At 48.8% G+C, this 57,671-nt stretch carries 42 protein-coding genes (2 of these 42 running past the window's edge); 26 read left to right on the top strand and 16 right to left on the bottom strand.

The genetic code is table 11. The features are described from left to right. Positions 1 to 347: the 5' portion of an outer membrane beta-barrel family protein gene (locus tag GWC95_RS13680; protein WP_161819285.1), read on the bottom strand. The gene continues 2,059 nt to the left of window position 1, outside the view; the window shows 347 of its 2,406 coding nt (coding positions 1-347); its start codon is at positions 345 to 347; its stop codon lies beyond the left edge, outside the window. Between the two features lie 184 nt (positions 348 to 531). On the opposite strand from GWC95_RS13680, the gene GWC95_RS13675 reads away from it, so the two are divergent. Together GWC95_RS13675 and GWC95_RS13670 are read left to right on the top strand one after the other, a co-directional pair. After that, positions 532 to 1,563 (top strand): sensor histidine kinase, encoded by a 1,032-nt coding sequence (locus tag GWC95_RS13675; RefSeq protein ID WP_161819284.1) that lies wholly within the window; start codon positions 532 to 534, stop codon positions 1,561 to 1,563. Next, positions 1,560 to 2,279: a LytR/AlgR family response regulator transcription factor gene (locus GWC95_RS13670; RefSeq protein WP_161819283.1), complete on the top strand. Its 720-nt coding sequence runs from the start codon at positions 1,560 to 1,562 to the stop codon at positions 2,277 to 2,279. The genes GWC95_RS13675 and GWC95_RS13670 overlap by 4 nt, the downstream gene beginning before the upstream one ends. A gap of 9 nt (positions 2,280 to 2,288) precedes the next feature. Here the strand turns inward: GWC95_RS13670 and GWC95_RS13665 are convergent, their stop codons facing one another. Further along, the gene (locus GWC95_RS13665) at positions 2,289 to 2,804 is read right to left on the bottom strand and encodes a hypothetical protein (protein WP_161819282.1); all 516 of its coding nucleotides are present in this window, start codon (positions 2,802 to 2,804) and stop codon (positions 2,289 to 2,291) included. 55 nt (positions 2,805 to 2,859) lie between these two features. Then, on the bottom strand, positions 2,860 to 3,723 hold the full coding sequence (locus GWC95_RS13660) for a helix-turn-helix domain-containing protein (protein ID WP_161819281.1): 864 nt from the start codon (positions 3,721 to 3,723) through the stop codon (positions 2,860 to 2,862). A gap of 165 nt (positions 3,724 to 3,888) precedes the next feature. Between GWC95_RS13660 and GWC95_RS13655 the strand changes: the two genes are divergently transcribed. From GWC95_RS13655 to GWC95_RS19770, 3 genes are all read left to right on the top strand, one after another. Beyond that, entirely contained in the window at positions 3,889 to 4,698 is an 810-nt protein-coding gene (locus GWC95_RS13655) for a class I SAM-dependent methyltransferase (RefSeq protein WP_161819280.1), read from the top strand. Between the two features lie 76 nt (positions 4,699 to 4,774). Next, a complete protein-coding gene (locus GWC95_RS19910) occupies positions 4,775 to 4,903 on the top strand; it encodes a hypothetical protein (RefSeq protein ID WP_262886305.1) in 129 nt (42 codons plus the stop codon). A gap of 22 nt (positions 4,904 to 4,925) precedes the next feature. After that, on the top strand, positions 4,926 to 5,066 hold the full coding sequence (locus GWC95_RS19770; protein WP_237722159.1) for a hypothetical protein: 141 nt from the start codon (positions 4,926 to 4,928) through the stop codon (positions 5,064 to 5,066). 65 nt (positions 5,067 to 5,131) lie between these two features. Here GWC95_RS19770 and GWC95_RS13650 read toward each other — a convergent pair whose 3' ends face one another. Then, complete coding sequence (locus GWC95_RS13650; RefSeq protein WP_161819279.1) at positions 5,132 to 6,286, bottom strand: substrate-binding domain-containing protein; 1,155 nt, start codon at positions 6,284 to 6,286, stop codon at positions 5,132 to 5,134. A gap of 312 nt (positions 6,287 to 6,598) precedes the next feature. Here GWC95_RS13650 and GWC95_RS13645 point away from each other — a divergent pair, with 312 nt between their 5' ends. The 9 genes from GWC95_RS13645 to GWC95_RS13605 all read left to right on the top strand — a co-directional run bounded on the left by GWC95_RS13645 (position 6,599) and on the right by GWC95_RS13605 (position 24,141). Then, positions 6,599 to 9,736 (top strand): SusC/RagA family TonB-linked outer membrane protein, encoded by a 3,138-nt coding sequence (locus tag GWC95_RS13645; protein WP_161819278.1) that lies wholly within the window; start codon positions 6,599 to 6,601, stop codon positions 9,734 to 9,736. Between the two features lie 10 nt (positions 9,737 to 9,746). Beyond that, a complete protein-coding gene (locus tag GWC95_RS13640; RefSeq protein WP_161819277.1) occupies positions 9,747 to 11,237 on the top strand; it encodes a RagB/SusD family nutrient uptake outer membrane protein in 1,491 nt (496 codons plus the stop codon). Between the two features lie 214 nt (positions 11,238 to 11,451). Next, positions 11,452 to 13,722, top strand: coding sequence for an FAD-dependent oxidoreductase (locus GWC95_RS13635; RefSeq protein WP_161819276.1), 2,271 nt, complete (start codon positions 11,452 to 11,454; stop codon positions 13,720 to 13,722). A 6-nt stretch (positions 13,723 to 13,728) separates the two neighbouring features. Next, on the top strand, positions 13,729 to 15,396 hold the full coding sequence (locus GWC95_RS13630) for a sodium:solute symporter family transporter (protein ID WP_161819275.1): 1,668 nt from the start codon (positions 13,729 to 13,731) through the stop codon (positions 15,394 to 15,396). 18 nt (positions 15,397 to 15,414) lie between these two features. After that, positions 15,415 to 17,820, top strand: a complete 2,406-nt coding sequence (locus GWC95_RS13625) for a hypothetical protein (protein ID WP_161819274.1) — start codon at positions 15,415 to 15,417, stop codon at positions 17,818 to 17,820. Positions 17,821 to 17,852: 32 nt separating this feature from the next. Then, complete coding sequence (locus tag GWC95_RS13620; protein WP_161819273.1) at positions 17,853 to 20,750, top strand: hypothetical protein; 2,898 nt, start codon at positions 17,853 to 17,855, stop codon at positions 20,748 to 20,750. Position 20,751: 1 nt separating this feature from the next. Beyond that, entirely contained in the window at positions 20,752 to 21,459 is a 708-nt protein-coding gene (locus GWC95_RS13615) for a GDSL-type esterase/lipase family protein (RefSeq protein ID WP_161819272.1), read from the top strand. Then, entirely contained in the window at positions 21,456 to 22,721 is a 1,266-nt protein-coding gene (locus tag GWC95_RS13610; protein ID WP_161819271.1) for an SGNH/GDSL hydrolase family protein, read from the top strand. Before GWC95_RS13615 ends, GWC95_RS13610 begins: the two co-directional genes overlap by 4 nt. Positions 22,722 to 22,737: 16 nt before the next feature. Beyond that, positions 22,738 to 24,141: an alpha-L-fucosidase gene (locus GWC95_RS13605; RefSeq protein WP_237722158.1), complete on the top strand. Its 1,404-nt coding sequence runs from the start codon at positions 22,738 to 22,740 to the stop codon at positions 24,139 to 24,141. 105 nt (positions 24,142 to 24,246) lie between these two features. Here the strand turns inward: GWC95_RS13605 and GWC95_RS13600 are convergent, their stop codons facing one another. Both GWC95_RS13600 and GWC95_RS13595 read right to left on the bottom strand, forming a co-directional pair. Beyond that, positions 24,247 to 26,292, bottom strand: coding sequence for an alpha-glucuronidase (locus GWC95_RS13600; protein ID WP_161819270.1), 2,046 nt, complete (start codon positions 26,290 to 26,292; stop codon positions 24,247 to 24,249). 167 nt (positions 26,293 to 26,459) lie between these two features. Then, entirely contained in the window at positions 26,460 to 27,287 is an 828-nt protein-coding gene (locus GWC95_RS13595) for an FKBP-type peptidyl-prolyl cis-trans isomerase (protein ID WP_161819269.1), read from the bottom strand. 537 nt (positions 27,288 to 27,824) lie between these two features. Between GWC95_RS13595 and GWC95_RS13590 the strand changes: the two genes are divergently transcribed. The 3 genes from GWC95_RS13590 (at position 27,825) to GWC95_RS13580 (ending at position 34,113) form a co-directional block, all read left to right on the top strand. Beyond that, positions 27,825 to 30,980, top strand: a complete 3,156-nt coding sequence (locus GWC95_RS13590) for a SusC/RagA family TonB-linked outer membrane protein (RefSeq protein WP_161819268.1) — start codon at positions 27,825 to 27,827, stop codon at positions 30,978 to 30,980. 21 nt (positions 30,981 to 31,001) lie between these two features. Next, positions 31,002 to 32,990: a SusD/RagB family nutrient-binding outer membrane lipoprotein gene (locus GWC95_RS13585; protein ID WP_161819267.1), complete on the top strand. Its 1,989-nt coding sequence runs from the start codon at positions 31,002 to 31,004 to the stop codon at positions 32,988 to 32,990. A 277-nt stretch (positions 32,991 to 33,267) separates the two neighbouring features. Next, positions 33,268 to 34,113 carry a metallophosphoesterase family protein gene (locus GWC95_RS13580; RefSeq protein WP_161819266.1) on the top strand — a complete coding sequence of 282 codons (846 nt, stop codon included), beginning with the start codon at positions 33,268 to 33,270 and terminating at the stop codon, positions 34,111 to 34,113. Positions 34,114 to 34,274: 161 nt separating this feature from the next. On the opposite strand, the gene GWC95_RS13575 is transcribed toward GWC95_RS13580, so the two are convergent. Both GWC95_RS13575 and GWC95_RS13570 read right to left on the bottom strand, forming a co-directional pair. Further along, positions 34,275 to 34,961: a LytR/AlgR family response regulator transcription factor gene (locus tag GWC95_RS13575; protein WP_161819265.1), complete on the bottom strand. Its 687-nt coding sequence runs from the start codon at positions 34,959 to 34,961 to the stop codon at positions 34,275 to 34,277. Next, the gene (locus GWC95_RS13570; protein ID WP_161819264.1) at positions 34,958 to 36,040 is read right to left on the bottom strand and encodes a sensor histidine kinase; all 1,083 of its coding nucleotides are present in this window, start codon (positions 36,038 to 36,040) and stop codon (positions 34,958 to 34,960) included. Before GWC95_RS13570 ends, GWC95_RS13575 begins: the two co-directional genes overlap by 4 nt. Before the next feature lie 173 nt (positions 36,041 to 36,213). Between GWC95_RS13570 and GWC95_RS13565 the strand changes: the two genes are divergently transcribed. Both GWC95_RS13565 and GWC95_RS13560 read left to right on the top strand, forming a co-directional pair. Then, complete coding sequence (locus tag GWC95_RS13565; protein WP_161819263.1) at positions 36,214 to 37,422, top strand: erythromycin esterase family protein; 1,209 nt, start codon at positions 36,214 to 36,216, stop codon at positions 37,420 to 37,422. Positions 37,423 to 37,428: 6 nt separating this feature from the next. Further along, entirely contained in the window at positions 37,429 to 38,532 is a 1,104-nt protein-coding gene (locus GWC95_RS13560) for a TlpA disulfide reductase family protein (protein WP_161819262.1), read from the top strand. Positions 38,533 to 38,599: 67 nt separating this feature from the next. On the opposite strand, the gene GWC95_RS13555 is transcribed toward GWC95_RS13560, so the two are convergent. Further along, on the bottom strand, positions 38,600 to 39,427 hold the full coding sequence (locus GWC95_RS13555) for a CPBP family intramembrane glutamic endopeptidase (RefSeq protein WP_161819261.1): 828 nt from the start codon (positions 39,425 to 39,427) through the stop codon (positions 38,600 to 38,602). A 91-nt stretch (positions 39,428 to 39,518) separates the two neighbouring features. On the opposite strand from GWC95_RS13555, the gene GWC95_RS13550 reads away from it, so the two are divergent. Beyond that, positions 39,519 to 39,971 carry a helix-turn-helix domain-containing protein gene (locus tag GWC95_RS13550; RefSeq protein ID WP_161819260.1) on the top strand — a complete coding sequence of 151 codons (453 nt, stop codon included), beginning with the start codon at positions 39,519 to 39,521 and terminating at the stop codon, positions 39,969 to 39,971. A 207-nt stretch (positions 39,972 to 40,178) separates the two neighbouring features. Here GWC95_RS13550 and GWC95_RS13545 read toward each other — a convergent pair whose 3' ends face one another. Further along, positions 40,179 to 42,650 (bottom strand): TonB-dependent receptor domain-containing protein, encoded by a 2,472-nt coding sequence (locus GWC95_RS13545; RefSeq protein ID WP_161819259.1) that lies wholly within the window; start codon positions 42,648 to 42,650, stop codon positions 40,179 to 40,181. Between the two features lie 232 nt (positions 42,651 to 42,882). Between GWC95_RS13545 and GWC95_RS13540 the strand changes: the two genes are divergently transcribed. After that, positions 42,883 to 43,764: a metallophosphoesterase family protein gene (locus GWC95_RS13540; RefSeq protein WP_161819258.1), complete on the top strand. Its 882-nt coding sequence runs from the start codon at positions 42,883 to 42,885 to the stop codon at positions 43,762 to 43,764. A gap of 13 nt (positions 43,765 to 43,777) precedes the next feature. After that, positions 43,778 to 44,974 carry a glycerophosphodiester phosphodiesterase gene (locus GWC95_RS13535; RefSeq protein ID WP_161819257.1) on the top strand — a complete coding sequence of 399 codons (1,197 nt, stop codon included), beginning with the start codon at positions 43,778 to 43,780 and terminating at the stop codon, positions 44,972 to 44,974. Between the two features lie 146 nt (positions 44,975 to 45,120). On the opposite strand, the gene GWC95_RS13530 is transcribed toward GWC95_RS13535, so the two are convergent. The 4 genes from GWC95_RS13530 to GWC95_RS13515 all read right to left on the bottom strand — a co-directional run bounded on the left by GWC95_RS13530 (position 45,121) and on the right by GWC95_RS13515 (position 51,745). Beyond that, positions 45,121 to 46,530: a TolC family protein gene (locus tag GWC95_RS13530; RefSeq protein ID WP_161819256.1), complete on the bottom strand. Its 1,410-nt coding sequence runs from the start codon at positions 46,528 to 46,530 to the stop codon at positions 45,121 to 45,123. A gap of 5 nt (positions 46,531 to 46,535) precedes the next feature. Continuing rightward, a complete protein-coding gene (locus tag GWC95_RS13525; RefSeq protein WP_161819255.1) occupies positions 46,536 to 49,706 on the bottom strand; it encodes an efflux RND transporter permease subunit in 3,171 nt (1,056 codons plus the stop codon). Between the two features lie 115 nt (positions 49,707 to 49,821). After that, positions 49,822 to 50,964: an efflux RND transporter periplasmic adaptor subunit gene (locus GWC95_RS13520; protein WP_161819254.1), complete on the bottom strand. Its 1,143-nt coding sequence runs from the start codon at positions 50,962 to 50,964 to the stop codon at positions 49,822 to 49,824. Positions 50,965 to 51,145: 181 nt separating this feature from the next. After that, positions 51,146 to 51,745: a TetR/AcrR family transcriptional regulator gene (locus GWC95_RS13515; protein WP_161819253.1), complete on the bottom strand. Its 600-nt coding sequence runs from the start codon at positions 51,743 to 51,745 to the stop codon at positions 51,146 to 51,148. 195 nt (positions 51,746 to 51,940) lie between these two features. On the opposite strand from GWC95_RS13515, the gene GWC95_RS13510 reads away from it, so the two are divergent. Continuing rightward, entirely contained in the window at positions 51,941 to 54,286 is a 2,346-nt protein-coding gene (locus GWC95_RS13510; RefSeq protein WP_161819252.1) for a hypothetical protein, read from the top strand. A 26-nt stretch (positions 54,287 to 54,312) separates the two neighbouring features. Here GWC95_RS13510 and GWC95_RS13505 read toward each other — a convergent pair whose 3' ends face one another. Continuing rightward, on the bottom strand, positions 54,313 to 55,170 hold the full coding sequence (locus GWC95_RS13505; protein WP_237722156.1) for a winged helix-turn-helix domain-containing protein: 858 nt from the start codon (positions 55,168 to 55,170) through the stop codon (positions 54,313 to 54,315). 143 nt (positions 55,171 to 55,313) lie between these two features. Here GWC95_RS13505 and GWC95_RS13500 point away from each other — a divergent pair, with 143 nt between their 5' ends. Then, a complete protein-coding gene (locus GWC95_RS13500) occupies positions 55,314 to 55,922 on the top strand; it encodes a YceI family protein (protein WP_161819250.1) in 609 nt (202 codons plus the stop codon). A gap of 69 nt (positions 55,923 to 55,991) precedes the next feature. Then, positions 55,992 to 56,438, top strand: a complete 447-nt coding sequence (locus GWC95_RS13495) for a hypothetical protein (protein ID WP_161819249.1) — start codon at positions 55,992 to 55,994, stop codon at positions 56,436 to 56,438. 93 nt (positions 56,439 to 56,531) lie between these two features. Here the strand turns inward: GWC95_RS13495 and GWC95_RS13490 are convergent, their stop codons facing one another. Beyond that, the gene (locus GWC95_RS13490) at positions 56,532 to 56,969 is read right to left on the bottom strand and encodes a VOC family protein (RefSeq protein WP_161819248.1); all 438 of its coding nucleotides are present in this window, start codon (positions 56,967 to 56,969) and stop codon (positions 56,532 to 56,534) included. Positions 56,970 to 57,092: 123 nt separating this feature from the next. On the opposite strand from GWC95_RS13490, the gene GWC95_RS13485 reads away from it, so the two are divergent. Further along, positions 57,093 to 57,671 carry the beginning of a M24 family metallopeptidase gene (locus tag GWC95_RS13485; protein ID WP_161819247.1) on the top strand. It continues 699 nt past the right edge of the window, so only the first 579 of its 1,278 coding nucleotides appear in the window; its start codon is at positions 57,093 to 57,095; its stop codon lies off the right edge, out of view.

Below are 57,671 nucleotides of genomic sequence, written 5' to 3'. Positions count from 1 at the left end.
GTCACATCTTTCAATACACCCGCTTCTTCTGCAAGTGAAACCAGCCTTATCAATCCATCGCCTTTTACCGTAAAGGGCTCGCTGGTATGCGAAACAAAACCTGTCATCGAAACCTTTACCACGTAGGTGCCGTTTTTGATCTTCGAAAAACCATAGTTGCCATTGGCGTCGGCGGTTTGTATGGAGGCGCGCGATGAGTCGGGAAGCTGCACCAATACAATGGTTGCTCCTTGCAAACCATTTCCTTTCTGCGACACAACTTTGCCTTTTAACACGGCGCTCTGCGCAAACAGGCAGGAAGCGGTTGCAAAAAAGGCGATCAGTAAACAGGCGGCGGTCTTTTTCATAAAGCGTGTTTTTGGTTTTACGGGTCAAAGATGTGGCGGCTGCGCGCTGTTGAAAATAATATGATCCCAACCCGCGGGATTATTACACCAACGCCGGATTTGGCGTATTTTCCGGTTGGGATAACAAAAACGGTTGTTGGTGTAAAAAAGCAACGACCCTGTTTAACACCCGTAGATTTGCAGTATGGAAAAAAAGAGATACACCTGGTTGCATTTGCTTGGCTGGCTTTTGTATTTCGCCTACCAGGTGATTGGTATATTTTTCTTCCCCGACAGCAAAAGCGAGAAGAACGACCCGGGTTATGTAACCATACTGAATACATCGTACGATCTTTCACTGGCCGCCACTTTTTATTTTTGTTATGCGCTCATCTATCCAAACCTCATTCAGCGCAGGCGCATGGTGCTCGCGGTACTGGGCTGTATCGCGTCGCCGTTTGTGTTTGTGGTCTGCCGCTACCTGCTCGAGGAAACTTTTTATCCCGCGGTATTTGGGTTCAGGAATTATGGGGACGGAACCACGATCAGATGGTACATCATCGATAATATATACCGCGGTGTTCCCGTGATCGCCCTCAGCGCTGTGATATGGGGCGTTCAGCAGGCCTACCGGAAAGAGCGCGAGAACAAACAGCTCCGCGAGGAAAAGATGAAGGCCGAACTTTCTTTTCTCAAATCGCAGATCAACCCTCATTTTTTATTCAATACCCTCAACTATATTTATTCGCTTGCCTATCCTGTATCTCAGCAACTGGCGGATGCGGTGATCCGCCTTTCCCAACTCATGCGCTACATGCTTACCGATAGCGCCGATGAAAAAGTTTCGCTCGAAAAAGAACTGGATTACATCCGGCACTACACCGAGGTTTGCGGGATGTTGTTCGAAAATCATTTTTTTGTGGATATGCGGGTGATAGGGCAGCCGGAAGGAAAAATGATCGCGCCCCTGTTGCTTGTGCCTTTTTTTGAGAACGCTTTTAAACATGGCGTGGTCAATGATCCGTCGAAACCCGTACAGATCGTTTTAACGATTGGTAACAACGAATTGAAGCTGCAGGTTGCCAATGCGATCAACAAACAGCAGAAGGATCACTCCAGCGGGATCGGTTTGCCCAATGTGCGCAGGCGACTGGAACTGATATACCCGGGTAAACATGAGCTGCATGTTACCGACGACGGCGCTTATTACAAAACAGAACTCAGCATACAATTATGAACCGTAAAACGATCAGGTGTTTTGTGGTGGATGACCAATCGTACGCCGTGCAGATCATCGCCGACTACGTTACCCGCGTTCCCTTTCTCGAGCTCGCAGGCACAGCCACGAACCCCATCGACGCGCTTACGCGCATACAGCATGGTGATATAGATCTTGTTTTCCTCGACATACAAATGCCCGAACTAACCGGCATGCAGTTCCTGAAGATCGCTCGTGATAAGTGCAGGTTCATTCTTACCACGGCCTATCCCGAATACGCGCTCGAAGGGTATGAGCACGAGGTGATCGATTATTTACTCAAGCCCGTGGCATTCGAACGTTTTGTAAAGGCCGCGCAAAAAGCGTACAACCAGCTTCGGCCCGAAACAGAAACCATTGCAACGGAAAACGATGAGCAGGATTATTTTTTTGTAAAAGGAGAAAGCAAGAACAAATTCATCAAAATAAATTACAGTGATGTTCTGTACATCGAGGGGTTGAAAAATTATGTTTCGGTGTTCACAAACGATCAGCGTATTGCAACCTACCACACGTTAACGGAGCTGGAACAGCAGTTGCCTCGGCCGCCGTTTTACCGCGTTCATAAATCCTATATCATTTCCCTTGATAAGATTTCGATGGTGGATGGAAATGTCATCTACATCAACAAACAACAAATTCCTTTAGGGGAAACGTATAGGGAACAGTTCTTCAGGTTGGTCAGGGATAAATAGCAGGAAATGTTATTTCCGTTTTTTCTTTTCAACAAGAGACACAATATCTCTCTGGTTGCCCAGCAACAATAAACCGATCACGATCTGTGCGCCGGCCAGGATCATGGGTCCGGTGGCGGGGTTTACTTCAGCATGCACCATCGTCCGGTACTGGAAATAGACATACACCTGCCTGCAGAATTCGGGAATTTGTTTGACGAGTATCAGTCCGCCCAATACAACGATCGATATGCTCAACACAGTTGAACGATGAATGTTCAATGTGATCGTTTCATCGTTGAAAGATGCCGGGAGATTTAGTTTTTCGACCAGGCTTTCTGTTTTAAAGATGAGCAGGTAACAGATAAACACATGAACCAGCGTTACCAGGAGAAAGATACCGAACTCTGATAAAGTATTATCGCGGTCACCGGATGCAAGGAACTTTATATATACCAGTACCTGCGGCAGCAACGCCAGCACATCCCTTATAAAGAAGATGCCAAGCACTTTCAATACGATCGTGAACAGGGTTCTGGGTGTCATTTTTGGTGATGGATGTTGGTGAGGTATTGTTTTACCAAAGTAAGAAAATATAGTGTTATACCAACTGCTGCTGGCGCGCAGCCATTGGTGAAATGCCAAACCGTTCCTTGAATGCGCGGCTGAAATGCGATGTGTTTTCAAAACCGCTTTCAAAGGCGGCTTCGCTCACGGTCTTGTCCTCGCTGGTAAGCAGGCGCATGGAATGCTTCAGCCGTTTTTCCAGCAGCCATTTGCCGGGTGTGGTGCCAAAAAGTTTACTGAAATCGCGTTTGAACGCCGAGAGGCTGCGGTTGCTGAGTTGGGCGTACGCTTCGAGTTTGAGGTTGAAGCAGTAGTTATCGTTCATCACCCTTTGCAGCGAAACGGATTGCGGCTCCTGCAAAAGCGAACAGAAATAGGAGCGCAGTTCTTCATTTTTCGGGTCGTCGGCAACCGTGAGAATGAGTTCCTTGAACTTAAGTTCAACCAGCGATTCATCCGGCATCATTTTGGCCTCGAAATACGCGAGCATGGAACTGTAGAACAAACCAACGGTTTCGTTTTTATTGATCGTTATCACCGGGTTGTAATGTCTCCATTCACCGTTGATCGGTTTCGATTTTGTTTTCAGCGTTTCGCGGATGAAATCATCGGTAATAAAAAATATCACCAGGCAAAACGATCCATCAAAGAACTGTTCAACGATCGTTGCGCCTTTCCTGATGAAAACGCAATCGCCCCGCTTCAGATCAAAAGCGCCGTGGGCGGTGTGCCATACTTTTCTTCCCTCAACCACATAAATGATATAGTTGTGCTGGCTCCATATATCGGCAAACTTGTTTTCGAGCGGGCAATTGTAAAACGTAAGCATCGAATCGCCACAGGTGAGCAGGCGTAAACGATCTGTCTGCTGGAATTTGAATTCGTAAAAATTAAACATGGTGTTGTGTATTGGCTGCTGTATGCTGGATGTTAAAATGCGCGCTGAACTTTTAAGCAAGATTTTTGGACGCTACAGTACTGCAGGCTACAAACGGGGGAAATAGTTTTGCTTTTTAGTCAACGCCGTCGGGCGTTTTAATTGAAATGTAAAAATAACATCAAAATGAATCCAAACAAAGCATTGTGGGAGAAAGGGGATTTTACCCGTCTTGCCGAAACCATGCGCGAAAGCGGCGCCCTGCTGGTATCCAGGCTGGGTATTACAGAAGGGATGGATGTGCTCGACCTTGGTTGTGGCGACGGCACCACCGCCATCCCGGAGGCAAAACTGAAGGCCAATGTATTAGGTGTAGACATCGCAGAAAACCTCGTGGCTGCGGGCAATGAACGGGTAAGGAAAGAAGGGCTTACGAATGTTCGTTTCCAGGAAGGGGATGCGGTTGATCTGAAGGACCTGGCAGATGAAAGTTTCGATCTCGTCGTTTCCATTTTCGGCGCCATGTTCGCGCCCCAACCATTTGAAGTGGCAAAATCGATGGTGCGTGTAACGCGCAAGGGAGGAAGGATCGTGATGGGCAACTGGATCCCCGGCGACCCGACGCTGGTTGCGCAGATCTTAAAAATCAGCTCCGCATACACACCGCCGCCGCCGGAAGGATTTATCAGTCCTATGTTGTGGGGCGTTGAGCACAACATCATCGAAAGGTTTGAACAGGCTGGCATCGGCAGGGAAAATATCGTGATGCAGAAAGACACATTCACATTCAACGCACCCTACGCCGCTTCGGAGTTCGTACGCATTTTTAAAACATACTATGGCCCCACCATGAATGCTTTTGAAGCCGCGGAAAAGGAGGGCAAAGCCGACGAACTCGGTCGCGAACTTGAGGATCTGTTTGCGGCGCAGAACAAAGCCGTGGATGGAACCACGTCTATCCCCGCAACCTTCCTGTTGGTTACCGTTACAAAATAATCCTTAGAACTAACTTTTGGAAAGTTTAAACTTTCCAAAAGTGCTGCTGCTTTTAACTAAAAATTTGTAAGCTATTATGCTATCTATCCAATATTATGTTTATTTCCTGCTGAATGTATTGACCCATTGGGTCGATACCATGCTGCACAGTATCCCCGTTGAATGGCTGTCGTTACTCGGGCGGTTGATCAATAAACCTGTGTGACCTGGTCTTACATCCAATAAAAATGAAAATGAAATTTTACGACCCAAATAAAAAACCTGCAGAAGCACCGGCTACCCCGGTAATAGAAAAAGGAGCCGATGTTTGCGCTGAAGAAGAATCGTATGGTTGGGAACCGGATCTTTGCGGGCAGTATTTTCCGTAACAGCCTGCTTCTTCTCTATATCCTTAAATATTTTTTTAATCGACTACCACTTCGGTAACAACCGGTCATTTTTTTGATGAGCACCTTTCAATCAAAGCCGTTTTTAAAACAGTGGTCATTGGAATCTTAAACCCGGCATCGTTTATTTTATTCAATAAAAGATGGATACAGGTTTCCGCCATCTGGTCGATCGGTTGTTGCAGGGTAGTGAGCGATGGCTCGATCACTTCGGACCTGGAATCGTTGCTGAACCCAACGATGCCGAGTTCGGGCCCTACACGAATACCTCTTTTTTTTGCTTCGATGATGAGCTGGATGGCCGCAGGATCGTTCACGGCAAACACGGCATCGGGGCGGGAAGTTTTGTCGAGCAGGATGTGTGCGCATTTCTGCGCACTGCCCTGTGTAAGATCGCAATGCACGATCCATTCTGAGTTTACGGGGAGCCCGTATTTCTCCAGCGCATCTTTGTAACCACGCAGGCGGTTCTTGCTGATCTGTAAATTTTCGGGCCCGCCAATATGCCCTATTTTTTTGTATCCGTTTTTGATCAGGTGCTCCACGCCCGTAAAAGCGCCCTCGTAGTCGTCCGCCAAAACTTTTGGAAGTCCGTGCCTGTTTTTAGCGCGGTTGAAAAGGATCACGGGCACGCCTGCATCTTCAAAGGCCTGCAGGTGATCAAGCGATTTTGTTTCGCTGCTCAACGAAAGAAGAATGCCGTCTACCTGGTAAGAAAACAGGCGTTTCAGTATATCGATCTCGTTGCTGTAATTCTCATTGGTATGGCAGATGATTACTTCGTACCCTGCAAGGTAAGCCGCTTTCTGCGCGATGATGATGAACTGGCAAAAGAAATCTGTGATCAGTTCAGGAACAACAATACCGATCGAATAACTCTTCCGCCTTACGAGACTCGATGCAAAGTAATTGGGAACATAATTCAGTTTCTGCGCCATATCGAGCACGGCGTTCCGCGTTTCCATGTTGATGTCTTTGCTGTTGCGCAATGCGCGCGAAACGGTAGACTTGGAGATCTTCAGCTGCTTTGCAATATCAAGCAACGTTGCATGGTGTTTTGAGCCCGCCGTTTCCACCCCGGGTTGCTGCGATTGAATCGTAAAATAATACTCGCAGTGCTTACAATGGTAACGCTGCTTACCCCGCACCTGGCCGGCTTTGGCAATGCCGGTTACTTTATCACATTTAATGCATTTTATCACTGCTTAAAGGTACAGGAAACAGGCGAACAAGAAGCCAGGCCAACACGAAGATCAATTCCGGGATCACCTGAAACATAAAACATTTTTATCATCTTGTTTTCTTGATTTCCGGTTCTGTGAGGCCGATCCGGCGGCCCGTTCATTAGAAATTGATTAAAGGAAATTACCGGGAACGGTGCCGCAATCGTTCCCGATACATTTTGTTGCCTGGCGGCATTGGGCGAATTGCTTATCAACTCTAAATTACACCTGCTTGAACGGCCGATCTTTGTTTGGCCGGACTTCTATTGTCTTACGATTGAATGCTTATGTATGAAAAAAACAACGCAACATTTTGCAGGCAAACTCCGCCTGTGTGTAATGCTCCTCTCGGCGGTGCTGTCTATGTTAACGGCAACGGCGCAGACTCAGACCATCAAAGGAACGGTGGTTGACGAAAACGGGCAACCCGTTTCCGGCGCATCGGTTCGTGTGAAAGGCGAGCGGCAGGCAACCACTTCTGCCGATAACGGCACCTACACATTAACAAACGTGAAAGCGGGCGCAACCATAGTTGTGAGCTTTACCGGTTTTGATGATGTGGAAGTAGGCGCATCCGGCACTGCCCACGAACGCATCCAGTTAAAACGAAACACCAAAGCGCTCGAGGAGGTTGTGGTGGTTGGTTACGGCTCCCGCAAAAAATCGGAAGTTACCGGTGCCATCACCTCTGTTAAAGCGGCGGAACTCCTCCAGACGCCGGTTGCCAACCTTGCACAGGGCTTACAGGGCCGCGTTGCAGGTTTACAGGTTACGCAGAACAACGCTGCACCCGGCGCCAGCATCAGCGTGCGTTTGAGGGGTACCAACTCGATCAACGGTTCGTCAGAGCCACTGTACATCATCGATGGGGTGCAGATACAGAACACAACACCGGGCGGCGTAAGCGGTCCTACAACACTGGGCAACATCAGCGGCGTTGGTAACAATTCGAATGGTGTGAGCTCTCTTTCTTTGCTCAACCCCAACGACATCGAATCGATCGAAGTATTGAAAGATGCTTCTGCAGCTGCGATCTACGGCTCACAGGCCGCAAACGGTGTGATCATCATCACCACCAAACGTGGTAAGGCAGGCAGGTCGATTGTGAGTTACGATGGCTACTATGGCACACAGGCCATCACCAAAAAACTTCCCGTACTCAACGCGAGCCAGTTTGCAAGGATCGAGAACGAGATCTTCAACACCACCCGTTTCCCCAACCCGGATTCATTCGGCGTAGGAACGGATTGGCAGGATCTCATCTTCCACAATGCAGGCATCCAGAGCCACCAGCTCAATTTTTCGGGTGGCAACGAAAAAACGCAATCACTTATCTCTATCAACTATTTCGGGCAGGAAGGTATTGTGCTCAAATCAAAATTCGACCGTTTCTCTGTTCGTATGAATCTTGATCACAACATCAACTCCTGGCTCAAAATAGGAACCAATACAACCTTCAGCCGTTCTGTAAACAACCGCGTTCAAACCGGTTCTACCAATACAGACGGTGGTAGCTTTACCCAAACCCTGATCGGCGCTGCATTGTCTGCTCCGCCCGTGCTTGTTCCCTACAACAGCCTTGGTGGCATCTATGCATGGAGGGACCAGCCTTATGGTTCTTTTTATGGCGAGCTGAGGAACCCGCTGGTGGGTAGCCTTGTTACAGATGTAACGCGCACCAACACCATTCTAAGCAATGTATACCTCGACGTGAACCTTGCAAAAGGACTGAAATACCGTGCCAACCTCAGCGCCAATACCAACAACGGGTTGAACGATTATTATTTCCCGATCGCGGCGTTTACACCGGGAGAGGTCACCCTGTCGGGCGGATTGGGCGGTTATGGCATGAAGCTGAATACAAACTTTATGCGCCTGATGCATGAGAGCATCCTTACATACGATAAAACAATTGCCAACGACCACGTGTTGAAATTCACAGGCGTATTCAGCACGCTTGAAACCAATACGAATTACAACTACGCGCTCGGTTATGGTTTCATCAACGATGCAACCACTAACGAGGCATTGCAACTGGCGCAAAACTATTCTGTTAACTCCAACCGGACAAAAGAAGATCTCGTGTCTTATTTAGGACGGATCAATTACAACTACAAAGGCAAATACTTTATCGATCTCACAGCGCGTGTAGATGGAAGCAGCAAATTTGGGGCGAACAACAAATACGGGTTCTTCCCTGCGGTATCGGCTGCCTGGAACGTGAAACGCGAGAATTTCCTGGCCGATGTGAAAAGCATCACAAACCTCAAACTGAGGGCGAGCGTCGGTAAAACCGGTAACCAGGCTGCGGTTGAACCTTACCAGTCGCTGGCCACTGTTGCCGCCGGTAACGATTATATCTTTAACACCGCGCTCAACAAAGCGATCCTGCCAAACGCAGTTCCTAATCCTGATCTGAGATGGGAAACATCGGTTCAGTCAGACATCGGCGTTGAGCTCGATCTCTTCGACAACCGTTTGAATTTTGTTGCCGATGTATACCTGAAAAAAACAACGGACCTGATCTATAAAAAAACACTTCCATTGTCTTCAGGATACGATGTGGTTACGGGCAACTTCGCATCTGTTGAGAACAGGGGTATCGAGCTTTCATTGGGCGGCGATATCATCCGTTCAAGGGATCTTCGCTGGAACGTAAGCACGAACATCACTTTCAACAGGAACAAATTGCTGAGGCTTGCCGATGATTCAACCAAAGAAGCATCCATCAGCAACTACAGCATTCTTCGCGTGGGAAGCCCGCTGGGCCTCTTCAAAACCTACGTGTATGATGGGATTATGCAAACCGGCGAAACACCGATCCCCGGCCAACCTGTTAACAACCCGCGCCCCGGAACAGTGAAAGTAAAAGATGTTTCAGGCCCTGCAGGAAAACCTGATGGTGTGATCACTGCGGCAGACCAGGTGGTAACAGGGGATGCAAATCCTAAATTCATATTCGGTTTCTCAACAACATTGAAATACAAAAACCTTGATTTCGCAGCATTCTTCTCGGGAACATACGGCGGAAAGATCTACAACATCTCACGCTGGGTACTTGAGAACCCAAGCGGCGGACGTAACGTTGCGGCAGGGTTGGCAGACCGCTGGAGCACGAGCAACCCGGGTGGAACCTACCAGGTTGCAGCGGGCAGCAACGGCGGCAGGCTGCCATTGTCTGACCGTTACCTTGAAGACGGTTCCTTCCTTCGTTGCAAGAATATATCCCTGGGATACACCTTCGCACCAAAAGGTCTTTCAAACGTAAGAGCCTACATCAGTGCCAACAACCTGTTCACCATTACGAAATACACTGGCTTCGATCCTGAAGTAGGTTCGTTTGGTAACTCGAATACACAGATGGGAGTTGACAACGTAGTGTACCCAATGTCACGTTCATTCCTTTTAGGCCTGCAAATCACTTTATAAAACTCAGTATATGAAACGCATATTTTATACCGGTTTATCCCTCATCGTTCTCTTCACCAGTTGCAGTAAAATGCTGGATGAAAAAGCGTATTCAGGGATCTATACAAAAGATTTTTACTCAACCGCAAGTGAGGCCGAATCGGCACTCACTGCCGTGTACGGCGCGCTGTATGTAATGTACAGCAGCGGTTCCCCTTTGTTTGTGGCGGAATGGTCGGCCGACCAGATGTTCCCGCGCAATGTTGTGGGACGTAACACCCTTACCGTTTTCAGCTACGACCCATTGTATTCGGTTCAGACCAGCAACGGCCGTTCGAACGAATCGCCTGTTGAGATCTGGAAGACCGCTTACAAAGGAATTGAGGCGGCCAACTGGGTAATTGAAAAAGTACCCGGCACAAACATGGATACCGTAAGAAGGAACGCCATCATCGGCGAAGCCTTGTTTCTCCGCGCATTTTTTCATTGGAGCCTCGCGAAAAACTTTGGCAGTGTTGTGATCAAAACATCGGCAACGGCTTCAGTTGATGCGGCATTCAACGAAAGATCGCCGGTTGAAAAAGTATACGACCAGATCATTGCAGACCTGAACCGCGCAGAAACGCTTTTGCCAGACTATGCGGCCTCCACTGTTAAGGGCCGTGCTACCAAACAGGCGGCACAGTTGCTGCATGCCAAAGCGGCGCTCTATGCAGGCAGAAATGCCGAGGCATTGGTGAACGCGCAGAAAGTGCTCACATCGAACAAGTATTCACTGGTTTCCAACACCGATCTGTTCACGGCTGCAAAGAAAGATGTAGCAAGGGCCGAAGTATTGTTCGCAGTGGAGTTGAGCAACACCACCAACCCCATCAGGCAATCACAGATCCATTATTTCTGCGCGCCGATCCCACCGTCAGATTATTCAAAAGGTGGCGCAGGCGGTATGTATGTATACAGTGCATTTATGAACTCGATGGCTACGGCAGACAAACGCCGTGAGTTCCTCGCAACCACCTATACGCAAACAGCAGGCAATGTAGTGGTGCCACAGGCAAGTATCGATACGCGCCTTGCAACCAAAGACCTCGTACTGATGGGTAAATACAAAGATCCTGCAGCGGTGGGCGCTTACGGAAGCAACAACATTTACCTGCTCCGCCTGGCCGATGCATATCTTATTGCCGCAGAAGCGGAAGCCAAAACAAACGGCGCAACCATCAACGCTTACAATTACATCAACGCAGTAAGAGGAAGGGCCAATATCGGGAACCTGGTATCGGGTTTGTCGCCAACCGTATTTGTAGACTCGGTATTGCGCGAAAGGTCGTGGGAATTTTATGGTGAGGGCGATCGCTGGTACGATCTTACAAGAACCGATAAGTTCCTTACCGTTGTTCCAACAGCAGTGAACGCAGATTATCCGGTAAGAACGCCATTGCCCAAACACAAATATTTCCCGATCCCACAAATCGAGATCAACGCCAATCCGAAACTGACACAGAACGATGCGTGGAAATAAATGCAGTTAAGAAAACAACCAGGAAAACCGGGAACAGGAAAAAGGGTACAGGAAGGATAAATACAGCGGAAAGTTTGAGGTTTCATTGACAGCGATGTTATGGAACAACAGCATAAAAGCAATGATTGAACAGGCAAGACCGGCTCTTGTTCCCTGTTTTTCCTTACCATGTTTTCTTAAGGGTTCCAGCTTTTAAACATCAAGCAACAAGCACATGATATTGAATGAAGGCGGCAGTGTGAGGGATCTTTTTACAGAACAGGTTAATGCAGACCTGGTGATTGTAGGAGGAGGTGTGAGCGGCGTTTGCTGCGCCATAACAGCGGCAAGAGAAGGACTCAGCGTGGCGCTTGTACAAGACAGGCCCGTACTCGGCGGCAATGCATCAAGCGAAGTAAGGTTGTGGATCCTCGGCGCCACATCGCACATGGGAAACAACAACCGCTGGTCAAGAGAAGGTGGCGTGATCGATGAGTTGCTGGTAGAAAATACCTACCGCAACCCCGAAGGAAACCCATTGATCTTCGACGCGATCCTGCTCGAAAAAACAGTAGAAGAAAAGAACATACGCCTGTTTCTCAACACCGCGGTTTTTGAGGCGGGCATGAACGGGAACAACATCTCTTCTGCAAGGGCATTCTGCAGCCAGAACCAGACTGAATACCATTTCAGCGCTCCTTATTTCTGTGATGCATCGGGCGATGGCGTACTGGCTTTTTTGTCGGGCGCAGCCTTCAGAATGGGCGCAGAATCGAAAGAAGAATTCGGAGAAAAATTTGCACCGGCAAAAGAGTACGGCGAACTGCTCGGGCACAGCATGTATTTCTATTCCAAAGACACGGGCCGCCCCGTAAAATATACGGCGCCCTCGTTTGCACTTTCGGATATCAAATCGATCCCGCGTTACAAAACATTCAGCCTCCACGACCAGGGCTGCAAACTCTGGTGGATCGAATACGGCGGACGGCTCGATACCGTGAAAGACACGGAACGCATCAAATGGGAACTCTGGAAAGTGGTGTATGGCGTATGGGACTATATCAAGAACTCAGGCAATTTTCCCGAAGCGGCCAATTATACTTTGGAGTGGGTGGGAACGATTCCCGGTAAACGGGAGAGCCGGAGATTTATCGGCGATTACATGCTGGTACAACAGGATATCGTTGAACAGCGCTTTCACGAAGACGCGGTTTCTTATGGCGGTTGGTCGATAGACCTTCATCCTGCAGACGGCGTGTTCAGCGAGTTGCCGGGTTGCAACCAATGGCACAGCAAAGGCATTTACACCATCCCATACAGAACCCTGTACAGTAAAAATATTGCCAACCTTTTTCTCGCGGGAAGGATCATCAGCGCATCACACGTTGCGTTCGGATCTTCCCGTGTAATGGCAACATCTGCATACAGCGCGCAGGCAGTGGCCCTGGCAGCTGTGATCGCGAAGAAGAACAACATAAACCCGAGGGAAGTCAACGGCCATATCATAGAATTGCAACAGCAGTTGCTCAGGACGGGACAATTTATCCCGGGCATCGAAAACAACGATGCAGAAGATATTGCGAAGCAGGCCGTGCTCTCCGCTTCGAGCGAGTATGCGTTGATGGGGTTTTCACAAAATGGAAGTTTGTACGCCATCGACGAAACAGGGATCGCACAGCTTGTTCCTGTGACGCCCGGAAAATTACCCGCTATGCATTTTGATGCAAACGCCGCAACAGCATCCGGGCTTACTGTTCAGCTGGTGTCTTCGAGCCGCGCAGGAAATTTTACGCCTGACCAGGTACTCGAGGAAAAAATTATTAAACTCAACAGCGGCAGGAATACGGTTTCTGTTGAATGGGATACGGAGATCGCAACAAACGATTACGTCTTTATCCTGTTGAGAAAACAAAACGGTGTATCCGTTGCTGTTTCAGACCAGCGGCTTTCGGGGGTATTGTCTGTTTTCCAGGCAGCGAACAAAGCCGTTTCAAATACGGGTGTTCAAATACCGCCCGATAACATCGGCATCGATTCTTTTGAAATGTGGACACCGAAACGCAGGCCCAACGGGCAGAACCTCGCGATCGGTTTTACCAGGTCTTTATACACCTACCACGCAGACAATGTGATAAAAGGGGCCGCACGTCCTTATCTTGCACCCAATGCATGGGCCGCATCGTTAGCAGACAAAACGCCGGAACTGAGGATGAAATGGGAGAAGCCGGTAACAATAAGATCGGTGCAGCTGGGTTTCGATACAGACTTTGACCACCCGATGGAATCGGTGCTGATGGGCCACCCGGATGATGTAATGCCATTCTGCATAAGAAATTATACGATCAGCGATGGCAAAGGAAAACTGCTGAAAAAAGTTACGGGCAACTACCAGACCAGGAACACGATAACGCTGGAGGAGCCGGTGGAAACAGATGAACTGGTGATCGCATGCGAGCATCCATCGGAAAACATTCCTGCAGCCATTTTTGAGATCAGATGTTATTAAGCCGTTATGAGTAAACTTGATTTTGGTGTGATGAGCGTGTTTGCGATCCTGATGGTGATCATCGGGTTGATCTTTACTGTGCAAAGCAGCAAGAGTTCAAAATCATTTTTTGAAGCAGGCGGACAAACTCCGTGGTGGATCAATGGCCTTTCACTTTTTATTTCCTACTTCTCTGCCGCAACATTTGTTGTATGGGGATCGATCGCTTACCGGTACGGGCTGGTGGCCAATGCCATCCAGTTTACCATGTGCGTAAGTGGATTTGTGACCGCGATATGGATCGCCGCGCGCTGGAAAAAAACAGGCGCAGCAACGGCCGCAGAATACCTCGGTGAACGTTTCGGAAAATCAACCAAGCAATATTACAGCTACATGGTGCTGATCTACAGCCTGGCAAGCACCGCCGCAATATTGTATGCCGTTGGAAAGATCGTTTACGTTGCAACGCCATTGTCGCTCGAAATGTGCATTACGCTGATCGGCATCACGATCATCATCTATACGGCGGGCGGGGGATTGTGGGGTGTGCTTGCCACGGATGTGGTACAATTTGTTATTCTTTCAGCGGCAGTGATCATCATCATTCCCCTTGCACTCAACCAGGTAGGAGGGATGTCTGCGTTTGTAAAGAAAGTACCCGACCATTTCTTTGATCCTGTAAACAACGAATACAACATCGGTTTCATGCTCGCTTTCTTTGTGTACCAGGTTGTATACATTGCCGGCAACTGGAGTTATGTGCAGCGTTATACTTCGGTATCTTCTACACGCAATGCAAAAAAAGTAGCCTACCTGTTTAGTTTTCTTTACCTCGTTGCGCCTTTTATCTGGATGTTGCCACCCATGATCTACCGCGTAATGAACCCTTCGCTGCAGGGTATGGAAGCAGAAGGCGCGTATATGCGGTTGTGCCAGGAGATCCTGCCCGCAGGTTTGATCGGCCTTGTTCTTTCAGGTATGATCGCTGCAACGGCCAGTAAGGCAAATACAACCATCAACACCGCGGCGATCATTTTTGCGCATGATATTTACAAAGATGTTTTCTTTAAAAAAGCAACGGAGAAAACACAGATCCTTGTGGCAAGGATCTTCACGGTATTGTTTGGCGCAGGAACCATTTACCTTGCCATACTCGTTCCCAAAGCAGGTGGAATCGTAAACGTTGTGCTCAGCACCGCGGCGATCGCGGGCGGTAGCCTGTTCGGCCCGGTGATCTATTCCCTGTTCTCAAAACGGCAAACCGCTTTTTCATTGTTGTTTGTTTCCATTGTATCGCTGGCAGTGAGTTTGTTTTTCAAAACGCTGGGGCCTTCCGTCTTGGGCCTGTCGTTGTCACGCACGCAGGAAACCGTACTGGGCGTGGGTTTCCCGTTCCTTCTTTTGTTTTTGTTTGAAATCTACGGTTACTATACAGCAAAGAATATTCCCTACCTGCAACGCGGCACCGGAACAACGGGTGCAGTGGCAAATGCAGAAGCGGCCAGGCAAAATATTTTCGGCGTGAAAGTGATCGCATGGAGCACGGTTTTTGTCGGGTTCGGTATCACCATACTTGGATGGATCGCGGAGAATGGCAGGGTTGCAATGGGTGTTGGTATCATCATTGTATTGGCGGCGCTTTCCATCATCCGCAAGCAACGCGTTGCATCGCGCCGGCTACCTGCAGGGTTGTAAAGAAGTGAATGGATCATCATGATAAACACGAACGCAAAAAGAATTTTCCCCCGGTCTTTTTTGCGCAGTCTTACCGGGCTGCTGTTGCTCCATACCTTTGTTTGTACCGCCCAATCGCAACCAAACTACCCGGGCTATCTCCGCGCCGATCAGTCGGTCTCCTTCAAATGGCGTTACGGGTACAGCGAGTTCCCTTTTCCGCAGGAATCACCAACGGCCCAGGAAGACGCGCTGCGTGGTAAATTTGGTTGGTACGACGGCGCGTTGTGGTCCGCCGCCTATAAAACATGGAACGATTCAACCGTTCATGGTGTCCAGCTTTTGTTCCGCGGCGGCTCGCCTTATGCACGTGAAATAAAATGTACCAGCGAACTGATACCCTATACCTCGGCGGGAACACCGGTCTCGTTCCTCCTTCCTTTTAATTATACCATAGGTTCCGAAGAAGACATTGCATTTTCTTTCCGCGTAAAAGGAAACGGTGAAGAGGCGATCGTATGCAAACTTCGTCCGCAGGCGATCAATACATTTACAGCGGGCATGTTCAAAGTGAGTTTCATCACGATGAAAGTAACCACACCGCCCGGTACAAAGCCGCTGCTGAATGTTTCAGGAATGATGCACATCCGCGTCTATCCGCAATTACTCAATTATGGCGACAGAACAGAATTCACCTTCAGTTCTGTAACGCACCATATGGACGTTGAATCCTCATTGGTGCTCGGATCGCTTTACCGGAACATGAGCGCAGTTGATCCCTACGCGGCCATGAATGCCGTTCGCCTTTCGCCCGATTCCATTGCCGCGGCGCTGCAAAGACACGATGCCGCACTGGCGCGCTGGCGGCAGGCAACAGCAAAGGTGTCTGCAGACCTGATGCAGAAAGGAAGGATTGAAATAGACTGCAACGGACCAACCACAAAAAGAGACAAAGGAGAACTGCGTGTAATGGCTTACTCCGGTAACCCCGTAAAAGATTTTCAATACGGAACACCAACACCGCAAACAAAAGAAATGGCGCAGGCATTAACAGCCGCCCTGGGGAAACGGTTCTCGTTGTTCCGCTACCAGCACCATTATCTACCATGGAAGATGGAGAACCCATCGGCGCTCGATTCATCTCAATTGATATACCTCAGGCAATGGCTCGAGGTGGCGAAAGCTTCTGCCGACACGGTAGTGCTCGATCTTCAATTGTCGCCGATCGTAAAATTATACAAACAGTATACGGAGATGGGGCGCATCGCGTTACCTGCCAACGGCATACCGGGCGCCGAATGGAAAAAGATCACGCAGGGATATCTCACCACCTTGCAGTATGCAAAAAAGATTTGTCCTTCGCTGCGCATCATTCAAATGCCTTATGAACTGGACAACATCACGAACGGTTCGGTACATTCCGATGCGCATTACCAGTTTTACAAAGCGTTGTACGAAGCGGTTGCCATTTTCAACAGGCAACAACCTGCAGACGGGCAGGTGAAAATTGCAGGACTTGGCAGCAACAACCCAAACAGCCGCTGGGGTTTTATCGATGGGTTCCTGCAGCGGTACAGTGCGGATACTTCCAAAAACAAACGACTGGATTACATCACCTGGCACACCTATCTTTTCCCCGGCAACTATCCATCCATGATCAAAGGCGTTGGCGATAGTTTACAGAATATGCTGAAGAAGTACGGCCTTGATCCCCGTCTGCCTGTATTGGTAGATGAAATGGGATTGGCGGAACCCTCTACCATCGAGGATCTCAGCGATCTGCAGGGTGCGATGAAAAAAGAAGCGGCGATGGCCGCTTACACCACGGCGCTGCATTCTTATTACGAAGCGGAGAACGCAAACATAACGCCCATCAGCGGCGCGGGCTGGCATTTTGCACTGCTCACCTATGGAAAGCAGAATGTTTTGTCAACGTATGCAAAGGGTATGCTGCTGCGAAGCAGGTTGGGGGATGTAAAAATTCCGGTAGTGGCAACACCGGTAGACGGGCAGGGTTATGGTTTGCACGCTGTTGCAACAAAAGAAAAAAACAAGATCAGCATTCTTGTGTACTGTGCATCGCCCTCCATTTTTTTTGAGAACGCGGCGGAACTTGGCTATGCAGGCATTTCAGTTTTGTTAAAGGATCTTCCGGATCATTTCAAAAACACTAAATTGAAGATCACGGAATCGTACAGTTCACCCGGTGATGCGGAAACCAGGAAAATACTGGCACAGGACAAGTACCAGACACTGCCGCTAACCCGTGGGGCCGACCGCTACGAAAAGAATTTTACGGCGGAAGAAGTGAAGATACTGAACAAGCTTGCCGTGCAAAGCAAAACGATTGTGTCTGGCACGAACGAACTTAACCTCTCCGTAAGCATCGACGCGTATGGAATGCGTTTGATAGAAATAGAACCTGTAACATCAAATCAAGAATGAGATCTATTGTGGCAAATACCGGGTGTTGTTTTTTGAGAAAGGCAATCGTGTTAGCGGCCTGTTGCCTGTTTGCGTTTTATTCAAATGCGCAGACAGCTATCCAGAACGCATATTATTCCGTTGTTGTTGCGGAAGGGTTCACCCAATCGCCCGCTTTTATTGTAACACACAAGGCCAGTAAACTTCAAAGACGCATTGTACCGCAACTGAAACTTGTTTTCACGCAGGAGCAGCCCGAGCTAACCGGTGCGGCAATGGATGGCCAGCCGGGTGTTGTGGCATGGAGAACGAAAACCATGACCACGCAGGATATTAATTTGCTCGGCAGCACAGACCATGTGGCACAATCTTATGTGATAAAGAACAACATGCTTGCCTTCGCATACAAAGATGCCGCCGCCGCACAGGTATCGCTTACCGTAAAATTCTTGCCTGGCCAGCAGGCCCCTGTTTTCGAGGTTGGCCTGGAAGCACATAAAAAAGGGGAGTACGCATTGGGCTTTACCGGGATGCCACAGGTGGATTCTGCGGATGTTGATTTTGTATACCAGCCGCTCACCTGGAGCTGGAAACGTTTCCCGGGTAAATTCGCTTTAACCGAAGAGGCCTATGCCAACACCGCTGCTGTTTTTACAAACCACCATGGTTACACGGAGGGACTGGCGGTTTCATTGGCTGATATTCCGTACCGCTATGCGCTCGCGGCACAATGGAACAATGCGGGCAAAGCGAACAACCCGTTCTGGTCGGTTTTCCCGGCAGATGGGCCTAAAGCAAACAGTTTGTTCGGCATGGCCATCCGGAACCCGGCGGGCAAGGCACAACCGGTTATTTATTCTCCCCTGCCGGGAACAGGTAAGGCAAGGTTGAACAAAGGAGACAAGCGCAGCATCGGGTTGGTGTATGTGTTGTACCCGGGCAACTGGGAGAAAGGAACGGATTTTCTTTTGTCGTCTGTTTTCAATTACAGGTCCGAAAGGCAAAACGCAAAAGCATCCCTGAACCAGACACTCGATAACATGCTTGACCTTGCCATGAACGATGTATATGGAGGATGGAACAAAGAGCTGAAAGCCTCCAATTACCAGTTCGATGTGCCGGGCACCGTAAAGAACGTATCTGCGTTGCACCCGCTCAGCCTATACCTGTTTACAGGAAACGAAGACATTTTGAAACGGCGCGCAATACCCATGATCGAGTATGTGATGAGCCGCGAGAAATTTTTATTCTCAACAAGCGATTCGGCGGGCCAGGCGCAGCAACCTTCTCATTTTCTCAAAGGGCCGTGTGTAGACATCGGCGAACTCGTGGCGCTCGATGAGCTTACAAAAAGGTACACGCCCGCATTTTCATCCGAAGCGTTGCGATTGTTTGGTAAAAGCAGGCAATTGAACATGAACACACAAACAGGTGGCGGCAGCTGGCAGGATTACCTTGCGCGTTATCGCCTCACGCACCATCCCGATGACCTGAAAAGATCGATGGAAGGTGCGGATGAATACCTCAAACAGGTTTTCTACAAATACTCACAAACATTTTTCGATTCGCCGGGATTAAGAGACCGCGGCGCGGGTTTTACAACAGATTACGGACTGCGCATCTATGACCTTTTTGAACTGTTCATGGAAACAAAAAAAGAGGTTTACCTGCAGGCCGCTATCACGGGCGCAAAACAGTTGCTGCTCTGGACAAGATCCAATCCCGCACCGCCCGCGGGCAATATCACCGTGAACAAAGGCGGGGAAGTAAAAGGTATTTTTCCCGGAAGAAGGGTGAGTGCGTTGGAAGGCGCTGCATTTTTACCGATGGATGAAACAACAAAAGTTGCGCAGGCAGAAATACCTGCATGGCAAACCTCGCTCAACGGCCTTGTGCCCGAAGCGCCCAATACATACGCCTTCGGGCCCGTGATGCTGGCTCACCATGCAGCATGGTTGCTGCGGCTTGCACATTATTCAAATGATACCCTGCTGAGGAATGCGGCGTACAATGCAGTGATCGGCCGCTACGCCAATTTCCCCGGTTATTATTTTACCTCGTTGCATACCGAAGTGTACCAGCGTGAAGATTATGCAAGACATCCGTTTTACGATATAAAATACAACGCAATATTTTACAACCACATCTGGCCGCATCTTGCACTGCTTGCAGACTTTATCGTTTCGGATTTTTATTACCGGTCCAAAGGCAGGATCAATTTCCCCGGCACTTTCGCACCCGGTTATGCGTTCCTGACGAGCCAGGTATACGGGTCAAAAAAAGGAACCGTGATGGGAAATGAGAACGTGCAGGTCTGGATGCCATCCCATGCTTTGAGATCCGACAAGGTTGCGTTCAATTATTTAATGGGCCGTAACGAAAAAGATCTTTTTATCTCCTTTGCCAATACGGCGCCCAAAACGGTTACGCAAAACATCCGGTTCAACAAAGAGGTGATCCCATACCAGGAAGGAAAAACCTACCGGATCATTGTTTACGACCACGAAGGAAAAACGAAAGAAGGATCGATGAAAGATGGGAAACTGGTTGTAACACTTCCTGCCAATGGCATCGGCTGCATCCAGGTAAAAGGGATCGGATGGAAACAGGACGATGTTATGGCTGGTCAGGTGAAACTGGAAAACAGGTTTGTGCGCTACCATGCGAATGAAGACACGCTTGCAACGGCAACTGCAATGATCATACAGCCAACTGAAAAAACTGCGGTGTTTTATATTTATTCGAACCAGACAGAAAAGGAATGGAAACAATGCACGCTCCGGTACAGGCTAAACGATTCGCCCGATTGGACAACGGTTACAGATAGCGCTTACCCTTTTGAGTTTGATGTAATGCTTCCAAGAACAAACGATGTGATCTCGTTTGAAGTGACCGCTGTAAAAACCGATGGCAGCACGGTAAAGTATCCATCAAAGAAAATGAACCATTGATATGAAGAAGCAGGTATGGATAAAGATGATGTTGCTGCTGGCGGTGTTAACGCAGTTGCCATCCTGTTCCGTTTCTAAAAGCGCGATCGGACAAAAACTACGGAACGGGTTCACTGTATTGGGGTATGGCGATTCGATAACAGAAGGCAGCGCTGAATTTTCTTCCTATTTGTTCCCATTGGATTCGATGTTGAAAGCCGCTGGTTTTAAACCAACGTTCATCGGCCCGCGCAGGTCGCAGCGCGGAGGAATTGCCATTGATCATTTTGGATATGGTGGAAGAAACGCAGAGTACCTCGCAGCACGCGTAGATAGTGTATATGGTTTGTATCCTGCGGATCTTGTATTGCTCCATGCGGGGCATAACCATTTTGTGGAAGAGGCGCCTGTGAAGGGAATTGTGAATGCGCAGCGAAACATCATTCAAACCATAAGAAAGAAAAACCCGGCATCGGTAATAATTGTTGCCGCTGTTATTACCAGTGGAAAACTACCGAAATATGAGTACATTCCTGATCTGAATATTGCGATCAAAGCGATGGTTGATTCGTTGAATGACAACCATGTGGTATTTGTTGATCAATCGGCGAACTGGGATTGGATGCAATACACGATCAGCGACAAAGTGCATCCCAACCGTGCAGGCGCAAACAGGATCGCTGCAAATTGGTTTGATGCGATCGTTAAAATCTCCCGGGAAAAATTATGAAAAAGAAATTGATAAGCATGCAATTGATGCGCTTTGTTGCGGTCTGCTTTTTTACAGCCGCCGTTTATACAGCAGGGGCCCAGGCAGATTCGCTGGCGCCTGCGAAAGAGCTGTCGGCGAGGAACGGCCTGCCCAATTTTTTTGCAAAGATCAAAAACAACAAAACACTTCGCGTCGCTTTTCTTGGCGGAAGTATTACGCGTGCGGGCAATGGTTACCGCGACCAGGTAATGACATGGTTCAGGGAGCAGTACCCTTCCGCCAAGTTTGAGGAGATCATGGCGGCGGTAAGTGGAACAGGATCTGATTTCGGCGCCAGCCGTGTTAAACAGCACGTCATCGATCATAAACCCGATCTTGTATTTGTTGAGTTTGCGGTGAACGATAACCGCTGGCGCATGCAACTGGTGCGCGAGACGATGGAGGGCATCGTAAGACAGATCCGCAAAGCAAACAACAAAACGGATATCTGTTTCATCTACACATTTGCCAATGAAAACCTTCCGCAGTTGCAGAAAGGTTTGTTTCCCGCATCGGTAACTGCGATGGAGGTGATCGCTGATCATTACCAGATACCAGGCATTCACATGGGCCTCGCAGTGATCGATGAGATCAACAAGGGGAAATTGGTGATGATGGGTAAGAAAGAAGATGCAAATGGTGTTCCCCTGTTCTCTGTTGACGGTGTGCATCCGCTGCCGGAAACAGGGCACAGGATCTATACGCAGGTACTTGCCAGGAACCTTCCGCTGTTGAAAGCGGGCAGTGTGGCCGTGACAAATATTTTTCCGGATGCACTGGAAGCAAACGACTGGAGCAAAGCGGGCATGGCCCGTTTGTCGATAAAAAAGAATTTCAAAGGAGAATGGAACGTAACCGATTCTGTAACGAAGGGAAAAGAATATTACCCGTTGCTGCCGCAGGTATTCTCTACGGCATCGCCCGACGCTGAGGTAACGGTGAAGTTCAAAGGAACGCGTTTTGGATTGGCGGACATCATGGGGCCGTCAACAGCCGCGATAGAGATCACGATCGATGGGCAGGCGCCACGCGTCATCAACCGGTTTGATGCATTCTGTACGTATTACAGGCTCAACTATTTTATCATTTCAGGACTGCCGGAAGGAAAGCATGTGGCCACCATTCGGTTGGCAAAAACAACGCTTGACAAGGAGGCTATATTGAAAACAAGAAATGTAACAATAAAGGATCCGCACATGTACGAAGGTAAAAACATGTATGTGGGCGCTATTTTATACTGATCAAACAGGAAAGAATATGAAACACCTCAAACACAATGCAGGAAAGTTTTTTTTAATGGTGATGGTTGCCATTGCAGTAACATCCTCAACGCTTACTGCGCAAACCTACAAAGCAGACTGGGCCTCGCTCGATGCAAGGCCGATACCGCAATGGTTCAAGGATGCGAAGTTTGGGATCTTTATCCACTGGGGCGTTTATTCTGTTCCTGCCTGGGCCCCTGTTGGAAAAGAATATGCGGTGTATTCGAAATATTCAGAGTGGTACTGGAACAGGATGGTTACCGACAGCTCTAAGGTGGGCAAGGCTTTCAGGGCCTATCACAACAAAACCTACGGGCCTAATTTTATGTACCAGGATTTTGCGCCGCAGTTCAAGGCAGAGCTCTTCAACCCTGAACAGTGGGCCGATGTTTTTAAAAATGCGGGCGCACAATATGTCGTACTTACCTCGAAGCACCACGATGGCTTTGCGCTTTGGCCAAGCGCACAGTCGTGGAACTGGAACGCAGCCGATGTGGGCCCGCACAGGGATCTCGCGGGCGATCTTACCAAAGCGGTAAAAGCAAAAGGGCTGCACATGGGTTTCTACTATTCGTTGTACGAATGGTTCAATCCATTGTATAAAAGCGATGTGGGCAAATACGTAAGCGAGCACATGATCCCGCAGTTGAAAGATCTTGTTACACGTTACCAGCCAGACATCATCTGGCCCGATGGCGAATGGGAGCACCCGAGCGATACATGGCAGAGCCAGCAGTTCCTTTCGTGGTTGTACAATGAGAGCCCTGTAAAGAATACGGTTGTGGTGAACGATCGCTGGGGAAAAGAAACAAGGAGCAAACACGGCGGTTACTATACAACAGAATACGATATTGTTCACAACGAAGATGCAACCAATAAAAAGTTTGAGCATGCATGGGAAGAATGCCGCGGCATCGGCGGATCGTTTGGATACAACCGGAACGAGAACCTGGAAGATTACAATTCTTCAGACGCGTTGATCCAGATGCTCATACAGAAAGTATCGCGCGGGGGAAACCTGTTGCTCGATATCGGGCCCGCTGCCGATGGAACGATCCCGGTGATCATGCAGCAACGCCTGGCAGACATCGGCGCATGGCTCAAAATCAACGGGGAAGCCATCTTTGGCACCACTGCGGGTCAGCCATCACCTGCAAATGCAAACATTGCTTACACGCAGAAGGGCAAGGATCTCTATGCATTCGTTACTGCGCAACACGATAAACCGATCAGCATCGACCTCGCTCATGCGCCGGCAAAAATTTCAGTGTTGGGATCAAGCCTGGATCTGAAAACAAGTTACAAAAACGGGAAGCTGGTGATTGATGGACTGAAGCTATATCCCAACTTGCCATCGGGCGGATATGCATGGGTGGTTAAGCTGGAAGGGGCGCTATAACGTTTTTTTTTTGCCACAGATGACACGGAATTTTCACAGAGGTTCATCTGTGGATGAGGAGCCTGTATGGTTTATGTAAAGACCAGGGTCATTTGTGGCACTTCTTTATCGGCTCGGCCGTCTTGCGAACTCGTTCGCGATGATTTCGTCGAGGTTGTTTACGGGCCGCTCTATATCAAATGGTATCGGTTGATGGTGGAAGGTCTGGAAGTATTGCAGTATCCCGTCTTTCCACAAGATCGCATTGGTGAGCTGGCTGCGCAGTTTTCTTTGTACGGATCTGAAGCGCGTACTGTCTACATACGATTCCACTTTGTCCCATGTCTTTTGAAAACCACGGACCTGCTGCACACCCTTGTCGTATTTGTAACACATTTCCTGCCACAGTGTGCGCCCGCTCTTCATTTTAAAATCCCATGATACATGATGGAACCAGAGCAACAGGTTTTCAGGGCATGTGTTCGGGTTGTTGAATAAAGAAGCAAGCGGCTCATGGTATTGCGATACTGCGTTTGTTCCCTTCGTTGTGCGGTCGAAGCCAACGCCATTGGGTTCAGCTTTGTGGTAATAAGGTGGGGTCCAGTCGGAGCGCATGCGTGCAGGCGCCCACCATGCACCGGGGCCGTAATGGTCGTTTGCCGAAAACTGGTGGTGCAGTCCGAGTGGCATCATGTAGTTCACACAGGCTTCGCGGCTGTCCATCATCATCTGTTTTACCGGTGCCAGGAACCCAGTGTTCCATGCAGTGGTGTTTGTTTCAGGAGAGAAAGTAAGCCTGATCCACTCATCCGCGATCTGTTCGCTTTTCAGGCGGTTGTTCCATGCCAGGCGGCCGAATGCGTACCAGTTGGCCTGTGCAAAATCGTGCCCGCACCAGTTGGTATCCAAACCAATATTGGCCACACCGGCGATCGCGGAAATTTTTTGCGGGTAAACGCTGCCATCTGTAACGCGTGCAACTGTGCTGCCTTTGCCGGCCTGGTAGGTATCGCTTTGCAGCAGTTCTTCCCACATCGTAGACAAATAAACAAGGTGGATCGATTGGCCCAGGTATTCCTGTGTGATCTGGAACTCGGGCATAACAGGTGTTTGCTTCATGGCGCCAAACAAAGGGCTGAAGGGTTCTCTTGGTTGAAAATCGACCGGGCCGTTCTTTACCTGTATGATCACATTGTCGCGGAACTTTCCATCGAGCGGCATGAACTCGTTGTAGGCCTGTTTCGCCCGGTCCTTTTCATTTGGCTGGTAAACAAATGCGCGCCACATGATGATGCCGCCAAACGGTTTTACCGCATCGGCCAAAAGGTTGGCTCCATCTGCGTGCGAGCGGCCATAATCCTGCGGACCGGGTTGCCCCTCGCTGTTGGCCTTTACAACAAAACCGCCGAGGTCGGGTATCACCGTATAAATTTCTTTCATCTTCGCTTTCCACCAGTTGATCACCGAGTCGGCCAGGGGATCGGTTGTGCTGATCTTGCCAATGGTTTTGGGCGCGGCCCAGTTGATGGAGAGATAAGTCTTTACGCCATACGGACGCAACACACCTGCGATTGCTTTTACCCTTTCGAGGTAGTCTTTTGTAAGCACGAGCGGGTTTGCATTTACATTGTTGATCACCGTGCCGTTGATGCCGATGGATGCATTGGCGCGCGCATATTCTTTCCAGATCAAACGGTCTTTGTCGCTCACGGCAAGCGAGTTGTCCCTGTGCCAGAAGATCGAAGGGCCGCCAAACCCGTGCTCGATCGTGCCGTTGAGGTTGTCCCAATGGTTCAGGATCCTTGCTTTATACGATGGATTGATGCGTTCGTCTGTGATGGACTGCCCGGTTTGCTGCCTGCGCAGCAGCTCATACACACCGTACAGAATGCCGTTGTGTGTTGTGGCGCGGATAGATGCAGCGGAGATCCTGAAACCATCCGGTTTGATGGCATCGTCGTTTACGATGCTCAATGTTACGGATGCGTTTGCTTTGCCGTGCCATCCATCTTTCAGCTCCTGAACGGCAATGGAAAGGGTGGGGGATGTTTCTGCGCAGACCACCGATACCGGCACCGAGGTCTTATTGCGGAGCCAGAGTTCATGGCCACCCTGGGCGTTCGATCCGGCCATAAAAAAACAGGAAACGAGGAGGAGGAAAAGCGCTCTCATAGGGCAGGCTGTTGTTTCGCTAAATCTAGGCTTTTTTAAAATGCAATCGGTTACATTCGGTGAGAAATCTGCCTGGGTCGGCGGATCTTGCCTTGTAAAAAGCGTTTTGCGGCACCATTAAAATGTACCTGGAACAAGGATAGGCAGCGGCCTGCGGATGAACCATTTTACATCTGCAAAACAGACTTCGCCCTTTTTGCTTTCATCTGTTTGATCTTTTCCACTGCATTTGTATTACCGGGATCGATCTGCAGCGATTTTTCGTAGTTGAGGATCGCCTTGTCAAAATCGCTGATGTTCATGTAGCCTTCGCCAAGGCTGTCGTATACATTGCCCACTTTTGGATATTCTTCCACATTCAGCAGGAAGATTTTGATGGCCTCATTCGGAAACCTTTGCAGCAGTTCGTAGCCGATGGTGTTCAGGTCATTGTCGGAAGTGAACATATCTGCGAACTTTTTTTGCTTGTACGATTTGTACAATGCGATCACCGCATCGGTGCGCGGCGTTGATGTATCGCTCACGGGTTGTTTGAACAATGCTTTCTCAAGCGTATCGAGCAATGCTGCTTTCTTGATGTCTACCAGCTCCATGTCAAAATACAAGGTCGCGTTGGGTGGAATGGCCGGCAACGACCCGCCTGCATCAAACCCGCGCCTGCCATAGCCCAGCGACGGCGGTACGATGAAGACGCCCCTGTCGCCAACATGCATCAGCATCAGTGCCTCCACCGTTCCCTTGATGAGCCCGTCTGTTGGCACCGCAAAACCGAGCGGTGAATTGTTTTTGCGCGAGTCGTCTATTTTAGAACCGTCTGCCAGCGTGAGGGTATAGTGCCACACCGCTACTTCGCCGGGTTTGATCATGCGGCCCGATCCTTTTTTGGTGAGGTAATATTTTAAACCGGAGGCGGTGGTAATGGTATCGTGTTTCTGTGCGGTTGCGATGGAGCATGCACAACAGGCAATAACCAGCGTGAGTATCGTTCTTTTCATTTCGTGTGTTTGCTTGTATCGTACTAAAGGTAACGATAATCAAAATGTGGTTTGTGGATCGGCGGGATACGGCGGAGCATATTTCAAAATATGTAATATGTATAGCGCGCACAAGCCGGGGCCCTCATTTTCTGTTTTTTGCGGTTTATGATGGTCATTTTACAGGTATGTTGAAAAAATAGTTCGTCAAAAAAACACCAATAAACATAACATTGCCTTAATATTGACCTTTCGCCGGGACATTTAAGGCAACTGCCGAATTCTGCGGAAAAAAAGGTTCGGGTATGCAATGTTTTGCAAGATTGTCCTGTCTATAGGCGATCGGCCAAATTTGTTTCAGCCGGAGCATCCAAATATCCTGATCCAATAAATAAAGAGAAGCTTTGCCGTGTGAAGGTGGTGGTGTTTAGAATCGCTTCCATTTTCTCCATTCTTTCCTGGGGCGTAGAGCCCGGTCGAGGAGCACGCAATTGTTTCGCTACAAAGCTGGGTACAACAACAACTACTATAGATTTAAAAAACAAAACGTAAAAGGTTATGAGAAAATGGAAACTTTTTAGCGTGTTCATGTTTGCTATGCTGAGCATGATCACAACCAACCTGGTGGCGCAAGGCGTTCCCATCAGCGGTACCGTTGTTTCTGAAGCAGGGGCCCCGGTATCAGGCGCCACGGTTTCGGTTCGCGGTACCACACGAAGTACGGTTACCAACGAAGCCGGAAAATTCACCATCAATGCCGATGCAAATGCCACGCTGGAGATCAGCCACGTTAGCTTTACCACGCAATCGGTGAAAGCTTCTGCCGGTATGGTGGTACGCCTCGTAGCGGGCGATGCCACGCAGCTGGGCGATGTGGTGGTAACTGCGATGGGTATTAAAAAAGAACGCAAGGCGCTTGGCTACTCGGTTACCGAGATCAATGCACAGGAGCTGATGCGGAACAAGAACACCAACGTGGTTAACTCACTCGCGGGTAAGGTTCCCGGCGTGAACATCACACAGTTCAGTGGCTCTGCGGGTGCGGGTGCATCGATCACCATCCGTGGTGGTACTTCCACTTCAGAAGGAAGGCAAAACCAACCCCTGTTCATTGTGGATGGTGTTATCTATGACAACTCAACAAGCGTAACCGGTAACTCCGGTACCGATGGACAAACACGAAGCAATACCACTTTCTCAAACCGTGTTATGGATATCAACCCCGAAGACATCGAGAGCCTTTCTGTATTGAAAGGTGCCGCTGCTTCTGCCTTGTACGGTTCACGCGCCGCAGATGGCGTGGTGATCATCACTACAAAAAAAGGAGCGGACGGCGCTGCAAAAGTTACTTCTTCAAACAAAGTGAGCGCTTCATGGGCAAACAAACTGCCTGAAGTACAAACCCAGTTTGGAAACGGCAGCTACTCAAGCAATGGTATATTGAACAACACAAGTTCTTACAACAGCTGGGGAAACAAACTGACCGCTGCCGACAAAGTGTACGACAACATCGGATCTTTCTTTAAAACAGGTATGATCTATGATAACAACGTAAACGTATCGGGCGGTTCAAAGAACGGATCATTCTTTGTATCGGGTTCCAATTTCAAACAGACCGGTATCGTTCCTAATACGAGCTACGACAAAACAACGTTCCGTTTCAACGGCGAACAGAAATACGGCGCCTTAACGATCAACGCAAACGTTGCGTATTCTGTTGCCAACATCAACAGGACCCTTACCACGGCCGGTTTGTACGGAAGCGGTGTAGGAAGTATGCAGTCGCTCTACCTGTTCCCGCAGGTGTTCGACATCAGCGATTACCAGAATGCGGATGGTACACAAAAGAGGATCTATGCAGCAGCCATCCCCAACATCGAGAACGATATTGACAATCCTTACTGGATCATCAACAAAGACAAACTTACTTCACAAACAAAACGCCTTACAGGGGTACTGGCCGGTAACTATAAAGTGGCAAGCTGGTGGGATATCACAGCGCGCCTGGGGTATGACCAGTATTTCACAAACGACTATACCTACATCGCGCCGGGTTCTGCCGTGGCGCCATTGTACCAGAACGGCCGTTTGAGCAAGAACCAGGTGAACTACACGTTCATCAACACAACTGTAATGAGTAATTTCCACAAAACCTTTGGTGATTTTGAAGCGCACATCATGCTTGGAACCACAACAGAGAACGCGTTGACCTTAAGGCAAACGCAGTGGGGATACAACTTCATCACAGCGGGTACCATCAGCTTCGCCAACATGGCGAACACCAATAAGTTCTTTACAGAGAACACATCCAGAAAACGTTTGGTGGGTGTATTCAGTGAAGCGGGTGTTTCTTATAAGAACATTGCTTACCTGACGCTTACAGGACGTAACGACTGGTCTTCTACCTTGCCACAGGAAAACTGGTCGTATTTCTATCCATCGCTCAGCGGTTCATTTGTGTTCACAGAATTGTTGCCTAGAAACAGGGTGCTTTCGTTTGGTAAGATCCGTGCGAGTGTTGCAAGGGTTGGTAAAGACACAGATCCTTACGTAACGAATACATACGTGAATCCACCGATCAGCATCGGTTCTTATACCGGCATCGGTAACCAGTACTATGCGGGTAACGGAACATTGATCCCTGAGATCCAGAATTCATGGGAGATCGGTGCCGAACTCAGGTTCCTGAACGGACGCCTCGGTCTCGATTATACTTACTACCATAGCGAAACAATGAACCAGATCGCTCAACCGCGTCTGGCCCAGTCAGGCGGATTTATCTTCAGTGCCCTTAACTCAGGTTCTGTTTACAACTCAGGAATGGAGGTTGCGATCACCGGCAAACCGGTTGTATCAAGGAACTTCTCATGGGAAGCGACGATCAACTTCTCTTACAACAAAGGAAGGCTCGGATCTTTCCTCCCTGGTATCGCTTACTTCTACCCAACAGATGCGCAGTTTGGAACGGTTAAAGCCGCTTCTATCCCGAATGGCTACTTCCTGGGTATGACAGGCCAGCCTTACCTGCGTGAACTGGATTCAAAAGGTGTTGAAGTTGCCGACGGGCGTTACCAGGTAGACCCTGCAACCGGTTTGTATAAAGTAAATGCAAACAACCCTGTTGTTGGTAACCGTGAGCCGGACTTTATCGGTGGTTTCAACAATACGTTCCATTACAAAAAACTCACATTGTCATTCCTGCTTGACATCCGCAAGGGTGGAGCGGTATTCAATGGTACAGAGTATGCAATGGTAGTGAACGGTCTTGCCAAACGCACCACTGCAAACGACCGCCAGTCTGTTACTGTAACCGGCGTAAACAGCGTAACAGGTGCTGATTATACGGCAACCTATAACGCGGGACAAACGTATACCATCGGTACACAAACATTATCGGGTAATTACCTGATCCAGCAATACTGGGCAAACTATGCAGCCAATTCCTACAACTTCCTTACCAATGTAAATTGGTTGAAACTGCGTTCTTTGTCGCTGAGCTACGACTTTACAGATCATCTGAAAAGCAAGAAGATCTTCAAAGGAATTTCAGTAACGGCGGTGGGAACCAACTTATGGACATTGACGAATTATAAAGGCATGGATCCTGAAGTAAGTGCTGCGGGAGGAACAGGAGGTTCTGGTTCACAGGGTATCGATTACCTGGGTGTTCCGGCAACAGCGAGCTTTACTTTCGGTGTAAATATTACCTTATAACCAATGAAAAATATTCAGATTATGAAAAGTTCAAAATACATACTGATGGTTGCCCTGCTTGCGCTTGGGTTTACCTCGTGTAAAAAGTTCCTGGACGTGAACACGGACCCGGACAACCCGAACAACGGTAGCGTACTCATTCAAAACCGTTTACCCTGGATCGAACACTTTTACCAGTATTCTTCAGGCGTAACCAATTACCGTACGGCCTGTATGGCGGGTGTTTATTACACCAACAGTGCCAACCCGAACACGTTCAGCACCACGTGGGCATGTACAAACGGAAACTCAACCACTCCTTACCAAACATGGTTCGTAGAGGTTTCTTCCAACCTGGTTGACCTGTATAAAGCTGCAGAGAAACAAGGCGCCTACCATTACATGGCGGCATCAAATGTGTTCCATGCACTGGGTTACATGCAGATGCTCGACCTGTACGGAGAAATGCCATACGAAGAAGCGGGAACAGGAAACCCAAGCCCGAAACCAAACGATGGTAAAGCAATTTACCTCGGATGTATGTCGAGGCTGAACCAGGCCATCGATCTTTTCAGCAAAGCACAGGCAGCAGGCGCTCCCGCACTTTCTACCGGCGATCTTTGGGCAAACGGCGATGTGCAGAAATGGATCAAGACCTGCTGGGGACTCAAAGCCCGTTACATGCTGAAACTGTCGAAGAAAGCGGAATTCAATGCTGATTCAGTGTTGTATTGTTTGTCGAAAGGCCCGCAGTCAAATGCAGATAACATGGTTGGACCAGGCTTCAACAACAGTACCGTAACGGATTACCTGCTCGGAGACCCGGTTGTAACCAACGGAAACTTTGACTATGTGGCTTACGGAAGCACCGTTCGTATGTCGGCTTACCACGTTAACCTGCTTAACAACATGCGCAATGCAGGCGTGGTAGATCCACGTATGAGCAAGATCGTACCTTCTTATATGTCTGGCGTTACACTGGATGGAAGCGGAAGGGCCGTATCTTATACATGGACACGTTCGGTTGGTGTAGATTCTTACGGACCGGCAACCAGGCTGCTGAAAGGTGGCGCCACTTCAATCCAGACTCCATCGTATGCAGCAACCAATACCACCATCAAATACACCATTGCAGATGCAACAGAACGCGCGGCGTTTATTGCAGCGGCGGGTTCGAAATACGATGCGGCAAACAGCAGCGGAACCACGGTTGCGCTGATCTACAAAGCCGGATCAATTTTCATCAACAGCACCAACTACCTGTATGCAGGTGATACAGCGTATGTGAACATGCGCAGCAGCGCGATCGCAACATCGGGTATTCCTGCACAGGGACAAACAGACGTGAGCTGGTATCCTGTTGTAGCTGCATTCAATGCAGGTGTTGTAGGATCAACAGGTTCGTTCCAGGTTCGCCCGGTATCTGACCAGGAGATCGTTACTTACCACGAGATGAACTTTATCAAAGCAGAAGTATTGCTGAGAAAAGGCGATGCGGGTGGCGCGTTAACCGCTTACAAAGCGGCGATACAGGCACACCTGGATATGATGCAGGCCAAACTTACACAGTGGCAATCTGCAGGCTACGCAGCAACCAACCCAGACATGGCGCCAATGAGCCCGGCAGCGATTACTGCCTACATGAACAGTGCAGCAGTTGCGCAAAGCGGTATTACGATGCAGGATATCATGCTGCAGAAATACATTGCCATGGGTTGCAGCATTGAGAACTGGAACGACATGCGCCGCTTCAATTTCAGCGCAGGTAACGTGGGTGGATTTGGTGTTGTTTATCCAGGCTACCAACGCGGGCCATTGTTCACCGGCCAATCACAGTTAACCGGCGGCTCACCAACCGACGTAAGATACTGGATGCGCCGCTGGGCATTGCCACCGGTCTACGAGATCCAGTACAACTCTGTAAACACACTGGCACTGAATGCGCACGCAACAGATGTAAACATCTGGAGCATGCCGGTTTGGTGGGATTGTGCAACGGACGACGAGTATTACAACTACCTCAAGAAATAAGGTCTGACCGATCTGGAAAATATCCCCCACTTTCGTGGGGGATATTTTTTTGTTTTGACGAGAGGGTCCAATAGCGATCTTCAGTTGCAGCTTCCATCGGATTTATGTATGATCAGATCGTTACCGGGCCATTACGATAAGGAGAACCCGCACGTGTTTAAAACTTAATACAGGTTCTTTTCGCGTTTTTATGGAGAAAGTCTTTTCTTCATATTGGATTTGAGGGAGCCAATGCATCACCAGCCGTAAAAGATTTGCATCAATTAAAAGAAATGAAATGAACCATCCAAACCAAACCTCGCGCCGCCGATTTATAAAGAATATTTCTTTGGGAACTGCGGTGTTGTTATCCGGCAGGATCACTTCACTTTCTGCCGCAGACGTTACAGAACTAAGCGGGAGGTCTGTTCTGCGTTTCGCAATTGCATCCGATCTGCATTATGGGCAGCCGAATACCTTGTTTGAGAAAATGACAGATACGGTGATCCAACAGATCAATCATTTTCATGCAGGCTCCGCGCTTGATCTTTGTGTTTTGAATGGTGATCTTGTACACGATGATAAATCGTTTATGCCGCAGGTAAAAAAGAAGGCCGACGGTTTACAGGTTCCTTATTATGTAACACGCGGGAACCACGATCATGTTACGCCGCAGGAGTGGAACGATATATGGTCAACTCCACTAAACCACGATCACATCATCAAAGACGTTCCATTCCTGTTTGCGGATACATCAAACGAAAAAGGTGAATATCTTTCCCCTGATCTCGCCTGGCTGGAAAGCAGGCTCGAAGCTTATAAAAACCATCCGAACGTATTTTTATTCCTCCACATACCGCAACAAAAATGGACAAAGAACGGAATCGATACACCGGCATTCTTCGCACTCGTTCGCCGCTATCCAAACCTGCGTGCGGTGTTCCATGGCCATGAACACGACCAGGACGGTGTATACATGGATGCCAGGCTTCCCTTTCTTTTCGACTCGCATGTTGGCGGCAACTGGGGAACGGAGTACAAAGGTTTCAGGGTGGTTGAACTGCTCGACAACGGAACGCTGGTTACCTACATGATGAACCCTTCCGTTAAAATGGGTGAGCTTTCTTATGCCCGCCTGGCCTGAGGTTAATTTTCCGGGGCTTGCAATATATGATCCGGCTGCACGTCTCCCTAAAAAAAGATTTTATGAGACGATTGATCCATTGGTTATTGCATCCCTTTTCCAAACAATCCTGTCATGTACTGGCAGATGGTTTTCCGGAAGAGCTGATCTTTTAAGAGAAGTCAGCGCGCGTAAAGTTCCATCAGCCGGCCCTTGTAGTTGGGACTAAGCGGCAGTACCTGTTTCCCTGCTATTACCACTTCTGCGGTTTTGACCGCGCGGATCTCTTTGAGTGCTACAATGTATGATTTGTGGATGCGGATGAATCTTGTGGAAGGCAATGCTTCTTCCAGCAATTTCATCGTCATGCTAACCAGATGTGTTTTCTGCCGGGTGATGATCTTCACGTAATCACCGGACGCCTGCAGGTAGATGATTTCATCATGCAGTAATTTTACCAATGCTCCTTTTTCGCGGATCATTACATGCACCGCACCGGTTTCGTTTTTTTCAGAGACTGATCTTGGTTTTACTTTTTGAACAGCGGCCTGGAAACGTTCGATCGAAAAAGGTTTGAGCAGGTAATCCACCGCATTGAGGGCAAAAGCCTCTACTGCGTATTGCGGATAGGCCGTTGTAAGTATGATATGGGGTGGATCGTTTAAGGTTTTCAGAAAATGAAGGCCGTTTACAAGCGGCATTTCAATGTCAAGAAAAATCAAATCCACTTCCTGCTGTTCAAGTTTGCCGATCGCCTCCATCGCATTGCGGCAGGTGGCCAGTAAGGTAAGTCCGGGTGTTTCCATCACAAACTTTTCAAGGATCTCCCTGGCAATCGGTTCATCGTCTACTATGATGCATGTGATCATGGCTTTAGTTTTATTTGGAGGGAAACGGAATACATGCCACCTGCATGTTCTATCGTTAAGGTATGTGCCCCGGGATAATAAATCGCCAATCTCTTTTTTACGTTTTCTATTCCCACGCCACCGTAAAAGGTCTCACTGGTTTCATGCGGAACCGTATCGTTGCTCAGTTGGAAATTCACTTCTTCATTGCTGATCCGAATACACCCGGTTACGCGCCCCTCATTGTTGATGCGGTGAGCGCCGTATTTGAAACTGTTCTCAATAAACGGTATGAACAGCAAGGGAACGATGGGTTGGCTACCCGCATTGTTTACAATGTCGAACTGGATATTGGCGTTGGGATACCGTTTCTGTTCCATCGCTATATAGTGTTCAATAAACTGGAGGTCCTTATCAACCGCGACCGTGGTTTCTCTGCCGTCATAAAGAATAAAACGCATCATGTCGGACATCCGCAAAATATACGATGGTGTTTCCTTGTTGCCCGATAAACTCATCCCGTAAATACTGTTGAGCATATTGAACAGGAAATGCGGGTTCAGCTGCGCCTTGAGCGCATCCACCTGGAGCCGGAAATATTCTTTCTCAAGCAAACGTTTTCCCTGTTCAACTTTAAAAGCATAGCGTGTGAAAGCAAGTGATAAAAACGCTACACAATCTGTAAGCAATATCTTAAGATCCCAACCTGCAAAAAGGCGGTGAACATGTAACCAATATAGGTTGAACTGGTTTGTATAAAAACCGCGAACGGGGCCTTCGCTTACATTCATAAAAACATAGCTGACCAGCCAGTTGGTTAATTTGGGAACAAGCGCAAAATAGGCCACAGTAACCACAAAGAGTGCCGCGTACCGGTTTCTATGCAGAAGGGCAGGAGCGATGACCCGGTAGAAGGGAATGATGTAAAACGTCATCGCCACTGCATACGCCACCAGCGAAACATGCGGGAAGTTATCAAAATCCGTATTGGGCAATGCCGCCACCTGCAGGTAGTACCCATATTTATAAAGCGCCACATAAAGCAGCCAGGTAAAAAGCTCGAGCAGCAGGGGGAACTTATTTGTTTTGCCGGTAGACATTGCATGCAATTTAAACAGTAGCAACTGCCTCGGCAAATACCCGTCGATGTAATTGCCGTTTTTTCCGACGAAACAGGGGCCGGCCTGTTTGATCCTCCTGGATCCCGTTTTCAAAGAACAGCGAACCGGCATCCTGTGGATGCTGTTTTTCTTTGGCGTCTAAATCATACCCAATGAAATTTTTAGCATCGGTTTTCCTGTTTGCCTCGCTTACGACACATGCGCAGACACAGGAACAGCTGAACCGCATCAAGAACGAAGATTACATCAATTACATTGTAAGCCAGGTGGGTAACAAACGCATCGTGGCGCTGGGCGAAGACACCCATGGAACCGCCGAGTTCTACGAACTGCGTGCAGCCATTACCAAAAGACTGATACAGGAAAAAGGATTTACCACCCTGGTTCTCGAGAACCCTCACGAAGACATGCTGGCGTTGCAGGAAAAACTGTTCGCAAAACCATTGGATACACTGATGCGGCAACATCTTTTTTCCATCTACCAGACAAAACAGGTTAAAGCGTTCCTGCAGTGGTTTAAAACCTATGCTGCAAAACACACGCGCCTGAAACTTGCAGGTTGCGACGATAGCTACCGTGAAATTCTCCCGGCAAGGATGATCGGGCAGATCAAGAAAATGCGGCTGTCGACATTACTTCCGCTTGCATTGGAATTTGAAAAGCGACAGGTAAAAGGCGGCGACAGCAACCTGGAATACGGGTTGGCAACCTACAACCTGCTTCGGCAGATCGATAGCCTTTACCACAAACAGGAAATACGCAGCAAGCCGTTGGAAGAACTGCTGTTTCATGCAAAAACAGCTTATGTTTTTTACGAGCGGTTTTCGCGCAGGGCGACGGTGTCGCGTGATGAAATGATGGGGGAAAGGATCAACTATTACGCAGCAGATAGCACTCAAAAAATCATTGTGTGGGCGCACAGCGGCCATATAGCGAAATACGCATGGCTCCAGCAGGAGTTGGGATTGATGGGGGCAACGGTATACAAACGGTTCCCGAACGACTATCTCGCCATCAGCATGAGCAGTGCCAATGGAAACTATTCCTATATCAGGAACCGGTTCATCAACGATGATCACGTGTTCAACGACACGTTGTTTACAGCTGCTTTCCGCGAAACAAAATACAAGTCATGGAACCATTTCCTTGCGGCTAACAAAAGCGAGAAATTTGTGCTGGATCTTGGCAGGATCCATTCCGCAGACAGTGCAGATTTTTATCGTTCCAAAGACATAAGGATACAGGGATACCGGAAAGAGGGCGGGTCTTACAGCGAGTTCTATCCCGTATCACTTCCCCGCATGTTTGATATGATCCTCTTTTTACGAAACACAACCGCTACAACAGCACTATTTAAATAAACAATTATGAGACATACATTGGTAATCATTTTTGCCCTTTTTAACGGCATCCTGTACGCAAATTCAGGTGACTACAGGATCAACATCAACATCAAAGGCCTGCCCGAAAATTGTGAGGCGCTGCTTAAAGATTTTGAGTCGAATACAGACATCAACCGGACGCGTATTGAGAACGGTAAAGCAACGATCAAGGGACAAATACAGAATGGTCCACGCCTGCTTTTCCTGACCGTGCTCGCAGGTGCAAATAGTTACTGGTGCAATTTTATGATCGGCAACGAAGAGGTATGGTTAACGGCATCGGTAAACGATTTTCCTTTTAAGGTGCATGTAAAAGGATCACCCGTCAACGACGTGTTTTATGCGCTGAACCTGCAACTCGCCGATGACCGCATGCGACGCGATAGTTTGTTTACACGCGCAAAAAGTATCATGGCCGCGCCAGAATACAAAACAGAATTAAAAAGGTTGGTAAGGGAAATGGCAGTAATCGATTCGATGGAGATCGTTACCAAGAAGGAATTTATTGAAGCAAACCTGCAGAGTCACCCCGCTGTTCTGGAGTTGTTCCTCTTGCGGTCGTCTTATGAAAAAGAAGAAGTGGCAAACATGTATCTTTTGTTGTCAGACAGTCTGAAGGCGAGTGCATATGGCATCAAGTTGAAAAACTACCTTGGCATCGCGAAGATCGTTGCGAAGGGCGACAAGGTGTTTCCATTTACTGCAGTGGATAAAGATGGAAAAACATTTTCCTTCCCCATTGCCAACAACAAGTTCCTGTTGCTTGATTTTACAAAGGATTACTGTCCGCCTTGTGTGCAATCGGTAAAGGAATTAAAAGAGATCAGTAAAAAATACGGATCCCAACTCGAAGTGATCGGTTTTTCTCCCGATGAAAAACAAAGCTGGCTCAAGGGCCTGCAACGCGATCAACCCACCTGGCTCTGCCTTTGGGATGGAAAAGGCTCCGCAGGGCCGGTTATGTTGAATTACGGCGTACAGGCTTATCCAACTTTTGTTTTGGTTGATGCTGCGGGGATCGTTGTTGCGAGATCGGTTGGCTATTCAGCGGGAAGTTTGCAGCAATTGCTGTTGCCGTTTCTAAAATAAAACAGGGTTGATCGCGGGTAAGACGGAGATCTTTACCCGCAGTCAATCGCATCGTTCTGCACAACAATTACCCCATCGCCTTTTTCCTATTGCGCTTATACCAGCCAGTAAGCCAGAGAGCGCCGAGCAATACAAGCCCATGCGCCAATATGCCGGCCGTTTGAGCAGGAAGCAGCGGTGCTGCGGTTTCTTTTTTTTCGATGAGATGAAACAGCGCAGCACCTCCTTTGAGCCCGGCCAGCGCCTGCATCACGTTCAATGAAAAATGAATTCCGGTTGACATGGCAATACCGCCTGACCAGGAAGCAGCCAACACAAACACGAACGACCAGATAAAAGGGCCCATAAAGGAAATGGCAATGCCCCATCCGTTCAGCATATGATAAAATGCAAAAAGCAGGGCAAGGATGAATTGAGTTGTTAGTATGCCATAACTTTTTTCCAGTTTTACCAACGGTAATGTTCTGAACCCGACCTCTTCCATCAACGCGAGAAAAAATACGGGGACCAGGTTTAAAAGGATGGCCGTATGGTTTACGGTACCGGAAGCTTGGATACGAATACCGGCGGAAAAACAGATAACCGCGATCACAAAAAAGAAGAGCCCGGTCCCGATCAATATGCCATACACAAACCGGGGTAGTGTGCCTTTCTCCCACCGTAGCCCGATGGAGGCAAGGGGCCGTTTTTCTGATCTTACGAACAGGAACGCGGTGATAAAAGAACCGACCGTTCCGCCGATACCATAAAAAAGCCCTGGCATGGCGCCTCCCCGGAGCAGGCCCACCTGGGAAACCAGTACGAGGAACAATATGAACACAGTTATAAATGCAACGCTTTTGATCAATGCGCCTTTTTTCGTTTGCGGCCGGGGTTGATCGCTGTTTTTTTGCATGCGCTCGGGTTTTGGGCAAAGTAATTACCTTCGCACGTCTCATCCATCCGTCATAATAAAATGGCGGCAAAAAGACGTAAAAGTCATACCCGTGCAGGAAAAACAAACCGCCGCCATTGCGAAACTGGTAAAGCAAAGACGCATTGAGAGGAACCTTACGCAGCAGCAACTTGCCGATCTGACCGGTCTCAGCCTACGGTCGGTTCAACGTGTTGAAAAAGCGGAAGCCATATCGCGTTCATATACCCTTGAAGTACTGGGCAAGCACCTTGGGCTCGGGGAAACATTTCAACAGATACTGTCAATGCCTGCTGCCGGGGAAGAAGACAGCGCGCGAGCCGGGGGCGGATCGTCTCAACCAACCGGGATTAGTAAGGGGCGGAAGATCTTACTTTCCATAAGCTCCGCATTATTGATCACACTGGTGATCCTTGCCTACGTTTTTCAATCGGCCGGTTTTCCTGAAACTGCATTTGAACTAATGCTTTTGCTGGCAGGCGCACTGCTGGTTTATACGGGTGTGATGTATTTGATATGGCGATAAGATAAATGCACCTACGTAGCCTACTTCTTCAGTAGCCTTGCATAATTGACCGGTTCAAATTCAAATGCATCGCTTTTTGATAGGATTATAAAATTGACGGATGCCGTGAATATCTTGCCCTGGCAACACGTAATATCGCCATCAGCAGTTTTTTTACGTCGGGATGATTACCATCCTAATTTGCAATTCACCCGCACCATCCCTAACTCAAAACTCTTTTTCCCCGATCTCACTTACCGGCAGTTTGGATTTGCTGTTTAATTTATTGATGGCGAAACCGAAGTTCAAAAGGAACACATCGGTTTCATAGATGTAATTGGTGGTTGTATAAAAGTCTTTGCCAAACGTGGTGATGCGTTGCTGGTTCGCGTTGAGGAAACCCATGTTCATGTTCTGCCATTGCAACCCGATGGATAACCTGCCCTTCATCAGCGTTTTTTTCAAAGCGGTGTTGGGCGATAAGAAACGCGAATCTTCTCCCTGTGCCGTTGGCCGTCGTGAAATAAAATTGGTATTCGCCTGCAGGTTCCAGTTTTTGCCGAGCTCAAAGCCAAGGTTCATATTGAGGGAATATACCCAGTTGGTGTTGTTCACTTCTGAAAGCGTTCCGAGTACATTCAATGCCCCGCTTACTTTGTAGTTGTAGATATTGGCGCCCAAATAAGCAGACATCCATTTGAATGGTTTGCAGGTAAGCCCGGCTTCCAGGCCAAGCAGTTGCGCCCTTTCTGCATTGGTGAACAACCGGTTGAGGATGGTATCCGCATATACGCTGTTCACCCTTTGGATCGGGTGCCTGTTGTCCTGGTAATAAAGCGTTGAAAAAAACGAACCGCCTTTGAACGTATGCGTAATGCCCAGCTCAACAAGGTTCGTAACCTGGGGAAGCAGGTCCGGGTCTCCCTGTTCAAGTGTTTCAGAATGTTCGCGTTCGGGGATCGGGTTCAGTTCAAAATTATTATTGCGCTGGATGCGTTTGCTGTACCCTGCTTTCCAGCTCCAGGCCGTGTTGATCGTGTACAACAGGTTTACAGATGGCATCAGGTTGCCCATGTTGAGTTCATGCGGCTGTGTGGCGGAAGACAGGATCACTTCCCTCACCGCATATTCATACCGCAATCCCGCCACGTATTGGAACTTGCCGCTTTTGGCCGCATACTGGCTGTACAAAGAATTGATCCGGTTCACAGATCTTGCGGTGCCGCTGAATTTGGCCAGGTCGGGCTGGGTGCTGGGTGGCGTTACGTAATAGTCGAACCTTCCATCCTGGCTATCGTTCCTGTATTGGTAACCCGATTCGATTTTTCCATTTCTTACAGGAATACTGTAATCAATTTTCAAACGATAGCCTTTGATGGGATTTACGTAAGGATTGTATACTTCCTGGAAAACATTGCTCTTTGCCGGGTAATCGAGGTTGATGTTGCGCGTGTTGCCAAACAGGTCGGCGTATTCGTAGATCCCGGTGGCGGTAAGCGCAGAACCGTTTTTAAAACCATGCGTATAGTCGGCGCTTCCCAATAAAAAACGGCCCTGTTTGGTCTGGAGATTGGAATTGAAATAAACCAGTTCGCGAATGAGTGAACCCGTGGCCAGGTTGGCAACCGAGTTGCGGTAAACCAGGTCTGCGCGCCGTTGCTGGTATTTTTCACCGGCGAAAAAACCAAGGTTGAACACGTTGTTCTTGTCCGCAGAAAAACCGATCGCCATTCTTCCCCCGTAATTGTACCTGTCGAAACTGCGTTCCCCGTTAGAGGGGAATCGCGTAATGGTATTGTTGGCCGTGTTCTTGGTGTATACATCGCCATCACGCCTGCCGTTGGCGTCGTTGCGCGTATAGTTCGCGCTTATGGAAATATCCCATTTGTTCTTCCTGAAATTAAGGGTGGCATCGCCGCCAAAACGAATGGGATGCTCGAGGTTCTGGTAGGTAGTGGTGCTGGGTAATCCCGACTGCAGGTTCACGAGCAGGTTAACACCGTCTGTTGCTCCTTTTTTTGTGGTGATGTTGATGATACCGGCCTTTCCGTCTGCATCATATTTTGCAGATGGGGCGGTCAGGAGTTCCACCGACTCGATGGTATTGGCGGGCAACTGGCTGAGTATGGTTTGAGCATCCGTGAGTACGGGTTTGCCGTTGATCAGGACGAGAAACCCCGTTGACCCGCGCATGCTGATCTCGCCCTGCGCATCAACGGTAACGGATGGCAGGTTCCTGATAACGTCCACCGCACTGCTTCCTTTTGCAGATTCAAATTGCGAGGCTTTGAAAGTCTGCCTGTCTATTTTGTTGGCAACCGTGCTCCTCGTTCCAGAAACGGTTACATCGCCCAGCAGTTTTTCGGATGGCATCAGCGCGATGCTGTCCACCACGGTTTTTTTATTGCTGCTTACATGCACACCCGCAACAAACATAGTCTGGTATCCCAGTGAAATGACCTTCAGCAGGTAGTCGCCCGCCTCAACGTTCGGAATACTGAACAACCCGTTCTTTTGCGACAGCGTTCCGGCAACCGCGGCAGAGTCTGCCTTCTTCACCAGCGAAACGCTTGCGAACTCAATGGGCGCGCGGCCCTGCCGTTCAACGATCACACCCTGGACAGCGCCCTGCTGCGCCGCCAGCCAGGTACATGGAAACAACAGGAGAAGGATGAAAAAAAACGGTCGTGCCGGGTTCATGCGATGGTAGGATTTAATGGATCGATTGGAAACACAGTAGTGTTGCGGGCCAAATATAGTAAAACCGCCGTTGCTTTTACAGGCGTTGCCTTATGGATGCTCCTTGGTTGAACTGTATCAACAAAAACGAAGGCCTGATACGCTTTTCAGATCGGGAAAGGCCATGGTACAAAATTTTATATACCGTGGTATGGCTTTGCGTTATTCAATAATATTATTAATGCTGCTAGGTATGACCGAAGTTGAGGCACAAACAGGGAACAACGATACAACCCGCCCCGAGATCGCTCTGATCAGCGACACCCAGGAGCCCATGGGCGTGGAGCGGATCTTTTTGCGGTACCACAAGAATGCCCTCGCCACAACCAAACTGTTACAGGATATTACCGAGCGTATGCCAAGGGCATTGTTTATGCTGGGTGATGTGGTATCGCTGGGGTACAAGGAAAAAAAATGGAGGCAGATCGATAGCTTTCTTCAACGCACCAGGCAGATGGGTATCACCGTGGCCGCTGTACTGGGCAACCACGATGTAATGGTGTCTGCCGCCCGCGGCGAAACAGCGTTTAACAAACGGTTTCCCGACCAGGTTCGTACGGGCTTTTACAAAGTGGTAGACTCCATCGCTTTCGTACTGCTCAATTCCAATTTCAGCACGCTCACTGCCAAACAGCTTCAGCAGCAGCAGGATTTTTATGAAACAACCATGCAACAGATGGAAGCCGACACAAACGTTCGGGTAATTGTTGTAGCCTGCCACCACAGCCCCTATACAAACAGCAGGATCGTAGGCTCAAATGCGCGCGTGCAGGAGCGTTTTGTACCTGCCTACATGCGCACGCCGAAAGCAAAATTGTTTGTGAGCGGGCACGCACATGCCTTTGAACATTTCAGGATGAAAGGAAAAGATTTTCTGACCATTGGTGGTGGGGGCGGACTGCACCAGCCGTTGAGCAAGAAAACAACAAGGATCGAGTCGTTATCAGACGGGTACCATCCCGAGTTCCATTACATCTTGCTGAAAAGGTACAACGACCAGGTTGCCATTGTATCACGCCGCCTGAAAACAGATTTTTCCGGTTTTGCAAATGAATACGAATTCACGACCCGCTGATAAAATAAGATCCATGAAACAGTTTTTTCTCAAGTTACTTAGTGCATGTCCTTTTTTCTGGGCCTCCTGCGGCCCCATCGCCATCCTCGCGCCCCCCGTGAGCGATACACCAAACCTTGCAGGAACAAGGCCATTGCAAAGTGGCACCTTACAGAAGATGGAAGGTGTTTATGTGTTGGCGGGTGGCAGCAAAGGCCTGGGTAAAAGATTTGTTTGTAAAGTAACCGGGTCGCGCGTGGCGTTCTTCAGTGAAAAGGACGGGATCTATTTCATTCTGCAACACGGCCAACAGCAGTCGAGCGGAAAGACGATGTATTCAGGCTTCTGGCGGTACACCAAGAAAAAGAAACAGGGTAAGATCGAGTTAACAGGAAAAAACAACAGCCCTGCACTGGAAGGTAAGTTCGATGGCAAACGCATCAGCCTGGCATTTGAGCGTCCTTTTACAGAAGCGGCGGTCAATAAAAAATTCATCCTGCTCGGGCACCGCGGTGTGCAAACGGAGTCTTATCCTCCCTATGCCGAAAACTCGCTCAATGCTTTAAAGCATGTGGAGGAATATGGTGTGAATGGTATGGAGATGGACATCAGGCTGACCGCCGATAACATTCCCATTTGTGTTCATGATGCCATCATCAATTTACGCACCGTGCAGAAAACAAACTTATCCGGTAAATGGGATAGCCATACGTTCGATTCGATCAGGAGCAATGTAAAGCTCAGAGACGGTCAACGCGTTCCTTCGCTCGAAGAAGCGCTGGAAACATTTGTATCGGCTACTACCTTAACGTATTTATGGCTCGACATAAAAGAGGGCAAAGACATATTCAAATACATCGAGCCCCTGGTGAGAAAGGCCTATGCAAAAGCAGCTTCCAAAAACCGGCACGTGGTGATCATCGCGGGCATCCCATCCGGAGAAATCGTGGATGAATTGCATGCCCGGCCAGGTTACAAGGGTTTGCCTACGCTTTTTGAACAGGGGGTGGACCTCGCCATAGAAAACGGCGGATCATTCTACGGGCCCAGGTATACAGAAGGGTTGCATCTTGCCGAAGGAGAAAAGGCACACAGCAACGGCATCAAAATGGTTTGCTGGACGATCAACAAAGAGCGCGTCATCAAACAATACCTGCGCGAAGGGAACTTCGATGGGTTCCTTACAGACAACCCGGCGTTTGTGGTTTATAATCTTTATACGATGTTTTAAAACGGATCTTCCGGAAATCAAATAGCCATAATACGAGAACGGAAGAACGGGTACCGTGCCAAACGCTTTCCACGACTGCAAACAAAAAAGCGGGAGAAATTCATCTTCCGCTTTTTTGTAAAATCAGGAGTATAACCCGCCGGTAATTATTTCCAGCCGCCCCCCAGGGAGCGGTACAATTCAATCACCGCATCAGACTGTTCTTTCTGTAATTGCGCGAGCGATAGTTCGCCCTGCAACACATTGCCCTGTGCGGTAATTACTTCAAGGTAATTTGCCATGCCGTTTGCAAACAACATTTTTGCATTGCCAATGCCTTGTTGAAGGATCAATACTTTTTCCTGCGCAATCTTTTGCTGTTCTTTCGTTTTCTCCACTTTAACAAGTGCATTGGAAACTTCGCCCGCAGCGTTCAACACCGATTGCCTGAAAGCGATGATCGTTTTTTCGCGCTCGATGGCCGATACCTGGTATTGTGTTTTCAGTTTCCCCTGCTGAAACAAAGGCTGCGTAATGCCCCCGATGGCCGAAGCAAACAGCGAAGCCGGAACATTGAACCAGTTGCTCGCAAGAAATGAATTCACGCCGCCGGCTGCCGTAATACCGAAGGATGGATAAAGCGCCGCCTTTGCTATTCCCGTATTTGCATTTGCAATGGTGAGATCAAGCTCCCTTGCCTTCACATCCGGCCTGTTGGCAAGCAGGGCAGAAGGAACCCCTGTTGTGAGCAACGATCCGTAAACAGCATCATAGATCGTTCCGCTGCGCGGGATGGATGCCGGCGCTACGCCAGATAATACGCTGAGGTAGTTTTCTTCAAGCGTTACCTGCCGCTCCAGTTGCGGTATCAATTCGCTTGCTGCAAGACGTTGTGCCGTTGCCTGCTGCAATGCGAGCGCCGTTACCTGTCCTGCATTGTATTGCAGGTTGATGATCCTGATGATGCTGTCGTTCAGCAAAACATTCTTTTTTGCGATGGCTACCTGCGCATCGAGCATCAGCAGTTGGTAATAACTGCTGGCAACCGTTGCAACGAGGTTCGACTGGATGGCTTTGCGCGCTTCTTCTGTTTTCAGGTAACCGGCCAATGCTTTTGATTGCTGGTTCCTGATCTTGCCCCACACATCCGCCTCCCAGCTCAAAGCGAGGTTGAGCGAGTAATCTTCAACGTAAGATCTTCCAAGAAACTGGCCAAGGCTCAAACCATTGAGGCTGTTGTCTGACGGCCTTGTGATTGATCCCGTGGCCTGCAGCCTTGCTTCAGGCAGGTAACCAAGACGGCTCTGCCTGGCAAGCAATTGCGCTGCCTCGATATTTTTCAGGGCGATCTGCATGTCGGAGTTGTTTGCCAGCGCGCTGTCTATCAACCGGAGCAGATCATTGTTCGCGAAAAAATTTTTCCAGGGGATCGTTGCAATGTTTTGTGTGTCTGCCGAGGATGAGCCCCGGTATTGCACGGGCAATGCAGGCGCAGGTAAGGCAATGTCTTTCGATACGCTGCATGCATTGAAAACAATTGCGATGATCAATAATGTATATAACCAGGTACGTTTCATGTTCATTATATTGTTGTTTTTTGTAAGTCGAGTTTATCCATCACCCATTCGTCTTTCTCTACGATCCTGCGGCTGCTTAATTTTTCCTGCAGGTGCTGGAAGATGGTGAAGAGTACGGGTATGATGAATATGCCAAGTACCACGCCTGTGAGCATGCCGCCCACTGCGCCTGTTCCGATAGAACGGTTACCCATCGCCGATGCACCTGTTGCAGTGAGCAAAGGGATCAGCCCAACGATGAATGCGAAAGAGGTCATGAGTATCGGCCGCAGGCGCAGACGGGAAGCCTCGATAGCCGCATGCGCGATGGAAAGACCGGCTTTTCTTCGCTGCACCGCATACTCAACAATAAGGATGGCATTTTTGGCAAGCAGTCCTATGAGCATGATCAAACCAACCTGCACATAAATATTATTTTCAATTCCCGCCATGCCGATGAATGCGAACACTCCCATAAGACCGGTGGGCACAGAGAGGATCACTGCAAAAGGCAGCAGGTAACTTTCGTATTGCGCCGCGAGCAGGAAGTAAACAAATATCACCGACATCAAAAAGATCAATGTTGTTTGTGAACCTGATTGTTGCTCCTCGCGGGTAAGGCCTCCCCATTCAAACGCGTATCCCCTCGGAAGGTAGGTGGCGGCTGTTTCTTCGATCGCCTTCAGTGCCTGCCCGGAACTGAATCCGGGTTTGGGTACGCCATTGATGGTTACTGCATTGAACAGGTTGTTCCGTGTAACCGTTTCGGGGCCGTACACTTTCTCAAGCGATACAAGTGTTTTTACAGGAACCATTTCGCCCAGGTTGTTCTTTACCTGCACATCGTTCAATGTTTCCGGGTCCAGGCGGTAAGCAACATCGGATTGCAGCACAACCTTGTACTGTTTACCGAACCTGTTGAAATCGCCAGCCTGCAGGCTACCGTAATAGGTCTGGAACGTATGCAGCAGATCGCTTACAGAAACACCGAGTTGTTTTGCTTTCGATTCGTCGATGTTCAGTTTGTATTGCGGGTTGCCCGTGTTGAATGTTGTAAACGCATACATGATCTCCGGCCGTTTCATCAACTCACCGATAAAGCCATTGGCGGTAGCACTCAGGTCTGAAAGCTTTCCACCGGCCCTGTCCTGGAGTATCACCTCGAAACCATTGGTGTTACCAAAACCCTGAACCGTGGGCAATGTGAATGTAAAAAGATCCGCTGCCGAGATCACCGATAATTTTTGGTTCACTTCTCCAAGAATGGCGTTGATGTCTTCCGTTTTGCCACGGGTGCCCGGTTTCTTCAGCTTCACAAATGCAAGGCCGTTGATGGGGCTCGTGGCATTCGTGATGATATTCATTCCGGCCACACTATACGATTTCTCAACACCTTCCACCGTAGCGATCACACTGTCTGCTTTTGCTATTTCTTTTTTGGTACGTTCAAGCGATGCGCCGGGTGGCATGCTGAGCGAGTACAGGAATATGCTCTGGTCTTCGGTAGGGATGAATCCTGTAGGTGTTCTTTTTACCAGAAATATCGTGGTGAGTGTGATCACAACAAGACCCGTTATAGCCACCCATTTTGTTTTTACCAGGAAACGAAGGCTGTCTGAATACCGGCGTGTCACTTTCTCAAAACCTGCATTGAATGCGCCGAAGAAACGCGCCTTGAAACCTTTTGGCTTACCCGGTGCTGCATGGTTGTTTTTGAGGAACAGGGCGGCCAGTGCAGGACTCAGCGTAAGCGCATTAACGGCCGATATCAAAATGGCGATCGCAAGCGTAAAGGCGAATTGCTTGTAGAAAATTCCTGCGGGCCCCTGCATAAAACCAACGGGCACAAATACCGCCGCCATTACAAGCGTGATGGAAATAATGGCGCCTGAGATCTCTCCCATGCTTTTTAAAGTGGCCGCACGGGCGGGCAGGTGTTCTTCGGCCATTTTTGTGTGCACCGCTTCTACAACCACGATGGCATCATCTACTACGATACCGATGGCGAGTATAAGCGCAAACAGGGTAAGCAGGTTGATGGTAAAACCAAAAAGCTGCATAAAGAAGAACGTGCCCAGTATGGCAACTGGCACTGCAATGGCAGGTATAAGCGTGGAACGGAAATCCTGCAGGAAAAGGAACACCACAATAAACACAAGAATAAATGCTTCCACCAGGGTGTGTTTTACTTTTTCTATCGATGCATCCAGGAACTCTTTTGATGAGTAGGGCACAAATGTTTTTACACCTTTGGGAAGGTCCTTGTTAACACGTTCCATGATGCGGTTGACTTCCGTAAGAATTTCATTCGCATTGGAACCTGCGGTCTGGTAGATCAGTACGCCGGTTGAAGGGCCCTTGTCTACTTTGGCTTCTGAAGAATAGTTGAAAGAACCGAGTTCTATTCTTGCCACGTCTTTCAGGCGGATCATCGATCCGTCGTCGCCAGATTTCAGGACGATGTTTTCGTAATCTTCGCTTTTATCGAGCTTGCCCTTGTATTTGATCACGTATTCAAAAGATTCCTTACTGCCTTCGCCAAACTTACCCGGCGCTGCTTCAAGGTTTTGATCTTTGATAGACGCAAGCACATCCTGTGCAGATAAATTGTAACCTGCAAGGCGATCGGGTTTTAACCAGATCCGCATCGCATAATCCTTTGTTCCGAAAATGGTTGCCTGTCCCACACCATGCACCCGCTGTATTTCCGGAACGATGTTGATCTTGGCATAGTTCTGCAGGAACGTTTCATCATACGTTCCATCGCTGTACAAGGCAATGGCCATGATGATGCTGTTCTGTTGTTTTTGTGTTGAGATGCCTGCCTGCAGTACTTCTGCCGGGATCAGGCTGCTCGCTTTTGCAACGCGGTTCTGCACGTTTACAGATGCGATATCAGGATCGGTACCGGCAGTGAAGAAAACACTTAACGTCATGGTTCCATCGTTGTTGCTGTTGGAGGTCATGTAGGTCATGTTCTCCACGCCATTGATGGCTTCTTCGAGCGGTGTTGCCACCGAGCGCGCCACCACTTCCGCACTTGCGCCGGGATATGCAGCGGTAACAAGAACCGCCGGCGGCGCAATGTCTGGAAACTGGGTAATGGGCAGCTTGGTTAAGGAAACAAGTCCCAGCAATACCAACAGTATCGATATAACGGTTGATAGTACGGGCCGTTTGATAAATTTTTGTAGCATAAGATGATTGTTGTTTGGATGATGAGGGGTAATGATCTCCCTTCAGCTTTTTAACTGTTCACTGCAGGCTGCTTTTTCCTGCCAGTATGATGAATTGATGTTTTTGAAGAACCGGTTAACGCAATGCCAGTGCACTGTCTGCAGAGATGGGCTGCGGCACGATCACCGATCCGTCGCGCAGGCGTTGTATGCCGCTGAAGACAATACGATCGCCTGCCTGAACGCCTTTTTCCACCACGTAATTGTTGCCGCTTTTGCCTGCGATGATGATTTGTTTGCCGGTTACCTTGTTGCTGTCGCCGAGTGCAAATACAAAGACCTTATCCTGCAATTCGAATGTGCTTTGCTGAGGCACCAGTAATTTGTTTTCCTGGAGAAAAGGGATGCGGATCCTGCCGCTGATACCGGAGCGCAACAATTTCTCCCTGTTCGGGAACACCGCACGGAATGCAATGCTGCCGGATGTTTTGTTGAACTGTCCCTGCACCAGTTCCACGGTGCCCTTGTTTTGGTAGATGCTGTTGTCTGCAAGCGCCAGTTCCACCGGTGGAAGACCTTTGATCTTTTCTTCTATCGTTTTTCCCGCAACATGCGAAAAGAACTGTAAGAAATCTGCTTCGCTCATGCTGAAGTAGGCGTGAACATTGTCTACCGCACTCAGGGTGGTCAGCGGCAAAGCTTCGCCTTTACCGATCAGGCTTCCCTGTTTGAAATTGATGTGTCCTACATAGCCGCTCACCGGTGCAGTGATCAATGTATAGTCTAATGTAATGTCGGCGCTTCCCTTGTTGCTGAGCGCCTGTGAGTAGTTTGCCTGCGCTTCGTTGAGCACTGCTTTTGCTGTTTTCAACTGCACTTCCGAAATCACTTTGCCTGCAACCAGCGGGGTGAGCCTGTCTACTTCAACCTGCGCTTTTTCAATATTGGCCTTGGCAAGCTGGATGTTCGCGTCTGCAGTTTTGCTGAACTGTTTGTATTCTTTTGCATTGATGCGAAACAGCGGCTGCCCTTTGTTCACCCATGCGCCATCCTGAACAAATGATTGTTCAAGATAACCGCTCACCTGCGGGCGTATCTCGATGTTGGTGGTGCCTTCTATGGTGGCGGGATAAGATTGCCAGGTGGTGGTGTTGCCCGTTTCCAGTTTCACCACAGGAAGCGCGGGCGGGGGAGGAGCCTGCATGTTATTGGCTTTGCCGGCGCATGCAGCGAGGTATAAAAGCGCCGCATAAAAAACATAAATTGATAACTTTTTCATAACGTGATTAATTTTTCTAACGTTGTTAAGTAGTTGGTTAAAAAAACAGTTTTTAAACTGTTTGCGAAATAGTAAAAATGATGGTAGAAAATCTAACACCGTTAATTACCGGGTTTTAAAAAAGGGTACTATGTACGCCTGCTTTTGAAGTGCTCGTTTTGTTGTGCCTGCTGTTTGTTTTTTAGTTTTTAATAGAGTTAATGATACCTGAGATCGCATCTTTCAACACTTCCCGGTTCAATTCTTCCCGGGAGATCTGGTTGGTGAGGTTGATGGAGATCAATCCGTGCACTACGCTCCAGAATGTATAATATTTGCGGTCGATGTATTCTTCGTTGCGCCTTTCGGGCGGGGTGATCTCTTCGATCTTGTCCCAAAGCATATTCATGGGCGCCGTATAATCCGGGCAATCGTTCTCGCGTACACAGCAGTTCATTTCCACGCCGTACATTACCTGGTAAAGCTCCTTGTATGCAAAAGCGAAATGCCAGTAGGCCAGCCACATGGCTTCGAGCTGTCCCTCGGGTGTGGTGCTCAGCTGGCAGGCTTCTTCCATTCTTGCGGCCAGTTTTTTATAACCGATCCGCGTAAGTTCTTTCAGGATAGCATCCTTGTTGCTGAAATATTCATAGATCACCGGCGCCGTATAATCGATCTTGTCCGCGATCTTTCGCATGCTGAGCGCCGCCCAGCCCTCCTCCTTCACAATATCAAGGCTTACACGCAGGATGTTGTGCCTGGTGTCTTCCTTAACTTTCTGTATCCTATCCTTACTGGCCACAATCTTTTGTTTAAAAATCTAACACTGTTAAGCAAAGTTAACGGTGTTCCGTTCAAACCGCCAAATTTTTTGAAAAAAAGTTATTCCGGCGGATCATAACCCGTCAAATAATTCCCGGGGATACTTGCATTTTCACAACCCGGTTTGTATTTTGGTTCCGTCCCCCCGGGTTTTCTCCATCAAACATATTGCCGCATGAGTAAATCTGCCCGGGAAGAAAAACGCTCGCTTTTCTTCTACGTACGCGTTACAATGTTGTCTTTGTACCTGAACATCACCGGCATCGTCGCGTTGCTGATCATCCTGGTAACGCTTGCGATCCAGCAGGGCCAGGACATCATCATCCAAGTAGGCGAATATGGTGCGCCATTCGGTTTCAGTTTTTTTTGCATCCTGCTCTGGGCGTTTTTGAACTGGTATACGGCCAGGCTTCTCACCTATGAGAAAAGGAACCGGAACAGGCTCATTCCTCCTGAGTTTCACAAACACATTCCACGCCTCATCGCCTTTCACTGTTTTGTGATCGTGCAGGCGGCGATTTATGCGTTGCCTACTTTTCAGAATTCTGTGATCCCGGGAGAAGATACGCCCGACACAAATTACTACCACCTGCACGGGATCGGTACTTTACTTTTTTACGTGATGCACGGGTTCATTTATTACCTGCTCATCAACATCATTGAAAACAAGACGAAAGTAAAACGGCCCCTGAAGATCATTTCTCTCCTTGTGCTCGTTGCGGTAAACATCGGGATGTTCCTGTATTATCTTCTCACGCACTGGCACCACGACGAGTGGCAGCGGCACGTGTTCCGGTTGCCGTGGTTTGCGTTGCTGTTGTTTGTGAGCGAACTCGCAGCCGTTGTGTTCTTTATCCTGCGGCGAAGAAGGATCAACGATTTTAACAGGCAGAAAAACATTGTAACAGGAAATGGCCTTGAGATCGGCGCCGGACAGAAAATGTTTGCCCACGGCCTGTATATCCGTTCCAAATACCGCGCGGCTGAGAGAAAATCTCAATTGCAGTTTGCTTATGTGGCTGTGTTTGCAGTGCTGGTATTCATTGTTGCGGTCCGGTCCGTTTCGCTCTCCAACTATTTCGGGCCACTCGCGATCCTGCTGCTCGGCCTGGGCGTACTCGTGTTCTTCCTGAACCTGGTGAGTTTCCTGTCGATCAGGGCCGGGCTCAACCTGCACATCTTCGCATGGATACTTGCGATCGTATTCGGGCTCGTGCAAAAACCATACAACGTGAAAAGCTTTGATACGGGTAACAAACAGGTTTTTGCAAACCAGCCCAGTATCAAAGAACACCTTATCCGGTGGGCCGAACAACGGCGAAGCCTGCTGGACAGTTGCGGCGATCATAATTTTGAAGCCTTTATCATTTTGTCCAATGGCGGCGGTTCCCTCAGCGGTAACTGGACCTCTTCCATTCTCGCCAAAATGCAGGACCAGTCGTGGACGCCCGACAGCACCAATACTTTTGCCGATCACCTGCTTTGCATGGCGGGCGCCTCGGGCGGAACGATCGGTAACATCGCATTTTACAGTTTGTTGAAAGAAGAACGGGAGGGCCGGCTGCCGGCCGGCCAACTATACGCACATACAAAGGCTTTTTTCTCAACGGATTTTTTATCCAATACCATCGGCCACCTGCTTGGCCCTGATTTTTTCAGTCACCTGTTCTTTTGCAATCTCTCCGGAAGAGACAGGGCCAGGGCGCTTGAAGAAACGATGTTGTACTCAGACCGGGATACGCTTACAGGTTCGCTGCTGGCGCAGAAACTTGAAGACGCGTTTGATTATTCAGGAAAGATGCCCGCGCTTTTCATCAACAGTACACGGGTAGACAACGGTATGCCGGGCGAGATCAGCTCGGTGCAGCTTCCCGACAGCACACAGCGCATCAACATGCTGGAGCTGATGGACCGCATAGACACGGCTCGTGGCTGGAAACCCCAAACCATGCAGCTGGTAACAGCCGGTGTATTGAGTTCGCGGTTTCCGTATATGTCGCCTGCAGGAAAACTCAAACCCTATTATTTTGTTGATGGAGGTTATTTTGACAACTCAGGTGCGGGCATCGTGCTGGAATACCTGCAGAACATTACGGAGATCCTTGTAAAAGACCCTGACCCGCGGCTCGATTTCTTCCGGAAGAAACTTCATTTTACCGTGATCCAGATATCAAACGGGTTCATCAAAAAAGCAGAATCGCCCAAAGAGGTACATCCACTGGTTAACGACCTGGCCACACCCATACTCACCCTCGCCGGTATGCAGAATTCAAGTACAAAGATCGGAGACGGAATATTGCGTGGCTTCCTGCATAGGTACGACCAGGGCGCAGGCGACAGCGCTTACATAAAGTTCAATTTGTTCGACTCAACAGACAAAGTGGACAATTATCCCATGAGCTGGGTGATATCGGATTACAATCTTGAAAGAATGAAACGCCGTGCAGACAGGTTGATGATGTATGAATATTACGTGATCAGGGAACGGTTGGGAAGGGTTTATAAGGGCCGTGGTTTTTAAGCAGGCCTTTCCCAATGCCTTCTGCATCACTGCCCGTCGATCTGCAACCTGTATCCTTTTCCATGCACATTTACAACCTGTATCGATGCATCGCGTTCCAGCTTTTTCCTGAGCTTTGATATGAACACATCGAGGCTGCGCCCAACGATCACGCCTTCATCTTCCCATATTTCTTTTTGGATCCTTTGTCGTTCCACCAGCTCCCCGGGCGAATGGGCGAAGATCGTAAGCAGTTTGTTTTCTTTGGGCGTAAGTTCGGTTGTCGTTCCAGCAGTAGTGATCTGTCTTTTGCCGGGTTCAAATAAAGTATTCCCGATCTGCAAACCTTCTGCCTGCGTAACCGCAGCACCTGCTCCCGAACGCTTTGTTCTGAAAGGCCGCACGGCCAGCAGGCCGATAAAAGCAAACACCGATAATCCTCCTACCAGGTAGCCGTTGGAGAGGGAGGCGATGCCTGTATCCTTGAACCTGATGTTGATCACATAACAGCCACGCGGTTGTTTACGGCCCCGGCAGGGAACGATGCTGTTCTTTTCTTCTCCCGAGATGGCGTATCCAAATAAAACTTCTTTGCCCGAACAGCTGAGCACATTAACGATGTAATCCTGTGCAGCATGATCTTTTTGCAGCGACTGGCTGACGATCTTCACCAGCGAATCTGTCTCGAAAGTAAATTCATTTTCAAACCTGACCTGGTATTCGTGCGGGGCGATTTCCTGAACAGGCAGTACCCTTGATGTGCTGTCGCCCGAATGGAGCAGCAGCTGATGGCCAATGTTACGTAACCATACCTGCTGCCTGGCAAGATCAAAATTATCGTTGCCCGTGAAGCCGAGCGTTGCGCACACGACTGAGCCGGTCAGCACAAAAAGAAGAGGCATCATGTATCGCCGCTTTGTATCACGGGAGATGGAACGGTCTTTACCAGCCATTGCGCAGAATTTACAGTGTTTACATTTTAATTTACAATATTGATACCCACCGAACCAGGTTGCGGAAGTAGTTTACGCCCTCAAATTTATACGCTATGAAATATAAAACCGCTACCGTTCTTGTATTAATGATGATGATCCAGGCCGTTGCCTGTACCCAGCAATCGCAGCCAGGCTGGCAACTGGATGTTGAGAAAAGCAAAGTTTTGTGGAATACCGGGAAAATAATGGGTGGCCATTCCGGTTATTTCCTTTTTCATTCGGGCAACCTGCTGTTCTCGGCTGCGGGTGAGCCTGTAAGCGGCACCTTCCGTATGGACATGAACAGCATCCGCAGCACCGAGAACCCCGACGCAACAGGCAGGCAAAAGACTGATGCGAACCTGCGCGGAAAGGATTTTTTTGAATCGGAAAAATATCCCGAAGCAACCATGGTGGTAAAAAAGATCACCCGCATCGGTTCGTCGGTGAACTATACGGTTGCCGGCGATCTTACCATTAAAGGCATCACCAACCCGATCACCTTTACGGCCGCCATCGACACAAAAAACAACAGCAGCCACATTACCGCCAATGTTGATATAGCGCGGCAGTTGTGGGCCATCCATACAAAACCCGGTGAGAATGCGACTGATTTTTTATCAGGGATCAAGCAGCTTGTGCCCGATATTCATGTAGCGCTTGATATTACGATGAATAAGTAGCAGGCGACCCGTCCCGATAAGTTTTCTGTTCATTTGCTGACTTCGATCCTGGTCGCAAAAAATACATCTATGAAATACATACCTGTCTGTCTATCTCTTCTTATTGCTGTTTTGCTGGTTTCGTGTGAACAGAACCAAACAGGTTCATCGCAAGCCAAAGCCAGATCCGGAGCAGGAGGCTCCATTACTTTCCCTAAGGATACAGGGGAGTCTCCTGAGCAGTTGGCTGAAATAGCTAAAGAGAAAGCGTCCGGAGCGATTTACCGGTCCTCGTCACCTAATCACAACGTTGTACATGCGTTCACTTACCTGGTGGCCGTGCGCGGGTTTTGCAGCAGGGCTTTGTTCCAAATGGCTGCCGATCCCAAAACCGATCCTCAACTTTCTGAAAGACTGGAATGGGAACGCGCAAACGCCGTTACGCAATTGCGTTCTAAAAAATACGATGGGTTAAAAATAGAGGAGGGGTTGTATGAGAAATTCCTGAAACAGATCAGTGATCGGTTCCAGGAATAACAGTAGATCGTTTCTATAAACAACTGCAAACAGAAAGGAAAGGCTGATCACCTTTCCTTTCTGCTATTCATCTCAAGCGGTAAAATGCGCAATCTATCCTTTCTGTCTTGGATCGAAATCCACCATCCATTCGATGCCGTATTTGTCCCTGAACATGCCGAAATAAGAACCCCATGGGCTGTCGCCGATGGGAAATTCAACCTGTCCGCCGGCAGAGAGGCCGTTGAATATTTTGTCTGCCTCTTCTTTGCTTTCTGCACTCACCGAAATTTTGCTCCTGTTCTCATTTTCATTCACGCGCCCCATGCCTGATGGAACATCGTTGGCCATCAACAGGCTGTTTTTCCCGATGGGCAACGCAATGTGCATGATGTTGTTTGCTTCGCTTTCGGTCCATTTGGGGTTGGGGTCGGCCGGCATATCCTTGAAGCGGACGATCATCGCAAACTCGCCACCAAAAACGGATTTGTAAAAATTGAACGCTTCTTCGGTATTACCGTTGAACATTACATAGGGATTGATTTGTGCCATGGTTTTGATTTTAGGATGTAAAGCTCAGCTATTATTTCCATGGCGGTACTACCCAAATGCGACATTAATACTGGCTGAATGCGACAATTCATTATCTTTCTGTTACACTATAAGAAAAAAAGTATGAGTTTGAAAAGACGCGATTTCCTGCAATTGTCTGCGCTTACCGCGGGAACAATGGTTGTTGCGGGATTGCAATCCTGCACAGGCAGTGCAGATCAACCCGTCGCAGCTACAGGAGCTCTTCAGTCAATGACCAAAGATGTGGTGCCGATTTCTGCCAAAGAAAGGCAGGAGCGTGTTGCAAAAGCACAGCGCCTGCTGGCCGAACAAAAAATGCAGGCACTCGTGCTCGATGCGGGCACTTCTCTTTTGTATTTTACGGGCATCAGCTGGGGTCAAAGTGAAAGACCCATGGTAGCGGTGATCCCTGCCAAAGGGGAAGTGTTTTACATCTGCCCTGGTTTTGAAGAGTCGCGTTTGCGCGAGAAGTTCACCATCGGGAAAGAAGTGTATGCGTGGCAGGAAGATGAGAGCCCGTATGCACTCATCGTTTCCGCTTTGCAAAAAGCGGGGATCGGGTCCGGAACGGTTGCAATGGAGGAGAGAGTCCGTTTTTTCATATACGATGGCATCCGCAAACAGGCGCCGCATCTTTCGTTTGTCAGTGGTGATGCCATAACCATTCCCTGCCGGCTGATC

Origin of the sequence: Sediminibacterium roseum (assembly GCF_009939005.1) — a bacterium.
Lineage (GTDB): Bacteria > Bacteroidota > Bacteroidia > Chitinophagales > Chitinophagaceae > Sediminibacterium > Sediminibacterium roseum.
The sequence above is the reverse complement of the archived record's forward strand: the minus strand, read 5'-3'. Positions and strand labels throughout refer to the sequence as shown.

Excerpts from the sequence above, each read along its gene's own strand:
- GWC95_RS13640 (WP_161819277.1), top strand. The coding sequence starts at position 9,747 with ATGAAACGCATATTTTATACCGGTTTATCCCTCATCGTTCTCTTCACC.
- GWC95_RS13660 (WP_161819281.1), bottom strand. The coding sequence starts at position 3,723 with ATGTTTAATTTTTACGAATTCAAATTCCAGCAGACAGATCGTTTACGC.
- GWC95_RS13655 (WP_161819280.1), top strand. The coding sequence starts at position 3,889 with ATGAATCCAAACAAAGCATTGTGGGAGAAAGGGGATTTTACCCGTCTT.
- GWC95_RS13610 (WP_161819271.1), top strand. The coding sequence starts at position 21,456 with ATGAAAAAGAAATTGATAAGCATGCAATTGATGCGCTTTGTTGCGGTC.
- GWC95_RS13590 (WP_161819268.1), top strand. The coding sequence starts at position 27,825 with ATGAGAAAATGGAAACTTTTTAGCGTGTTCATGTTTGCTATGCTGAGC.
- GWC95_RS13595 (WP_161819269.1), bottom strand. The coding sequence starts at position 27,287 with ATGAAAAGAACGATACTCACGCTGGTTATTGCCTGTTGTGCATGCTCC.
- GWC95_RS13635 (WP_161819276.1), top strand. The coding sequence starts at position 11,452 with ATGATATTGAATGAAGGCGGCAGTGTGAGGGATCTTTTTACAGAACAG.
- GWC95_RS13520 (WP_161819254.1), bottom strand. The coding sequence starts at position 50,964 with ATGAAAAAGTTATCAATTTATGTTTTTTATGCGGCGCTTTTATACCTC.
- GWC95_RS13605 (WP_237722158.1), top strand. The coding sequence starts at position 22,738 with ATGAAACACCTCAAACACAATGCAGGAAAGTTTTTTTTAATGGTGATG.
- GWC95_RS19910 (WP_262886305.1), top strand. The coding sequence starts at position 4,775 with ATGCTATCTATCCAATATTATGTTTATTTCCTGCTGAATGTATTGACC.
- GWC95_RS13645 (WP_161819278.1), top strand. The coding sequence starts at position 6,599 with ATGAAAAAAACAACGCAACATTTTGCAGGCAAACTCCGCCTGTGTGTA.
- GWC95_RS13625 (WP_161819274.1), top strand. The coding sequence starts at position 15,415 with ATGATAAACACGAACGCAAAAAGAATTTTCCCCCGGTCTTTTTTGCGC.
- GWC95_RS13560 (WP_161819262.1), top strand. The coding sequence starts at position 37,429 with ATGAGACATACATTGGTAATCATTTTTGCCCTTTTTAACGGCATCCTG.
- GWC95_RS13510 (WP_161819252.1), top strand. The coding sequence starts at position 51,941 with ATGAGTAAATCTGCCCGGGAAGAAAAACGCTCGCTTTTCTTCTACGTA.
- GWC95_RS13535 (WP_161819257.1), top strand. The coding sequence starts at position 43,778 with ATGAAACAGTTTTTTCTCAAGTTACTTAGTGCATGTCCTTTTTTCTGG.
- GWC95_RS13600 (WP_161819270.1), bottom strand. The coding sequence starts at position 26,292 with ATGAGAGCGCTTTTCCTCCTCCTCGTTTCCTGTTTTTTTATGGCCGGA.
- GWC95_RS13580 (WP_161819266.1), top strand. The coding sequence starts at position 33,268 with ATGAACCATCCAAACCAAACCTCGCGCCGCCGATTTATAAAGAATATT.
- GWC95_RS13570 (WP_161819264.1), bottom strand. The coding sequence starts at position 36,040 with ATGTCTACCGGCAAAACAAATAAGTTCCCCCTGCTGCTCGAGCTTTTT.
- GWC95_RS13545 (WP_161819259.1), bottom strand. The coding sequence starts at position 42,650 with ATGAACCCGGCACGACCGTTTTTTTTCATCCTTCTCCTGTTGTTTCCA.
- GWC95_RS13490 (WP_161819248.1), bottom strand. The coding sequence starts at position 56,969 with ATGGCACAAATCAATCCCTATGTAATGTTCAACGGTAATACCGAAGAA.
- GWC95_RS13675 (WP_161819284.1), top strand. The coding sequence starts at position 532 with ATGGAAAAAAAGAGATACACCTGGTTGCATTTGCTTGGCTGGCTTTTG.
- GWC95_RS13670 (WP_161819283.1), top strand. The coding sequence starts at position 1,560 with ATGAACCGTAAAACGATCAGGTGTTTTGTGGTGGATGACCAATCGTAC.
- GWC95_RS13565 (WP_161819263.1), top strand. The coding sequence starts at position 36,214 with ATGAAATTTTTAGCATCGGTTTTCCTGTTTGCCTCGCTTACGACACAT.
- GWC95_RS19770 (WP_237722159.1), top strand. The coding sequence starts at position 4,926 with ATGAAAATGAAATTTTACGACCCAAATAAAAAACCTGCAGAAGCACCG.
- GWC95_RS13630 (WP_161819275.1), top strand. The coding sequence starts at position 13,729 with ATGAGTAAACTTGATTTTGGTGTGATGAGCGTGTTTGCGATCCTGATG.
- GWC95_RS13495 (WP_161819249.1), top strand. The coding sequence starts at position 55,992 with ATGAAATACATACCTGTCTGTCTATCTCTTCTTATTGCTGTTTTGCTG.
- GWC95_RS13525 (WP_161819255.1), bottom strand. The coding sequence starts at position 49,706 with ATGCTACAAAAATTTATCAAACGGCCCGTACTATCAACCGTTATATCG.
- GWC95_RS13530 (WP_161819256.1), bottom strand. The coding sequence starts at position 46,530 with ATGAAACGTACCTGGTTATATACATTATTGATCATCGCAATTGTTTTC.
- GWC95_RS13540 (WP_161819258.1), top strand. The coding sequence starts at position 42,883 with ATGACCGAAGTTGAGGCACAAACAGGGAACAACGATACAACCCGCCCC.
- GWC95_RS13585 (WP_161819267.1), top strand. The coding sequence starts at position 31,002 with ATGAAAAGTTCAAAATACATACTGATGGTTGCCCTGCTTGCGCTTGGG.
- GWC95_RS13505 (WP_237722156.1), bottom strand. The coding sequence starts at position 55,170 with ATGATGCCTCTTCTTTTTGTGCTGACCGGCTCAGTCGTGTGCGCAACG.
- GWC95_RS13555 (WP_161819261.1), bottom strand. The coding sequence starts at position 39,427 with ATGCAAAAAAACAGCGATCAACCCCGGCCGCAAACGAAAAAAGGCGCA.
- GWC95_RS13575 (WP_161819265.1), bottom strand. The coding sequence starts at position 34,961 with ATGATCACATGCATCATAGTAGACGATGAACCGATTGCCAGGGAGATC.
- GWC95_RS13665 (WP_161819282.1), bottom strand. The coding sequence starts at position 2,804 with ATGACACCCAGAACCCTGTTCACGATCGTATTGAAAGTGCTTGGCATC.
- GWC95_RS13500 (WP_161819250.1), top strand. The coding sequence starts at position 55,314 with ATGAAATATAAAACCGCTACCGTTCTTGTATTAATGATGATGATCCAG.
- GWC95_RS13615 (WP_161819272.1), top strand. The coding sequence starts at position 20,752 with ATGAAGAAGCAGGTATGGATAAAGATGATGTTGCTGCTGGCGGTGTTA.